Origin of the sequence: Escherichia sp. MOD1-EC6842 (assembly GCF_002965705.1) — a bacterium.
GTDB lineage: Bacteria > Pseudomonadota > Gammaproteobacteria > Enterobacterales > Enterobacteriaceae > Escherichia > Escherichia ruysiae.
Window position 1 is genome coordinate 57672 of the sequence record NZ_PTRF01000013.1, and the last position, 57671, is coordinate 115342.

The following is a 57671-nucleotide window of genomic DNA, read 5'->3' on the forward strand; positions in this document are numbered from 1 at the left end:
TCACGGTAGGGTGCCGGTTCGGCGATAGTCGCGCCGTTCAACTGGCGTTGGGCAATCGGGAACAGGGTATCGTTAATCAGCGTGGATTTACCGGAACCTGAAACCCCTGTAATGCAGGTAAACAGGCCTACTGGCAACGTTAGCGTCACATCTTTCAGGTTGTTGCCGCGTGCGCCTGTCAGTTTCAGCACTTTTTCCGGATTCGCAGGGACGCGTTTCTTCGGCACTTCAATCTTGCGTTTACCGCTCATGTACTGCCCGGTCAACGACTCTGGCACTGCCATAATCGCTTCCAGCGGCCCTTCCGCAACCACTTCGCCACCGTGAACACCCGCGCCTGGACCGATGTCGATAACGTGGTCAGCCGCGCGAATCGCGTCTTCATCGTGTTCCACCACAATCACGGTATTACCAAGATCGCGCAGATGGATAAGCGTACCCAGCAAACGTTCGTTATCGCGCTGGTGCAGGCCGATAGACGGCTCATCCAGCACATACATAACGCCAACCAGCCCTGCGCCAATCTGGCTCGCCAGACGGATACGCTGGGCTTCGCCGCCGGAAAGTGTCTCTGCCGAGCGGGAAAGTGTCAGGTAATTCAGCCCAACGTTAACGAGGAATTTCAGGCGGTCACCAATCTCTTTGAGGATTTTTTCCGCAATCTTCGCGCGTTGTCCAGCGAGTTTGAGATTATTGAAAAACTCCATCGCATGACCGATGCTCATGTCAGAGATTGCAGGCAGCGGCGTATTTTCGACATAAACATGGCGCGCTTCACGGCGCAAACGCGTCCCTTCACAACTGGCGCACGGACGATTGCTGATAAACTTAGCTAACTCTTCACGTACCGCGCTGGATTCCGTCTCTTTATAACGGCGCTCCATATTGTGCAGCACGCCTTCGAACGGATGGCGGCGGATGGAGGTATCGCCGCGATCGTTCATGTATTTAAATTCAATATTTTCTTTGCCAGAACCGTACAGCACCACTTTATGCACGTTTGCGCTCAGACTGCCCCACGGCGCTTCGACGTCAAATTTATAGTGATCTGCCAGTGATTTCAGCATCTGGAAATAATAGAAGTTGCGGCGATCCCAGCCACGGATCGCCCCGCCAGCCAGCGACAGTTCCGGGTTCTGGATCACGCGATCGGGATCGAAATATTGCTGTACGCCGAGGCCGTCACAGGTCGGGCAGGCGCCCGCCGGGTTGTTAAACGAGAACAGGCGTGGTTCCAGTTCGCGCATACTGTAGCCGCAAATCGGGCAGGCGAAGTTCGCGGAGAACAGCAGTTCTTCCGCTTTGGGATCGTCCATATCCGCAACAACCGCCGTACCGCCGGAAAGCTCCAGTGCGGTTTCAAACGATTCCGCCAGACGCTGGGTAAGATCGTCACGCACCTTGAAGCGATCGATAACCACTTCAATGGTGTGTTTCTTTTGCAGTTCCAGTTTCGGCGGATCGGAAAGATCGCAGACTTCGCCATCAATACGCGCGCGGATATAACCCTGACTCGCCAGATTCTCCAGCGTTTTAGTGTGTTCGCCTTTGCGCTCTTTGATGATTGGCGCGAGTAGCATCAGACGTTTGCCTTCCGGCTGCGAAAGCACGTTATCCACCATCTGGCTGACAGTTTGCGCCGCCAGCGGAACGTCGTGGTCCGGGCAGCGCGGCTCGCCGACGCGAGCGTACAGCAGACGCAAATAGTCGTGGATTTCAGTGATGGTCCCCACTGTGGAACGCGGGTTATGAGACGTCGATTTCTGTTCAATTGAGATGGCGGGAGAAAGCCCCTCAATATGATCGACATCCGGTTTTTCCATCAGTGACAGAAACTGCCGCGCGTAGGCGGAAAGGGATTCAACGTAACGACGCTGCCCTTCGGCATATAAGGTGTCGAAAGCGAGCGAGGATTTGCCAGAACCCGAAAGCCCGGTGACGACAATCAGTTTGTCGCGGGGGATAACGAGGTTGATATTCTTGAGATTATGGGTGCGGGCGCCCCGAACTTCGATCTTATCCATTCACCTTTCCCGGATTAAACACTTTTTTGCCCGGCGGCATGGCGCTACCGGCGATCACAAACGGTTAATTATGACACAAATCGACCTGAATGAATATACAGTATTGGAATGCAAAACCCGGAGTGCTGTGTAACAATGTCGGGCCATGTTTGTTTACCGGAACCGAGGTCACATCGTGGTAAAACCGCTATTGGTAATGCTACAATCGCGCGTTTACACTTATTAGAACGTTTTTTTCAGGAGACACGACATGGCCAGCAGAGGCGTAAATAAGGTTATTCTCGTTGGTAATCTGGGCCAGGACCCGGAAGTACGCTATATGCCGAATGGTGGCGCAGTTGCCAACATTACGCTGGCTACTTCCGAATCCTGGCGTGATAAAGCGACCGGCGAGATGAAAGAGCAGACTGAATGGCACCGTGTTGTGCTGTTCGGCAAACTGGCGGAAGTTGCCAGCGAATATCTGCGTAAAGGTTCTCAGGTTTATATCGAAGGTCAGCTGCGTACCCGCAAATGGACTGACCAATCCGGCCAGGATCGCTACACCACAGAAGTCGTGGTGAACGTTGGCGGCACCATGCAGATGCTGGGTGGTCGCCAGGGCGGCGGCGCACCGGCAGGCGGTAACGTCGGTGGCAGTCAGCCGCAGGGCGGTTGGGGGCAGCCTCAGCAGCCGCAGGGTGGCAATCAGTTCAGCGGCGGTGCGCAGTCTCGCCCGCAGCAGTCCGCTCCGGCAGCGCCGTCTAACGAGCCGCCGATGGATTTCGATGACGACATTCCGTTCTGATTTGTCATTAAAACAATAGGTTATATTGTTTTAAGGTGGATGATTAAAGCATCCGCCAGTCATAAAAAAGAAGCCTCCGTTATGGAGGCTTCTACATATCAGGTCAAAATCATCGGCCACTGTGGTGGAGTTTGACCCATCCCTTCCACCATCACCGACTCAATGTTGTGCCAGATGGCAGTAATATCGGTCATTGTGATGCCAAGCAACCCCATTGCGAACCAACAGGCGGAAACCACGCCCAGACCGCTACTAATCACTGCCAGCCCGACATAATCAGAGCGCCGGAAACGGATGTTGAGCGTGCTGGCCAGAAACATCAATATGGCGCTAAGAAGCTGCCAGCGAAGGAGAACCACGCCAGTGGTGAGGGTAGCCATCAAACATTTCCTCTGAAAATTACCAAGCCCTGGATAGCACGGCATTACTCACGGGGGCGTGATACACTCTGGCTATCGCGGGACTTTCAGAACATAAAATGAAACACTTAGTTTGTTTCATAAATTTTTGTGAACTATATCACAATTGCTCGTTTGTTAGCCAGATTATGCTGCTACTTTTATTGCTGCACTAATTATGTGGTTTTTCAGTGAAATCGAGACAATGCACAATAAAGAAATATTGTAACTTCCTGCCTGACCTGCATTTTTTCAACAATGCCCTTTTGATATCAGCGAGTTATTTTTATTTAAACAAAGATTATGAAGGTATCAATTTCAAATCAGGCAAAAGTGCTATTTATACCGTAAGATTTATCTAACGTCGTCGGTAGCCAGGGTTTTAACCTTGCAATTACCAGGTATAACCAGGCAGGGAATTGATAGAAATGAGTCATAGTGTGCGACACAAATTGCTGGCGTTGCCGGGTATTATCTTTGTAGTCCTCCTTCCCATCATTCTGTCGCTATGGATCGCCTTTCTTTGGGCTAAAGCGGAAGCGAATAATCAACTTCGTGCTTTTGCCCAGTTAGCACTGGAGAAATCCGAGCTGGTCATTCGCCAGGCAGATTTAGCAAGCGACGATGCGGAACGCTATCAGGGACAAATTTGTACTCCCACTCATCAACAACAAATGTTGAATATTATCCGTGGTTATCTTTATATCAACGAATTGATCTATGCCCACGATAACCTTTTTTTATGCTCAACATTAATGGCTCCCGTTAACGGCTATACGATGCCGCCAGCGAACTATAAGCGTGAACCTAATGTCTCAATCTATTATTATCGCGACACTCCTTTTTTTGCCGGTTATAAAATGACCTATATGCAGCGAGGAAACTATGTCGCGGTAATTAACCCTTTATTCTGGAGCGAGGTGATGTCTGACGATCCAACGCTGCAATGGGGGGTATATGATACGGTGACGAAAACCTTTTTCTCTTTAAGTAAACAAGCCTCAGCAGAAAAATTCTCACCATTGATTCATCAAAGGGAAATAACCGTACAGCAGAACGGTTATTTATATGCGATAGTCCATTCAACAAAACGTCCCATTGCTGCTATCGTTGCAACCTCCAATCAGCGTATTTTGTCACACTTTTATAATCACCTTGTATTTGCCTTACCGGCGGGCATTATGGGCAGCCTGGTGCTGCTTTTACTCTGGCTGCGTATAAACCAGAAGTACCAGTCACCTAAGCGTAAATTGCAACGTGCCCTCGAAAAACGGCAGCTTTGTCTCTATTACCAACCGATTATTGATATTAAAACGAATAAATGTATTGGTGCTGAGGCATTGCTACGCTGGCCGGGGAATCAGGGACAGGTAATGACGCCAGCAGAGTTTATTCCGCTGGCGGAACAAGAGGGTCTAATTGCGCAGGTGACAGATTATGTCATTAACATGGTGTTTGACGATCTCGGTTCCTGGCTGGAAAAACACCCTGAATTATCTACTTCAATTAATTTGTCTGCCTCCGATTTTCATACTTCAAGGGTCATTGCCTTAACCAATCAAAAAATAGAACAATTCACCGTGCGTCCGCAGCAAATTAAATTTGAAGTCACTGAACATGCATTTTTAGATGTCGCCAAAATGACGCCGATTATTCTGGCTTTCCGTCAGGCTGGTTACGAAGTGGCGATCGATGACTTTGGTATTGGCTACTCCAACCTGCATAACCTTAACTCATTGAATATTGATATCCTGAAAATCGATAAATCGTTTGTTGAGACGTTGACCACGCATAAAACCAGCCATTTGATTGCGGAACACATCATCGAACTGGCACATAGTTTGGGTCTAAAAACGATTGCAGAAGGGGTGGAAACGGAGGATCAGGTCAACTGGCTGCGCAAACGCGGCGTGCGCTATTGTCAGGGCTGGTACTTTGCAAAGGCGATGCCGCCGCAGGTTTTTATGGCATGGGCAGAGCAATTACCCGCGCATGACGCCATGCGCGGGCAGTAACCCTAGATCCGGTGGCGGTAATCGCTGGGAGTGCGATCAAATTGCCGACGGAAAACGCGGGAAAAGGTCTGCTGTGAAACGTAACCCAGATCCATCGCGATATCAAAAATAGGGCGCTCGGTGGTGCGCAGTTCAACGGCAGCCAGTAGCAGTCGGCGTTGACGAATGTAATCGCCAAGCGTCTGATGCGTCACAGTGCGGAACATTCGCTGTAAATACCACTTTGAATAACCTGATTTTTTCGCCACCACATCAATGTTCAGCGGCTGGTCGATATGCTCGTCAATCCATGCGATAAGATCCTGAATAATTTTCTGATGGGACATAAATCTGCCTCTTTTCAGTGTTCAGTTCGTTAATTCATCTGTTGGGGAGTATAATTCCTCAAGTTAACTTGAGGTAAAGCGATTTATGGAAAAGAAATTACCCCGCATTAAAGCCTTGCTTACTCCAGGCGAAGTGGCGAAACGTAGCGGCGTGGCGGTATCGGCGCTGCACTTCTATGAAAGCAAAGGATTGATTACCAGTATCCGCAATAGCGGTAATCAGCGGCGATATAAGCGTGATGTGTTGCGATACGTCGCAATTATCAAAATTGCTCAACGCATTGGCATTCCGCTGGCGACCATTGGTGAAGCGTTTGGTGTGTTGCCCGAAGGGCATACGTTAAGTGCGAAAGAGTGGAAACAGCTATCTTCGCAATGGCGAGAAGAACTGGATCGACGCATTCATACCTTAGTCGCGCTGCGTGATGAACTGGACGGTTGTATTGGCTGCGGCTGCCTTTCGCGTAGCGACTGCCCGTTGCGTAACCCGGGCGACCGCTTAGGGGAAGAAGGCACCGGCGCACGCTTGCTGGAAGATGAACAAAACTAAAGCGCCACAAGGGCGCTTTAGTTTGTTTTCCGGTCTTTGTCTTTCACTCTATCCCGCTGGTACACGGGAGGGTTTCCCCCGACGTCAACACACCTCATTCGAGCACGTGGTGGAGGTTCCGGTTAGTGTTGATACTTTAATTGTATGTCACCGCTGTTTCTTCGCCAGTGCAAAGTGATCCTTTTTAACCGCAATATTTTTGCCATCTTGCGTGATTTTTTACCGTAAACCTTCGCCACAAGTTGCCTACAAATGCCGTAATTTTGCGCATCCACGATAACGTTTGCGCATCAATTGCCTGGTTTTTCATCGTCAACACAAGAAAAGGGAAAAAAGCAGCAAACTTCGGTTGAAAAAGCCGCTATGATCGCCGGATAATCGTTTGCTTTTTTTTACCACCCGTTTTGTATGCGCGGAGCTAAACGTTTGCTTTTTTGCGACGCCCCAGATTGTCGCAAACCTGAAGCAGGAAGAATAACGTTTCGCTGGCAGGGGATTGTCCGCCACGCATCTTGACGAAAAATAAACTCTCAGGGGATGTTTTCTTATGTCTACGCCATCAGCGCGTACCGGCGGTTCACTCGACGCCTGGTTTAAAATTTCACAACGTGGAAGCACCGTCCGTCAGGAAGTGGTTGCCGGGTTAACAACGTTTCTGGCGATGGTCTACTCGGTTATCGTCGTTCCAGGTATGTTGGGTAAAGCGGGCTTCCCGCCAGCGGCAGTTTTTGTTGCAACTTGTCTGGTTGCCGGGATTGGTTCTATCGCGATGGGGTTATGGGCCAATCTGCCGTTGGCTATCGGCTGCGCCATCTCTCTGACGGCGTTTACCGCATTCAGCCTGGTGCTGGGGCAACATATTAGCGTACCTGTCGCGCTGGGTGCCGTGTTCCTGATGGGTGTTCTGTTTACGGTAATTTCTGCCACGGGTATCCGTAGCTGGATTTTGCGCAACTTACCGCACGGCGTGGCACACGGCACGGGGATTGGTATCGGCCTGTTCTTGCTGCTGATTGCCGCTAATGGTGTCGGTCTGGTGATTAAAAACCCGCTCGACGGTCTGCCCGTTGCGCTGGGTGATTTCGCGACCTTCCCGGTGATTATGTCACTGGTAGGTCTGGCGGTGATCATCGGCCTGGAAAAACTGAAAGTCCCTGGTGGCATTCTGCTGACCATTATCGGTATCTCAATTGTCGGTTTGATCTTCGATCCTAACGTCCATTTCTCCGGCGTTTTCGCCATGCCTTCATTGAGCGATGAAAACGGCAATTCACTGATTGGCAGCCTGGATATTATGGGGGCGCTGAACCCTGTGGTTCTGCCGAGCGTACTGGCGCTGGTGATGACTGCTGTTTTCGATGCTACCGGAACCATCCGTGCGGTAGCCGGTCAGGCGAACCTGCTGGATAAAGACGGGCAGATTATCGACGGCGGTAAAGCACTGACCACCGACTCCCTGAGCAGCGTTTTCTCTGGCCTGGTCGGTGCGGCTCCGGCTGCGGTATACATTGAGTCTGCGGCGGGTACAGCAGCGGGCGGTAAAACCGGTCTGACGGCAATCACGGTTGGCGTGCTGTTCCTGCTGATTCTGTTCCTCTCTCCGCTCTCTTACCTCGTTCCGGGTTACGCAACAGCTCCGGCGCTGATGTACGTTGGCCTGTTGATGTTGAGCAACGTGGCGAAAATCGACTTTGCTGATTTCGTCGATGCAATGGCGGGTCTGGTAACAGCAGTATTCATCGTGCTGACCTGTAACATCGTAACTGGCATCATGATCGGCTTCGCGACCCTGGTGATTGGTCGTCTGGTTTCTGGCGAATGGCGTAAGCTGAACATCGGTACGGTCGTTATCGCCGTGGCGCTGGTCACCTTCTATGCTGGAGGCTGGGCAATCTAAGCTTTAATAAGATTCTGAAAACGGGTGGCAATGGCTGCCCGTTTTTATTTTCTCCGTACATTGTGTGAGCTTTTGCGATATTCTGAAAAACTGAGAGTCCGGGCATAACGCCTTTCTCAAATCATAAAAAACATTGCAAACAGGGAACGCATGGAAATCTTCTTCACCATACTGATAATGACCCTCGTGGTCTCGCTGTCCGGGGTGGTCACTCGTGTCATGCCCTTTCAGATCCCGCTTCCGCTTATGCAAATCGCCATCGGTGCGCTACTGGCGTGGCCGACGTTTGGTTTGCATGTGGAGTTTGATCCTGAACTCTTTTTAGTCTTGTTTATCCCGCCGTTGCTGTTTGCTGATGGCTGGAAAACACCAACCCGCGAATTTCTCGAACATGGTCGGGAAATATTCGGCCTCGCGCTGGCGCTGGTGGTGGTCACTGTGGTCGGCATTGGCTTCCTTATTTACTGGGTGGTGCCGGGTATCCCGCTGATACCCGCCTTTGCGCTGGCGGCGGTGCTCTCTCCGACCGATGCCGTGGCGCTCTCCGGGATTGTTGGCGAAGGGCGCATCCCGAAAAAAATCATGGGTATTTTGCAGGGCGAAGCGTTGATGAATGACGCCTCCGGCCTGGTGTCGCTGAAGTTTGCCGTGGCAGTTGCGATGGGGACGATGATCTTCACCGTTGGCGGCGCGACGGTTGAATTTATGAAAGTGGCCATTGGCGGTATTCTCGCCGGTTTTGCGGTGAGCTGGCTGTATGGTCGCTCGTTGCGTTTCCTCAGCCGCTGGGGCGGTGATGAACCCGCGACGCAGATCGTATTGCTGTTCCTGCTGCCGTTTGCCTCTTATCTGATTGCCGAACATATTGGTGTTTCCGGCATCCTCGCAGCAGTTGCCGCCGGGATGACCATCACCCGTTCCGGCGTGATGCGCCGTGCGCCGCTGGCGATGCGACTGCGCGCGAACAGCACCTGGGCGATGCTGGAATTTGTCTTTAACGGCATGGTGTTCTTGCTGCTGGGTCTGCAACTACCGGGTATTCTGGAAACGTCGCTGGTTGCGGCGGAAATTGACCCTAACGTCGAAATCTGGATGTTGTTTACTGACATCATCTTGATTTATGCGGCGCTAATGCTGGTGCGTTTTGGCTGGCTGTGGACGATGAAAAAGTTCAGCAACCGGTTCCTGAAGAAGAAGCCGATGGAGTTTGGTTCGTGGACGACACGAGAAATCCTTATCGCTTCTTTCGCCGGGGTGCGCGGGGCAATTACTCTTGCTGGTGTGCTCTCTATTCCTCTGCTGTTGCCGGATGGAAATGTCTTCCCGGCGCGTTATGAGCTGGTGTTCCTGGCGGCTGGTGTCATTCTCTTTTCGCTGTTTGTCGGCGTAGTGATGCTGCCTGTTCTGCTACAACACATTGAAGTTGCAGACCATTCACAACAGTTGAAAGAGGAGCGAATCGCGCGCGCGGCAACCGCTGAAGTGGCAATTGTGGCGATCCAGAAAATGGAGGAGCGTCTGGCGGCGGATACCGAAGAGAATATCGACAACCAGTTGCTCACTGAAGTCAGCTCTCGCGTCATTGGTAATCTGCGCCGTCGCGCCGATGGACGTAATGACGTTGAAAGTTCGGTTCAGGAAGAGAACCTGGAGCGTCGCTTCCGTCTGGCGGCGCTGCGTTCTGAACGCGCTGAACTCTACCACCTGCGCGCCACGCGGGAGATCAGCAACGAAACGCTGCAAAAATTACTGCACGATCTCGATTTGCTGGAAGCGTTGTTGATTGAGGAAAATCAATAATCTGCAGGGTTGGCGGGCTTGCCCGCCAACCCGTCTTACTCTGGCGTTAACCAGTATCCTTCACAACAGGTCAGCCACGCCTGGGCACAGTGGGAAAGGTAAACGCCCTCACGCCAAATCATTCCTAATTTCCAGCGTAGTTCGCTTTCCAGCGGCAGCCATTTTAAGGTGTTTTTATCTAATCGCTGGCAAATGGGTTCCGGCAAAATGGCTATTCCGACACCGGACTGAACCATCGCGGCGAGAAAATCCCATTGTCCGCTGCGAACCGCAATCCTCGGCTTAACGCCATGTTCATCGAATAACGCCATCAATTGCTTACTTAAGGCAAAATCTTCGTTATAGATAAGAAGAGGATGTTCCGCCAGTGTCTCTGGTGAGACGGCATCACGCTCAAGCCATTTACCTGAACGCGGCACCAGAACACAAAGCGGATGACTAAACAGCGATAACGTTGTCAGGCCACTTTCTTCTACTGGCAGGGCGGTCAGTGCCATATCCAGTTCGCCGTTCATTACCGCTTGTTGTACCGTCAGACCACCAAACTCCGAAATCTTCAGTTCCACTCCGGGGTAACGCTGGCGGAACAAGCCAATCGGCCCGGCCATTAACATCCCAACCATCGGCGGGATCCCCAACCGCAAAACGCCGGTTTTAAGCTGATTGATATCGCTAAGCTCAGCTTCCAGTTGCCGAAACTCAGCCAATATAGCCAGCCCGCGCTCAAATACGACGCGACCAGTATCAGTGAGAAGCAGCCGACGACCATCGCGGATCAACAATATACAGTTCAGCTCATCTTCGAGATTCTTCAGCATCTTGCTGATGGTGGGCTGGGTCACAAACAACTTCTCCGCTGCGCGGGTGAAGCTTTGCTGGCGCACGACTTCGACAAAATAACGCAGCGTTCTGATATCCATAACTATTCCCTTTGACTATACCTGCAATGATTTTAATTCATTTCAGTAGCGGCATGAGGCTCTCTATACTTAACGTTCTGTTTTATTTTCAGGATATCCCCTCATGTCCGTGGCGCTTCGCCGCATTACCCCTGCCGTTGTGCAATCTCTTCAGGTATTTGTGCAGGTTGTGCTGTATGCAGGTTTATTTATTTTTGCGCAATATCTCGTCTCCTGGCTGCATTTGCCGCTGCCTGCCAACCTGGTGGGGATGATCCTGATGCTGGCGCTGATTGTTTGCCGCATTATTCCTCTGCAATGGGTACGTGCCGGGGCGCGCTGGTTACTGGCTGAAATGCTGCTGTTTTTTGTTCCTGCCGTGGTGGCGGTGGTGAACTATGCACAACTATTGCTGGTGGATGGTTGGCGTATTTTTGCGGTGATTGCGTTGAGTACGGTGATGGTTCTGGGCACGACCGCGTGGGTAGTGGAAAAAGTCTATCGCTATGAAATGCGCAGGTTAAACCGTGACTAATTTTCAGTTAAGTGTGCTTTGTCTGGCGATAACCCTGGTTATCTACTTTCTCAATAAACGTCTTTATCGCCGCTTTCGTAAACTGCCGTTGATGCCTCTGGTGCTGACGCCTGCACTACTGGTTATGCTGCTGGTTTTCGGCAATATTTCCTGGCAAAACTATATTGGCGAAGCGCACTGGCTACTATGGCTATTAGGCCCGGCAACCATCGCCTTTGCGGTGCCGGTGTATGACAATCGGGCGATCATTAAACGTCACTGGATGTCGCTGACGGCGGGCGTACTGACGGCAACGGTGGTGGCAGTGACCAGCTCGGTGTGGCTGGCACGATTATTTACCCTGTCGGATGAGATCCAGCGTAGCCTGGCGGTGCGTTCGGTCACTACACCATTTGCTCTGGCAGCGAGCCAGTCGCTCGGCGGACAGCCTGATCTGGTGGCGTTGTTTGTGGTGGTCACCGGCGTGTTTGGCATGGCGATTGGCGACGTGCTGTTTTTACGTCTCTCGATTCGCGAAGGGATGGCGAAAGGTGCCGGATTTGGCGCGGCGTCTCATGGTGCCGGAACCGCGCGATCGTATGAATTGGGTCAACAAGAGGGCGTGGTTGCCAGTCTGGTCATGATGCTTTCTGGCGTATTAATGGTACTGGTTTCGCCGCTGGTGGCCTGGATGATGTTCTGAAGAAATTCCCCGGTCGCCTGACCGGGGAAGGGTAGAGATTAATGTGCGCGGCCTTGCTCAACGCCAAAGCCTGTCTGGGAACGGATAAACTGCGCACGGAACAGTTCACGCTCACGCGCCCCTTCCGCTGAATTATCGGTTGCCGAGAAGAACCAGATGCCGAGGAATGCCACGGTGATCGAGAACAGCGCCGGGTATTCATACGGGAAGATGGCTTTTTCGTGACCAAGGATCTGTACCCAAATAGTCGGGCCGAGGATCATCAGCACTACAGCGGTAATCAGCCCCAGCCAACCCCCCAGCATCGCACCACGCGTGGTCAGTTTCGACCAGTACATAGAAAGCAGAATGATTGGGAAGTTACAGCTCGCCGCGATGGCAAACGCCAGACCCACCATGAAGGCGATGTTCTGATTTTCAAACAGGACACCGAGGATAATGGCAATCACGCCCAAAATCAGGACGGTGATTTTCGATACCCGCAGCTCTTCACGTTCGGTCGCGCCTTTTTTGAAGACGTTGGCGTAAAGGTCATGCGAAACCGCCGATGCACCTGCCAGCGTCAGACCGGCAACCACCGCGAGGATGGTGGCGAAAGCAACCGCTGAAATAAAGCCGAGGAACAGGTTACCGCCTACCGCATTGGCCAGGTGAACCGCCGCCATGTTGTTACCGCCAATCAGCGCCCCTGCCGCGTCTTTATAGGCCGGATTCGCACCGACCAGCATGATCGCGCCAAAACCGATAATAAAGGTCAGGATATAGAAGTAGCCCATAAATCCGGTGGCGTAGAACACGCTCTTACGCGCTTCACGGGCATCGCTGACCGTAAAGAAGCGCATCAGAATATGCGGTAAGCCAGCCGTACCAAACATCAGCCCCAGCCCCAGCGACAGCGCAGATATTGGATCTTTCACCAGCCCGCCCGGCTTCATGATGTCGACACCTTTCGGGTGCACCGCCATCGCTTCGCTGAACAGATTGTTGAAGCTAAAGCCAACATGTTTCATCACCATAAAGGCCATAAAGCTGGCACCGAACAGCAACAGTACGGCTTTGATAATCTGTACCCAGGTGGTCGCCAGCATTCCGCCGAACAGGACGTACATCATCATCAGTACGCCGACCAGAACCACCGCAATGTGATAGTTAAGGCCAAACAACAGTTCGATCAGTTTACCTGCGCCTACCATCTGGGCGATAAGGTAAAGCGCCACGACCACCAGAGAACCACAGGCCGAAAGAATACGAATCGGCCCTTGTTTCAGACGGTACGAGGCCACATCCGCAAAGGTATAGCGACCGAGGTTACGCAGACGTTCGGCAATCAGGAACAGAATAATTGGCCAGCCCACCAGGAAGCCCAGCGAGTAAATTAAGCCGTCATAGCCGGAGGTAAACACCAGCGCGGAGATGCCCAAAAATGAGGCGGCAGACATATAGTCACCCGCAATCGCCAGCCCGTTCTGGAAACCGGTGATATTGCCGCCTGCGGTGTAGTAGTCATTACGAGAACGTACACGTTTTGACGCCCAGTAGGTAATACCGAGCGTAAACACGACGAAAATCAGGAACATAATAATCGCCTGCCAGTTCGTCGGCTGGCGCTCTACGGCCCCGCTAATAGCATCCGCCGCGTTAGCTGCGAAAGGGAGTGTGGCGGCAAGCGCCGTCAGAACTCTTTTCATGATGCTTGTACCTCATGCAGGACTTCATTATTAAGACGGTCAAATTCGCCGTTCGCCCGCCAGATGTAGATACCAGTGAGAACAAAGGAGATCACAATCACTCCAACACCGACTGGAATCCCGCGTGTGACGCTGGTGTTCGGGTTCAGCGGAGTGCCCAGCCAGCCGGGCGCGAAGGCGATCAGTAAAATAAAGCCGATATAAACTGCCAGCATAATAATCGACAGGATGGTGGCAAACCGTTGCCGTTTTTCGACTAACTCCCTGAAATGCGCATTGTCTTCTATCCGCTGATAAATAGTGCCATTCATCACAGATTCTCCAGAGGTAATGTAGGGATTGTTTTAATTCCCGCTCCCTTATGGGAGAAGGTTATCGCTCAGGTAACCCATTGCCTGATGCGCCGCTGTCGCGTCTTATCCGACCTACAACCGTTGCCGAATGTAGGCCGGATAAGGCGTTTACGCCGCATCCGGCGCTTGTTGTCGGATGCGATGCTGGCGCATCTTATCCGACCTACAGCCGTTGCCGAATGTAGGCCGGATAAGGCGTTTACGCCGCATCCGGCAATTGAGGGTTACGATGGCATTGCGATAGCCTGCTTCTCTTCAAGCAGCTTCTCGACTACGCCAGGATCGGCAAGCGTCGAGGTATCGCCCAGGTTGCTGGTATCGCCCGCCGCAATTTTGCGCAGAATACGGCGCATAATTTTGCCGGAGCGGGTTTTAGGCAGGGAGTCGGTCCAGTGCAGCACGTCTGGCGTTGCCAGTGGGCCAATCTCTTTACGCACCCAGTTGCGGACTTCTGCGTACAGTTCTGGTGACGGTTCCTCCCCGTGATTAAGCGTGACGTAGGCGTAAATCGCCTGACCTTTAATATTGTGCGGAATACCGACGACAGCGGCTTCGGCAATCTTCGGATGCGCCACCAGCGCCGACTCAATCTCTGCCGTTCCCAGACGGTGACCGGAGACGTTCAACACGTCGTCCACGCGCCCGGTGATCCAGTAATAGCCATCTTCGTCACGACGCGCGCCATCGCCACTGAAATACATATTTTTGAAGGTGGAAAAGTAGGTCTGTTCAAAACGCTCGTGATCGCCAAACAGCGTGCGCGCCTGACCCGGCCAGGAGTCGGTGATCACCAGGCTGCCTTCGGTAGCGCCTTCCAGCGGGTTACCTTCGTTATCGACCAGCGCCGGTTGCACGCCGAAGAACGGACGTGTTGCCGAACCGGCTTTCAGCTCGGTAGCGCCAGGCAGTGGGGTAATCATGAAACCGCCGGTTTCGGTCTGCCACCAGGTATCGACCACCGGACATTTCTCGTTGCCGATCTTCTTCCAGTACCACTCCCACGCTTCCGGGTTAATTGGCTCGCCCACAGAACCAAGAATGCGTAGCGACGAACGATCGGTGCCTTCAATCGCTTTATCGCCTTCCGCCATCAGTGCGCGAATCGCCGTGGGTGCGGTATAGAGAATATTGACCTGATGCTTATCCACCACCTGTGCCATACGGGCAGGCGTCGGCCAGTTCGGTACGCCTTCAAACATCAGCGTGGTTGCCCCGCAGGCCAGCGGACCATACAGCAAGTAACTGTGTCCGGTAACCCAGCCCACATCGGCGGTGCACCAGTAGATATCGCCCGGATGATAATCAAAGACATATTTAAAGGTCAGCGCCGCGTACACCAGATAACCGCCGGTAGTGTGCAGCACGCCTTTCGGCTTACCGGTAGAACCGGAGGTGTAGAGAATAAACAACGGATCTTCGGCGTTTACTTCTTCCGGCTGGTGCTGATCGCTCGCTTGCTCAACCAGGTCGTGCCACCACAGGTCGCGCCCTTCCTGCCAGTCGATTTTCCCGCCAGTACGCTTCAGTACAACCACATGTTCAATGCTGGTGACGTTCGGATTTTTCAGCGCGTCATCGACGTTTTTCTTCAGCGGAATGCTACGTCCAGCGCGTACACCTTCGTCGGAAGTGATCACCAATCGTGAGTTGGAATCGATAATACGTCCGGCAACGGCTTCCGGCGAGAAGCCGCCGAAAATCACCGAATGCACCGCACCAATGCGGGCGCAGGCCAACATCGCGACTGCGGCTTCCGGCACCATCGGCATATAAATCGCCACCACATCACCTTTTTTAATGCCCAGCTCAAGCAGGGTATTGGCGAAGCGGCAGACGTCGCGGTGCAGCTCTTTATAGCTGATATGTTTGCTCTGGCTGGCGTCATCGCCTTCCCAGATGATAGCGGTGCGATCGCCGTTTTCTTGCAGATGGCGGTCGAGGCAGTTGGCCGCCAGATTTAGCGTGCCGTCCTCGTACCATTTAATGGACACATTACCCGGGGCAAAGGAGGTGTTTTTCACCTTCTGGTAGGGTTTGATCCAGTCGAGAATTTTTCCCTGTTCGCTCCAGAAGGTATCTGGTGCGTTAATAGATTGTTGATACATCGCCTCGTACTGCTGAGGGTTTATCAGGCAACGGTCTGCGATGTTGGCAGGAATGGTGTGTTTGTGAATTTGACTCATGCTTTTGTTCTCCTTGTAGGATGTTAATAATATGTGGCATAAGCGTTAAATGTAGGGGTATTGGCAGTTTTGTTTAGTATTTGGGCGACAGATCACGCAAAAGTAGAATTGTGCAAATAAACGGCAGGGTAATTTTTGAAGGACACCAACAAAAGTTGATTAATTCTTTGAGGAACATGCAGTTATGCATGCTGTTGAAAAAGAGGAAGATACCGACTAACTCTAAAGTGGTATTTTACATGCACTTACAATTGATTAAAGACAACATTCTGAGTGTGGTTATTTGTTACACATAGGGGCGAGCAATGTCATAACAGTGTATGTGCGGTTACTGTTATGAAAAAACAATAAAAACTGCCATTTCCTCAATGGCAAAATTTGGATGAAGCCCCTATGACAAGGATAAAAATAAACGCACGCCGTATCTTCAGCTTATTGATTCCTTTTTTCTTTTTCACTTCTGTTCACGCTGAACAAACGGCCGCTCCCGCGAAACCTGTAACTGTGGAAGCGAAGAATGAAACCTTTGCCCCGCAGCACCCCGATCAATATCTCTCCTGGAAAGCCACCTCGGAACAATCAGAGCGTGTTGACGCACTGGCGGAAGATCCACGTCTGGTGATCCTGTGGGCGGGGTATCCCTTCTCACGCGATTACAACAAGCCGCGTGGACATGCCTTTGCTGTGACCGATGTACGTGAAACTTTGCGTACCGGTGCGCCGAAAAACGCTGAAGATGGTCCGCTACCGATGGCATGCTGGAGTTGTAAAAGCCCGGATGTGGCGCGTCTGATCCAGAAAGACGGTGAAGATGGCTACTTCCACGGTAAATGGGCACGCGGCGGCCCTGAAATCGTCAACAATTTAGGTTGTGCCGATTGCCATAACACTGCCTCACCAGAGTTCGCCAAAGGCAAGCCGGAGTTAACCCTTTCCCGTCCGTATGCGGCTCGCGCGATGGACGCCATTGGTAAACCTTTTGAGAAAGCCGGACGCTTCGACCAGCAATCAATGGTTTGCGGTCAGTGCCATGTGGAGTATTACTTCGATGGCAAAAACAAAGCCGTTAAATTCCCGTGGGATAACGGCATGAAAGTCGAAAACATGGAGCAGTATTACGACAAAATTGCCTTCTCTGACTGGACTAACTCCCTGTCGAAAACGCCAATGCTGAAAGCGCAGCACCCGGAATATGAAACCTGGAGTGCGGGCATTCACGGCAAAAATAACGTGACCTGTATCGACTGCCATATGCCAAAAGTGCAGAACGCCGAAGGCAAACTCTACACCGACCATAAAATTGGTAATCCGTTTGATAACTTCGCCCAGACTTGTGCGAACTGCCATACCCAGGACAAAGCTGCCTTGCAAAAAGTGGTCGCGGAGCGTAAACAGTCGATTAACGACCTGAAAATCAAGGTCGAAGATCAACTGGTTCACGCCCACTTCGAAGCGAAAGCGGCGCTGGATGCTGGCGCGACGGAAGCCGAAATGAAGCCGATTCAGGACGATATCCGTCATGCTCAGTGGCGTTGGGATCTGGCGATCGCTTCCCACGGCATTCATATGCACGCGCCGGAAGAAGGTCTGCGGATGCTTGGCACGGCGATGGATAAAGCGGCGGATGCGCGTACCAAACTGGCGCGTTTGCTGGCGACCAAAGGCATCACCCATGAAATCCAGCTCCCGGATATCTCGACCAAAGAGAAAGCCCAGCAGGCCATTGGCCTGAACATGGAACAAATCAAGGCCGAGAAGCAGGACTTCATCAAAACGGTGATCCCACAGTGGGAAGAGCAGGCACGTAAAAATGGTCTGTTAAGCCAATAACCCCCGTTCCGCCTCGCAAGGGGCGGAAAACACAATGGAGTGAATATGAGCGTATTACGTTCGTTATTAACTGCCGGGGTGCTGGCGTCGGGCCTGTTGTGGAGCCTGAACGGAATTACCGCTACCCCTGCGGCGCAGGCATCTGGTGATCGCTACGAAGTTACCCAGCAGCGTAACCCGGATGCCGCCTGTCTGGACTGTCATAAGCCAGACACCGAAGGTATGCATGGCAAACATGCTTCCGTTATCAACCCGAATAATAAATTGCCGGTTACCTGCACCAACTGTCACGGCCAGCCGTCACCGCAACACCGCGAAGGGGTGAAAGATGTGATGCGCTTTAACGAGCCGATGTACAACGTTGGTGAGCAGAACAGTGTTTGTATGTCCTGCCATCTGCCGGAACAGTTGCAAAAAGCGTTCTGGCCGCACGATGTCCACGTGACTAAAGTGGCGTGCGCCAGCTGCCATTCCCTGCATCCACAGCAAGATACGATGCAGACGTTAAGTGACAAAGGACGGATTAAGATTTGCGTCGATTGCCACAGCGATCAGCGCACCAATCCGAACTTTAACCCGGCGTCTGTTCCGTTGCTTAAGGAGCAGCCATGACCTGGTCACGTCGCCAGTTTCTCACCGGCGTCGGCGTGCTGGCAGCCGTCAGCGGCACCGCAGGACGCGTGGTGGCGAAAACGTTGAATATCAATGGCGTGCGTTACGGCATGGTGCATGACGAGTCGTTATGCATCGGCTGTACCGCCTGTATGGATGCTTGTCGGGAAGTAAACAAGGTGCCGGAAGGTGTCTCGCGCCTGACGATTATTCGTAGCGAGCCACTGGGCGAATTTCCTGATGTGAAATATCGCTTCTTCCGTAAGTCTTGCCAGCACTGCGACCATGCGCCTTGCGTTGACGTCTGCCCGACCGGCGCGTCTTTTCGCGATGCCGCCAGCGGGATTGTCGATGTTAATCCGGATCTCTGCGTCGGTTGTCAGTACTGCATCGCCGCCTGTCCGTACCGCGTGCGCTTTATCCATCCGGTCACAAAGACGGCGGACAAATGTGATTTCTGCCGTAAGACCAATTTACAGGCCGGTAAGCTGCCCGCGTGCGTCGAGGCCTGTCCGACGAAGGCGCTGACGTTTGGCAATCTGGACGATCCCAACAGTGAGATTTCGCAACTGCTGCGCCAGAAGCCCACTTACCGCTACAAGCTGGCGCTGGGAACCAAACCGAAGCTGTACCGCGTACCGTTTAAATACGGGGAGGTGAGTCAATGACGCAGGCTTCCGCATTTCATTTTGAATCACTGGTGTGGGACTGGCCGATTGCCATCTATCTGTTTTTGGTGGGGATTTCTGCCGGGCTGGTGACGTTGGCGGTGTTGCTGCGTCGCTTCTACCCGCAGGCGGGCGGCGCAGACAGTACGTTGCTGCGTACCACGCTGATTGTCGGGCCTGGCGCGGTGATCCTCGGTCTGTTGATCCTCGTCTTCCACCTGACGAGACCGTGGACCTTCTGGAAGCTGATGTTCCACTACAGTTTTACCTCGGTGATGTCGATGGGGGTAATGCTGTTTCAGCTCTACATGGTGGTGCTGGTGCTGTGGCTGGCGAAAATCTTTGAACATGATTTGCTTGCCCTGCAACAACGCTGGTTGCCGAAGCTGGGGATCGTGCAAAAGGTTCTGAGCCTGCTGACGCCCGTTCATCGCGGACTGGAAACGCTGATGCTGGTGTTGGCGGTGCTGCTGGGGGCTTATACCGGCTTTCTGCTGTCGGCGCTGAAATCGTATCCGTTCCTCAATAACCCGATCCTGCCGGTGCTGTTCCTCTTCTCCGGCATCTCGTCCGGTGCGGCGGTGGCGCTGATCGCCATGGCGATACGCCAACGCAGTAACCCGCATTCCACGGAAGCGCAGTTTGTTCACCGTATGGAAATCCCTGTGGTATGGGGTGAAATCTTCCTGCTGGTGGCGTTTTTCGTCGGCCTGGCGCTGGGCGATGACGGTAAAGTGCGTGCACTGGTGGCGGCGTTGGGCGGTGGTTTCTGGACGTGGTGGTTCTGGCTTGGTGTCGCCGGGCTGGGGCTGATTGTGCCAATGTTGCTCAAACCGTGGGTGAATCGCAGTTCCGGCATTTCTGCCGTGCTGGCGGCGTGTGGAGCCAGCCTGGTCGGTGTGTTGATGCTGCGTTTTTTCATTCTCTACGCCGGACAGTTGACGGTGGCGTAAACCAGAAAAGAGGTGGTTTCTGGACGTATTCCTTCCTGAAGTCGGTTTTCTGGCGTTGTTGTTAAGTCTTGGGGTCAATGTGTTGACCCCGTTGACGACCTTCGCGGGAGTGCGGTTGCGCTGGCCTGCCATGATGCGACTCACTTGCATCGGCATTCTGGCGCAGTTCGCGCTCCTGCTGCTCGCCTTTGGCGTACTGACGTATTGTTTTCTCATCAGCGATTTCTCGGTCATTTATGTCGCCCAACATAGCTATAGCCTGCTGTCGTGGGAACTCAAACTGGCGGCGGTGTGGGGCGGTCATGAAGGTTCGCTGCTGCTTTGGGTGCTGCTACTTTCCGCCTGGAGCGCGCTGTTTGCCTGGCATTATCGGCAGCAAACCGATCCGTTATTTCCGCTGACGCTAGCCGTTTTATCTCTCATGCTCGCCGCACTGCTACTGTTTGTGGTGCTGTGGTCCGATCCCTTCGTGCGGATATTTCCACCAGCAATCGAAGGCCGCGATCTCAATCCGATGCTGCAACATCCCGGTCTTATCTTCCATCCGCCGCTGCTTTATCTCGGCTATGGCGGTTTGATGGTGGCGGCGAGCGTGGCGCTGGCGAGTTTACTGCGCGGCGAGTTTGATGCGGTCAGCGCCCGAATTTGCTGGCGCTGGGCGTTACCTGGCTGGAGTGCATTAACTGCGGGGATCATCCTCGGTTCCTGGTGGGCCTACTGCGAACTCGGCTGGGGCGGCTGGTGGTTCTGGGATCCGGTGGAAAACGCCTCTTTATTACCCTGGCTTTCTGCCACTGCGCTGCTGCACAGTTTGTCCCTGACACGCCAGCGGGGGATTTTCTGCCACTGGTCGCTGTTACTGGCGATAGTTACTCTGATGCTGTCGCTGCTGGGCACCTTAATTGTCCGTTCTGGCATTCTGGTTTCGGTTCATGCGTTCGCGCTGGATAACGTCCGCGCCGTGCCGTTGTTCAGCCTGTTTGCACTGATTAGCCTTGCGTCTTTGGCTCTGTATGGCTGGCGAGCGCGGGACGGTGGCCCGGCGGTGCGTTTTTCGGGGTTATCGTGGGAAATGTTAATCCTCGCTACGCTGTTGCTGTTTTGCGCAGTGCTACTGATCGTGCTGGTGGGAACGCTTTATCCGATGATTTACGGCCTGCTGGGCTGGGGACGCCTCTCCGTTGGCGCGCCGTATTTTAACCGCGCGACGTTACCGTTTGGTCTGTTGATGCTGGTGGTGATTGTGCTGGCGACGTTTGTCTCTGGCAAACGCGCGCAGCTTCCGGCGCTGGTAGCTCATGCGGGCGTGCTGTTATTTGCCGCCGGGATCGTGGTCTCCAGCGTCAGCCGTCAGGAGATCAGCCTGAATTTACAGCCGGGTCAGCAGGTGACGCTGGCAGGATACACCTTCCGTTTTGAGCGCCTCGATCTACAAGCCAAAGGTAATTACACCAGCGAAAAAGCGATAGTGGCGTTATTTGACCATCAGCAACGTATTGGTGAACTGACACCGGAGCGGCGTTTTTACGAAGCACGTCGTCAGCAAATGATGGAGCCGTCAATTCGCTGGAACGGCATCCATGACTGGTATGCGGTCATGGGAGAAAAAACCGGGCCGGATCGTTACGCTTTTCGTTTGTATGTACAAAGCGGTGTGCGCTGGATCTGGGGGGGAGGATTGTTGATGATTGCGGGCGCATTGTTAAGCGGATGGCGGGGGAGGAAGCGCGATGAATAAAGGACTTCTCACTTTGCTGCTGCTGTTCGCCTGTTTTGCGCGCGCTCAGGTCGTAGACACCTGGCAATTCGCCAGTCCGCAACAACAGGAACAGGCGTTAAGTATTGCCAGTCAGTTACGCTGTCCGCAGTGTCAGAATCAGAACTTACTGGAATCCAACGCGCCGGTGGCAGTCAGTATGCGCCATCAGGTTTACAGCATGGTGGCGGAGGGGAAAAGCGAAGCTGAAATCATTGGCTGGATGACCGAACGCTACGGAGATTTTGTTCGCTATAACCCACCGTTAACGGGTCAGACGCTGGTGTTGTGGGCGCTGCCTGTGGTGTTGTTACTGCTGATGGCACTGATCCTCTGGCGAGTGAGGGCGAAGCGATGAAACACCCCAAAATACCGGTGAAAATGCTGACAACACTCACGATATTGATGGTATTTCTCTGTGTCGGCAGTTATCTGTTAAGCCCAAAATGGCAGGCGGTACGTGCGGAGTATCAGCGTCAGCGCGATCCGCTACATCAGTTTGCCAGCCAGCAAACCCCGGAAGCGCAGCTTCAGGTATTGCAGGATAAAATCCGCGCTAATCCACAAAACAGCGAACAATGGGCGTTACTGGGCGAGTATTACCTGTGGCAAAACGATTACAGTAATTCGCTGCTGGCATACCGTCAGGCGTTGCAACTACGTGGTGAGAACGCTGAACTGTATGCGGCGCTGGCGACGGTGCTTTATTACCAGGCCAGCCAGCATATGACCGCCCAGACTCGCGCAATGATCGACAAAGCCCTCGCGCTGGACGAAAACGAAATTACCGCCCTGATGCTGCTGGCTTCCGATGCTTTTATGCAGGCGAATTACGCGCAGGCCATCGAACTATGGCAAAAAGTGATGGATCTCAATTCACCCAGGGTCAACCGGACACAGTTGGTCGAGTCGATTAATATGGCGAAACTGTTGCAGCGGAGATCGGATTAATCATCTGGTGATGAAGATTATGTCATTGAGCTGCATAAAAAATAATCGAATGAATACATGTAAAAAATAATCACCATTAACGATTATTGCAGATTAAACAAATAAAAATCTTTCCATAACAAATGGTTATTCATATAACCTGTCATAAACTCGCGTTATTATGCATTAATGCAGCGAAAAGCTCTGTTGTTAAAGGGTTGCGCAACATACCGCGCAAATGATACTGATCATAAGCGTTAAAAAAATCTACAAACCAACGCAACACAATTCATGCCCTGGCAGTATGTCACGTTCTCGCGTTTCTGAACGGGGAACGGTGCTCCATTGAGGAAGTCATTCATATGAAAAATATAAAATTCAGCCTGGCCTGGCAGATTCTGTTTGCTATGGTGCTGGGCATTCTCCTGGGAAGCTACCTGCACTACCATAGCGACAGTCGCGAATGGCTGGTCGTCAATTTGCTCTCTCCGGCGGGTGATATCTTCATCCATCTGATCAAAATGATTGTTGTGCCGATTGTGATCTCCACGCTGGTGGTAGGTATCGCGGGTGTTGGTGATGCCAAACAGCTTGGGCGTATTGGCGCGAAAACCATTATCTACTTTGAAGTGATCACCACCGTCGCCATCATTCTGGGGATCACTCTGGCAAACGTCTTCCAGCCCGGTGCCGGGGTGGATATGTCGCAGCTGGCGACCGTCGATATCTCGAAATATCAGAGCACTACGGAAGCGGTACAAAGCAGTTCCCACGGCATTATGGGCACGATTTTGTCGCTGGTGCCGACGAACATTGTGGCGTCGATGGCGAAAGGCGAAATGCTGCCGATCATCTTCTTCTCGGTGCTGTTTGGTCTGGGGCTTTCCTCCCTGCCCGCGACGCATCGTGAACCGCTGGTGACCGTGTTCCGCTCCATCTCTGAAACCATGTTTAAAGTGACTCACATGGTGATGCGTTATGCACCGGTGGGTGTGTTTGCGCTGATTGCGGTGACGGTGGCTAACTTTGGTTTCTCTTCTCTGTGGCCACTGGCGAAACTGGTGCTGCTGGTGCATTTCGCCATTCTGTTCTTCGCGCTGGTAGTGCTGGGAATTGTGGCACGCCTGTGCGGGTTAAGCGTCTGGATCCTGATTCGTATTCTGAAAGATGAGCTGATTCTGGCGTACTCCACTGCCAGCTCTGAAAGCGTACTGCCGCGAATTATTGAGAAGATGGAAGCCTACGGTGCACCAGCGTCAATCACCAGCTTCGTGGTGCCGACCGGTTACTCCTTTAACCTCGATGGTTCGACGCTGTATCAAAGTATTGCCGCTATCTTTATCGCGCAGTTGTATGGAATTGACCTGTCTATCTGGCAGGAAATCATTCTGGTGCTGACGCTGATGGTGACCTCGAAAGGGATTGCTGGCGTGCCGGGTGTGTCGTTTGTGGTGCTGCTGGCAACGCTGGGTAGCGTCGGTATTCCGCTGGAAGGTCTGGCGTTTATTGCCGGTGTTGACCGTATCCTCGACATGGCGCGTACCGCGCTGAACGTGGTGGGTAATGCGCTGGCTGTGCTGGTCATTGCCAAGTGGGAACACAAATTTGACCGCAAAAAGGCGATGGCCTACGAACGTGAAATGCTGGGCAAATTTGATAAGACTGCGGATCAGTAATTGAAGATTGCCGGGGGGGTATATCCACCCGGCAATGTGTGGATGCCTGATGCGACGCTTAACGCGTCTTATCAGGCCTATCTTAACCGTTGGTTAATTTTTCAAACTCTTCACATCCGGTATCAAATCCTTCCATACAGCTCAGGTTCAACCAATGCAGCGCCTTTTGTTTGTTCTTCTCGATAAAACCCTCTTCACCGTTTAAGAACATCATCCCCGCCCAGTACTCGGAATAACCGGTACGGGAAATCGCGGAGCTGCGTTTGAAATACCAGGTTGCTTTGTCATCGTCAGCCGTAATGCCCACGCCGTTGGCGTAAATCAAGCCAAGCAGCATCTGGGCATCAACGGCGGTATCATTCTCTAAATCTTCCGAGGCGTTTTCTAACAGCGAAATCGCCTTCGGATAATCTGGTTTACCCGCCTGGCTATTAACCAGAATATGCGCCAGCGTCACTTCACCTTCTTTACTGCCCGCCTGTGCTGCTTTCTCGGCGAGCACTTTTGCTTGTGGATAGTCCAGACTGACCGGATTGGTGATTTTGATCTGCGCTAACAGCGCGCAGGCATCAGCATCACCGCTGTCGGCGGCTTTCTGTGCCCAATATTCGGCTTTGCTCAAATCGCCGGAGCTAAACCAGCTGTCGGCAAGAAAATATTGTGCGCGTCGATCCCCGGCCTCTGCTGCCTTTAAATACTGGCTGCCAGGCTCGGAGTCGTTCGCGTGGGCAAAGAATGTCAAAAACAACATCAATGCGATAATTTTTTTCATTTTGATAATACGATTGGGTAGGGAGTAACCAGTATAAAGAGTTCGAATGGATAAAAAAACAGCCTCCGAAAGGAGGCTGTAAGAGGGGCTGATTTACGCCAGTGCCGCTTCGCGCAGGCGAGTTTTCAACTTGTTGTACTCGTCAATCACGTACTGCTCGGCGGCGCGCTGATCGGCGATCGGCTCGACGCGCACGGCGCAGTATTTGTACTCCGGCGTTTTCGTAATCGGGCTTAAGTTCTCGGTAACCAGCTCGTTACAGGCACCAATCCACCACTGGTAGGTCATGTAAATCGCCCCTTTGTTCGGACGATCGCTGACCTGCGCACGGGTGATAATTTTGCCTTTACGCGAATGCACCCAAACCAATGCCTCGTCTTCAATACCCAGACGTTTGGCGTCTTCGGTATTAATTTGCGCGTAGCCAGGTTCATCAGCCAGCGCCGCCAGCGCCGCACAGTTACCAGTCATCGAACGACAAGAGTAGTGACCGACTTCACGCACCGTTGACAGCACCATCGGGTACTCATCGGTGAGCTTGTCGATTGGCGCTACCCAGTCGCAGGTGAAGAACTGCGCCAGACCGTTCGGGGTATCAAACTTCTCTTTAAACAGATAAGAAGTCCCCTGATCGGCATCTGAAGTATCGCGGCAAGGCCACTGAATGAAGCCCAGTTCGCCCATTTTCTCGTAAGTCGCACCGTAGAAATCCGGGCACAGATGACGCAACTCATCCCAGATCTCCTGGGTGTTGTTGTAGTGCATCGGATAACCCATACGGGTGGCGATTTCACTGATGATTTGCCAGTCCGTTTTCAGATCCCATTTCGGTTCAACTGCTTTGAAGAAACGCTGGAAGCCACGGTCAGCCGCAGTAAACACGCCTTCATGCTCGCCCCATGAGGTTGACGGTAAAATAACATCCGCCGCCGACGCGGTTTTGGTCATAAAGATGTCCTGAACGATGACCAGTTCCAGATCTTCAAAGGCTTTACGTACTGCCGACAGTTCCGCATCAGTTTGCAGCGGATCTTCGCCCATAATGTACGCCGCACGGACTTCGCCATGCGCCGCACGGTGCGGCAGTTCGCTGATGCGATAACCGGTATGGGCCGGCAGGCTTTCCACGCCCCAGGCTTTGGCGAATTTCTCGCGGTTAGCCGGATCTTTCACGTACTGATAGCCCGGATACGTATCCGGCAGCGCGCCCATATCGCAGGCACCCTGCACGTTGTTCTGACCACGAACCGGGTTAACGCCCGCATGTGGCTTACCGAGGTTACCGGTCAGCATCGCGAGGCTGGTCAGAGAACGCACGGTTTCCACGCCCTGATAGAACTGGGTAACACCCATACCCCACAGAATGGATGCGCTTTCGGCCTGGGCATACATCCGCGCCGCCTGACGAATCTCACTGGCGCTGACGCCGGTGATATCTTCAACCGACTCCGGCGTGTAGCCTTCAACGATTTTACGATACTCTTCAAAGCCTTCTGTGCGAGAAGCGACGAACGCTTTGTCGTACAGATTTTCTTCAATAATGACATGGCCCATCGCATTCAACAGCGCGATGTTCGAGCCGTTTTTCAGTGCGATGTGCATGTCCGCAATGCGCGCGGTTTCAATTTTGCGCGGATCGCAGACGATAATTTTCGCCCCGTTACGTTTAGCGTTAATTACGTGATTCGCCACGATTGGGTGGGAATCTGCCGGGTTGTACCCGAAAACGAACACTAAATCGGTATTATCAATTTCGTTAATGGCATTGCTCATTGCGCCGTTACCGACCGATTGGTGCAGACCTGCAACCGATGGGCCGTGTCAGACGCGAGCGCAGCAGTCAACGTTATTAGTACCAATAACGGCGCGCGCAAATTTTTGCATTACATAGTTGGTTTCGTTACCCGTACCACGCGAGGAGCCGGTCGTCTGGATGGCATCCGGACCGTACTTCTCTTTGATGGCGCTCAGGCGCTCGGCAACGTAATTCAGTGCCTCATCCCAGGAAACAGGTTCGAGTTTGCCGCCACGCTGGCGACGGATCATGGGGGTTTTCAGGCGCGGGGTCAGGATCTGGGTATCGTTAATGAAATCCCAGCCATAATAACCCTTCAGACACAGAGTACCCTGGTTGGTTTTCCCCTGCGCTGCCTCCGCCCGGACGATTTTGCCGTTATCGACGACCAGGTTGATTTTGCAACCTGATGCGCAATATGGGCAAACCGTGACGACTTTTTTCATCGGTCTCGCTCCAGTTAATCAAATCACGCATACGCGCTCTCGACTACAGTATGCATCTTTTATGCCACATTTTATTTGGGGACATTCCTTGATATTACGGGCACTATTTATTCAAAACTCTGACGAAAAACAGGCTGTCGTCAGTTTTGACGTGACGAAACGAAATACCGCGTGACAGCCATCACGCGGCAGACATTTTATTTTTTCTCGGTGCCGGGAGCCGCCTGATACCCGCCGCCCAGCGATTTCATCAACTGAATGCTTTGGATCACGCGGCGGCTATCCAGCATCAGTAATGACATCTCTTCGGCAAGCACCGGCAATTCGGCTTCGGTTGCCTGTAAGCGGCTGGTTAAACCGCGCTTGTAGGCGGCGTCGGCGGCGCGCTGGGTGAAGCGGGTTGCTTCTACGCGTTCTGCCTGCATCTCCCGCTCGTCATTCAGCGTTTGCAGGCGTGTACCGTTGACCGCGACATCGCGCACTGCGTTCAGCACGGACTGGTTGTAGCGTTCAATCATCATGTTGCTGGCGGCGCGAGTGCCTTCGAGATTGGCATTCAACCGTCCACCGTCAAACAGCGGCAATTTCAGGCCTGGAATGAAGTTGAACTGGCGACTGCTTTTTTTGAATAAGGTATCCAGGTGGATGGCATCCAGGCCGAAAAACGCTTTGATATCAAAGCTTGGGTAGAACAGCGCCCGCGCGGAATCCACCTGATTTAATGACGCCTGAACATACCAGCGCATGGCTTGCAGATCCGGACGTCTGGCGAGCAACTCATAAGAGAGTGTCGCCGGAATGCCGGTCTGTACCTGTGGTAACGCCACTGGTTTGATCTCCGGCATATCGCTGGCGCCCGCGCCAGTCAATGCGCGCAGAGATTCTCGTGTTTCAGTGATTTGCCCTTTGACGGCAGCAATTTGTTTATCGACCGCCAGAATCTGCGCCCGCGCGCCGTGGAACGGTACTTGCGCTTCCAGGCCGTGCGCCACTTTGCTCTGATGCGCTTTCACCGCGTAATCAATCACGCTGCGGGTTTGCTCTAACAGATCGAGCATCTGGTAGCTGGCCTGCATACTGTAATAAAGCTGCGCTACGCCTGTAGTGAGCGACAGTTCCACTGCCGCAGTTTCTGCCAGCGCGGCGTTATGCGCGCCAATGGCGGCGGCAACCGCTGAGCGATGTACGCCCCATAAATCGAGATCCAGTCCAGCAAATAAACCTACGGTGGCTTCGGTGTAGTACGGACCATCCATTCCCAGTGCGGGCGCATCCATCGCATAAGGGCTTAAAAAGCCGTTGGCAGAGACGCGCTGGCGGTTGAGCATCCCTAACGCCGCCACCTGCAATTGTGAACCAGCATCTAACAAATCTGCCTGCGACTGCGCTTTTTCTTCCCGCAATTTCGCTTCGGCGAGGGTGTGAGAACCGCTTAACGTCCGTTGGATCAGCGCATCCAGTTGTGGATCATTAAACTGTCTCCACCACTGCGCTTGCGGCCAGCCGGAACTGGCAAGATGAATATCATCGGCAAGTTTGATCTGCTCTGGTTTAAGCTGTTCATGAGGGGCTGAATCCTTACGCACTAACGCACAGCCGGAAATCAGCGTCATGCTGCCGAGAATGCTGCACAACAACAAGCGTGAAAGTTGACGATTGATCATTGAGTGGCTCCTTGTGCCTGTTCCGTGGCGGGCGTTAATGCCGGGGCTGTCCAGTCTGGCAAGCGTGCGATGAGCTGACAGACGTGTTGCTCCTGTTTTAATAAGGTGGGCAGGATGGCCTGCGAGGCGGGTATCTCTTCAAGCGTTATTTGAGGAGAACGGCTGAGCGCGGTTGCCAGACCGGCAGCGTATTTCTCCAGTGCGTCGGCAAAGTGGCTGGCTCTGTCCGGCTGGAGCGCGTGATCCAGCGCCTGAGCCGAGTTCCAGGTGGCATCCCAGGCGTGAAGAATGTCGCGTCCCTGACGAATAACTGTTTGCGAGCGTTCAATCAGTAAGGCGCGTTCATCGCCGTCCAGTTGACGTTCAAGCGCCACGCGTTGGCACATTTCTTCACAGGCATTAAACGCCGCATGTAGACCTATACGAATTTGCAGATAAGTGCGCAGAGCCGTGACTTCCTGCTGGCGCGGGATACGCATCAGTTTGCTTAACATACCCAGCGCGCCAGCCAGTTTTTGCGGCAGTGCACGCGCTTCGCTTTCAGGCCAGACAAAGGTGTAAATCACCGCTGATACCGCCGTACCGATAAGAATGCCGATGGCACGATCGCGTATTTCCACCAGGTCGTAAACCGGACCAAAGACGTTTTCGAGCGTGGCGAGAGCAAAGGTCACCACCATCTGCGTGCCGATATAAGAAGAACGCTCAGAGCTGGTGGCGAACCACGCGCCCACCAGGAAAATCGGTGCCAGTACGAGCAGCAATTCGACAATGTTGTCCAGCCATGGCATGACCAGTAGCGTAAACAGCAACGCCAGAATTGCACCGCAAAAAGCTCCGCCAAAACGTAGCGCCATCTTCTGGTACGAAGAACCGATATTGGGGTTAGCGACGATCACGCAGGTCAGCATACAGGTGTGAATGCCTTCCCAGTCCACGCCGCTGTAGAAGGTGTAACAGATCAAACAGGCCAGCAGCGTTTTTACCGCGTAACGCATATAGTCCGGATTAGTAAAGGCATCGGCGACCATTGACGGCGGTTTGGCGGCGGGCGTTGGCGGCGTGTGCGGGTCCATCTGACCAAGCTGTAACAGTGTCTGGCAAATATTCTCCAGGTTACATTCCCGTGCTGCTATCGCTTCATCTTCACTAAGCCGCCAGTCGCTTTGCCAGCACTGCCCTTTGGCAATGGCATGTTGCAGCTTGTTGATTTCATAGGCTAATTTTTGCCGAAATTCAATGATCGCCTGCGAATCAGCAAAAGAGGTGGGATCGTAGCGATTCAGCGTCGAGTAAATGTAGGTTACCGTTGCCACGCAGCTTTGCCACCATGCGTTATGGGTTCGCCAGTCGGCGTCGTCCGCGAGGCAAAAGACATTCAGTTTTTGCAGCGCCAGCGCCTCTCTTTCAATCCGCGTTTCGGGTAGCGGCGCAAGGCTTTCTGTCAGGTGACGTACCGCGTCATCAAGCCGATCATTAAGCACCTGATGCATCTGCGTAATAGCGCGGCTGGGAAACCACAGCACGCCGATTAACGTCATCAGCAAGGTTGGATAGAGGCCGACAACGATACACCACAGCGTTAAGCGCACGACCACTTCCGGGTAGTCGAGCATGGCGGGGAAGGTTTGCCCGTAAATGGCGACAATGGCGACGGCGAAAAAGACCAGTCCCAGCCGATGGGTGCGCATCAAAAACATGCAGCCCATCAGGACAGGACCTGCGATGATCAATCTGATCAACGGTTCGCCGTATGACCATTTGTAGATCAAAAACAGGCTGCCGATCTCCAGCACCGTGGCAACCACAAACAAGATCGCGACAAATTTGGTGTAAAACGCGTTCGACTGAATACCGTAAAACAGCACCGCTAGTGATAACGCCACGAAGGGGATCTCGAAGGTCATTGAGATCAGAATCACCAGCAGGCAGCCTACCCAGAGCTGCACGGTCTGCGGCACACGACCAGGTCGCCGCTCGCTTAACTCTTCATGAAAGAACGCCAGCAGCCTGACCACCGGTAATGGCAGGGAGTTGAGCGCGCTCATTATTGCGGCTCAAGATTAGCGACTGCCGACGCGCCAATACGGAACATTTCCGGGTCAGGTTTATCGACCATGATTTTGACCGGAAAACGCTGGGCAACGCGAACCCAGTTAATAGAGCGAGACACTTTCGGCAGGCCGCCCAGCACCAGACCGCCGTCATCCGGCAGCACGCCGTAGCCAATGGAATCCACTTTACCCTCGAAGGTTTTGCCGCTGTCGCTCATCAGGCGAATCGTCGCAGGCGTACCGGCATGAATATTTTTCAGATCGGTTTCGCGGAAGTTGGCGATAACGTACCAGTGACGAGTGTCGATTAGCGTGAAAATAGGGCGCATGGCAGAAGCAAATTGCCCAACCGAGGTTTTGAGGGAAATGACCCGACCATCAAACGGCGCGCGGACGGTTGCCATTTCCAGATGCAGTTTGGTTAGCGCGATATCCGCTTCCACCGCCGCACGTTGGGCGACCAGCGCATCGACGCCGCTGACGCCGCTGGCGGCTGACTGCGCCTGCAACAATACGGCATTAAGATCGGCCTCGGCAGCGCGCTGTGCGGTTCTCGCACGGTCAACTTCTTCAGCAGAAACAAAGCCTTCTTTCAGTAATGGCTCGGTACGATGCAATGTATCGCTGGCCTGTTTAGCGGCGGCACGGGCTTTTTCTACCGTAGCGTTAACTGAGTCGGCGCCAAACTGTTGGGCGTTAACACTACGCTGGGTGAGCATAATTTGCTTATCCAGTGCGGCGAGGGAGGCTTCGGCTTTCGCCAGATTCGCTTCGTATGGGCGAGGGTCGATGCGGAACAGCAAATCGCCCTGTTTGACTGCCTGGTTGTCTGTGACTGCCAGTTCCACAATACGACCGCTGACTTCCGGCACTACATCGATGGTATCGGCAGACGCGTAAGCGTCGTTGGTTGATGGCGCACTGTCTACGCGCCAGATAACGAAAACGAGGGCAACCAGCGCCAGCGCAACGACCAGCAGGGCAGGGATCTTACTGCGAGGAGCTTTTTTCGGCGTACTTTCCATGAGCGCATCTCAAATAGATTAGAAAAATGCCAGCCAGAACAGCATGGCGTAGAGAGCAAAAAGGGCGGTATAAATAATTCCGACAAATGCCAGATTGATATTTGCCCTCTGAATAATTCGCCTCGTGATGAGTGTCACAATAAGGCTGGCGATAGCGCAGAAAAACCAGCTGGGATAATAAGCGCCAATCACCGGGATCGCCGGAGATAATGAGCATCCCGAAACCATGATGACGGGAATTATCCAGGCTGCTTTTTTGAATTGCATCACCATGCGAGAGAGAACTGTTGGCATAATAAATACATCCTGTCTGCTGCGAACAATATCTGTAGTGAATATCAATATCCATTGAAGGCGTCAGTATGGCTATTTTCTTGATGAATAAAAATAGCTTTATTCAGCCACCGCATTCATAACTTATATATATTGTGTATTAATTTTCTGTATGTATTTTTAATATAAATACTTTCGGGGGCTTGAATGCCCCCGAAAATGAGTGGAATTAATTCGGGGTTACAATATTCACCCACAAATCGAAATTATCCAGACAAGCAATAATTTCTTCCAGTTTCGCACCATTGCCAATAATTTTGGCTTTCTTCGCTTTTACCAGATCCGCCATTTTCGCCTGTCCGGTCAGCACGGCGTGCAGATCTTCACGGCTAATGTAGAAGGACGCATTGGCTTGCGGTTGCAGCGTTTTACGGTAGTTAAGCACGCTATCGTTCAGGGTCAGGTTGAGGTTATCGCCGTTACTCATATTGAAGTTCAGGCTGATGTTCTTCCCGGCGGCTTTTTCGCTATCGAGGCGAACAGCCATAAAGTCGAACAGCATTTCGACCGACATCCCGCGAATGGTATCCGGGGAACCGGTGGTGCCGTGGCTGAACTTATGTACCCCTTCGCGCAGCTCTTTCGCGCCAGTCAGGTAGAAACCGCGCCAGGTGGCTGACTCCGCCTGATAACCAAGCTGTTCAAAGTTATTGGCTTGCAGATTCTTCGCCACCTGGTCGCCCGGATTGGCGGCAATCACCTGTTTCAGTAACTCTGCCGACCAGCGATAATCTCCCTGCTTGTTTGCTTCTTGCGCCAGGCTGATGACGCGTGCGGAACCGCCCAACGCCTGTACATAACGTTTACCCATCTCCACCTGACCATACGGATGCAGGTTTGCCGGGTTACCGTCGTAATAGCCGAGGTAGAAGTTATATACCGCACGGGCGTTGTGGCTGACAGAACCGTAATAGCCACGGCTGGCCCAGTTATTGGCAAGCGCAGGCGGCAGCTTAATCATGTCGCCGATTTCATTCATGGTGTAGCCCTGGTTTGCCAGGTGCAGGGTCTGGTCGTGAATGTACTTGATAGTATCGCGATATTTACCAATATAATCATTGATATGCTTATTGCCCCATACCGGCCAGGTGTGCGGCATAAACAGGACTTCCGCTTCGTTACCCCACATATCCAGCGTTTCGTTCAGGTACTCGGTCCATTTGCTGGTATCGCGGGTTTTCGCGCCGCGCAGAGTGTAGAAGTTGTGCAGGGTATGAGTGGCGTTCTCGGCGGTACACAGGGCTTTCAGTGCCGGAATATAGAAGTGCATTTCCGCTGGCGCTTCGCTGCCAGGGGTCATCAGGAAGTCAAACTCCAGACCGTCGATAATCATCTTCTCGCCAGTTCTGACGATTGTTTTGGTTGGCGCAATAATGCTTGGATCACCGGTTGCCAGCGTCACGCCGAGACCGTTACCCACGTTACCCTGCGCGTTGTGCGGCAGTAACAGGCCGTAAGAGTAGAGCGCACGGCGGCTCATAATGTTACCCGCCAGTACGTTTTCACTGATGGCTTCGTCCATAAATCCAGCAGGGGCAATCACCTGCACTTTGCCCGATTTAACATCAGCTTCGGAGATAATGCCTTTTACGCCGCCATAGTGGTCGGTGTGGCTGTGGGTGTAGATAACCGCAACAATCGGTTTTTGCGGACGATGCTGGAAGTAAAGGTCAAGGGCGGCTTTTGCGGCAGGCGGTGTTACCAGCGGGTCGATAACAATAATGCCTTTCTCGCCTTCCACGAACGTAATGTTGGAGATGTCCTGGCCGCGCACCTGATACATTTTATCGGTGACTTTGAACAGGCCAGAAATACCGTTGATCTGTGACTGACGCCACAGGCTGGGGTTTACCGTTTCCGGCGCAGCGGCATTAATATCAAATTTGTAATCGTCCGCGCGGTAGTAAACTTTGCCGTTCGCATCACGCAGAATACCTTCATCGAGCAGCGGGGCGATAAATCCGCGCTGGGCATCGTCAAAATCTTGACGATCGCTAAACGGTAATGATTTGGCGTAATTCTGATTAACCTGTTGCGTATATTGGGAGGCGGCTTTCGCTTCCTCTTTCGCGTAAGCGGTATTTACTATCATGCCGCTGGCGGCAGTTAACGCAATAACAATCCTGCTCAAACGGAATAACCGAGAGTTATTCATATAAATCTCCATTTATCATTTGTGTCGTAAATATGTAATCCATGCAAAATACGTCATTTAAAGCCGGCGATATCATAATTGGGAAACGACGATTTTAATAAACGGAAGTGTGAGCGGAACGAGTCATTTTATTAGGGATTTGTGCTGAAGGTGAAAAAGTACGGCATATCTATTAACAATATCAATAATGTGACATGAATTATATTTTCATTATATATATTGCTTTCCTCTTTCACTTCGCCAGGAAGTACGCACAATGATTAATCAGGTGAATAATGCGGAGTGTAACCATGAAACCCGTGGTGCTGGTGGTGGATGATGACGCGGCTATCTGTGCACTGTTGCAGGATGTGTTAAGCGAACATGTCTTTACGGTTTCAGTCTGCCATACCGGACAGGCGGCAATATCGTGTATTGAAGGCGATCCTGATATTGCGCTGGTGGTGCTGGATATGATGTTGCCTGATACCAACGGCCTGATGGTATTACAACAACTACAGAAAATGCGTCCTGCATTGCCGGTGGTGATGCTGACCGGTCTGGGCAGTGAGTCTGATGTGGTGGTCGGGCTGGAAATGGGCGCGGATGATTACATCTGCAAGCCATTTACCCCACGGGTAGTGGTCGCGCGACTAAAAGCGGTGTTACGGCGCGTTGGCGTGCTGGCGGTCAATGAGGAGAAAAATGCCGGGCTGTCATTTAATGGCTGGTATCTCGATACCACACGCTGCCAGCTACATAATCCGCGACAGCAACTTGTTGAGCTGACTCAGGGCGAATATTGCTTGTTGCTGGCTCTGGCACAAAACGCCCGTCGGGTATTGAGCCGTGAGCAGTTGCTGGAGTTTACCCATAGTGACAGCATAGAGGTGTTTGATCGCACCATCGACGTATTAATCATGCGACTACGACGCAAAATCGAACTGAACCCGCATCAGCCAATGTTGATTAAAACTCTGCGCGGTCTGGGTTATGTCTTCGCTGCCGACGTGCATTAATCCGACATTTCTGTTTGCAGCTCTTCCAGTGTTTTTGCCCCGTCGATGGCGTTGGCGCATAACAGGCTCGCGCGTGCGCAGGCATGTGCCAGTTTGATGCTCTCGGTAAGCGTCCAGCGTTCGTGGCAGCCATACAAAAATCCGGCACAAAACGCATCACCCGCGCCGACGCTACCGATAATCTCGCGCGGTTCTAATTTCCGTGAGGGTATCCACATGCCGCCCTGTTCCGGCGTCTCTCCCCATGCGCCTTCCGCGCAGTGAATCACCACGCGCTGGCGCACGCCCGCATCTAACAGTTCGCGCGCGGCGGCGGCAATATGCGCGATATGTGGCTCGCCGTTAGGCAAACGAATCTCCAGCCCGCTAAATTCCCCAGCCTCCAGTTCGTTAATCACCAGATAATCCAGATGACGCAACGCGGGCAATACCAGCGGCTGATAGCGCGGATCGCCCTTGCGGGAAACCAGATCGAGACAGGTTTCATAGCCAGCGTCATGCATCTGCGCCAGCAGGCGGGCGCTGCGAGTGCCATAAACATCGTCTGGCATATCCAGGCTTTCGAGCAACAGCAGATAACCGAGATGGAAGATTTTCATGCTGCTATCAAGCTGGTCGAACGCCGGAAGATCCAGCAGCCGGTTAGCGCCTGGAGAATGGAAAAAGGTGCGCTGCCCGCTGGGATCGGTCATCACCTGCGACATCGACGTCGGCGCAAAAGTGGTGCGCTGCACATGCTGGCGGTTGACGTGATATTGCTCCAGCATCGCCATAATGTAATCGCCATCGCTGTCCTGACCGATTAGCCCGACCGCCTGCAAAGGCAGCCCGGCGCGCATTTTCGCCAGCGTCAGGAGGACGTTAAGCGGCGCGCCGCCGGTGGAGCGTTCGCTGTGGGTGATCTCAGCCAGCCAGCCGCGCTCCGGCCACTGGATAATCTGGTGGACGTGGTCAACCAGCATATTTCCTGCTGCGATAATACCTTTACGTTCCATCATGCCCGCTCCTGGATTAGCTAATGCGCTGTCGCCGGGCAGCGTCGCCGCCCGGCTTCGGACTTATTTCACCGTCCAGCCTTTGTAATTGCCGACGTTGTCTTTGTCGATCATCGTCACCGGGATCAGCACCGGCTCTTTCGGCGCGGGTTTGCCCTGCAAAATGTCATAACCGATCTCGACGGCTTTCGCCGCCATCACCTGTGGGTCTTGTGCGGGAGTCGCGACAAACAATGAGTTCTCACGCTTCAGCGCCTCTTCGGCGTCCGGGCTACCATCCACGCCAACAATAAAGAACTCGTTACGTTGTGCCTGTTTTGCTGCCAGATCGGCGCCGATCGCGGTGGGATCGTTAATCGCAAACACGCCGTCGATCTTCGGATTCGCCGCCAGCAGCCCGGTCATCACCTCCAGCCCGCCTTCACGACTGCCTTTGGCGTTCTGGTTGTCAGAGAGCACCTTGATGTCAGGATGGCGTTTAAATTCGGTCTGGCAGCCTTCGACGCGGTTCTGCACGGCGGACACCGGCGGGCCGTTGATGATCACCACGTTGCCTTTGCCTTTTAGGCGATCGGTGATGTATTTACAGGCCATTTCGCCCGCCTGGGTGTTATCGGAAGTAATGGTGGCGTCGGCACCTTCTGCCGCTACGTCAACCGCCACCACCACGATCCCGGCGTCTTTCGCCCGTTTCACCGCCGGGCCGATCCCTTTTGAATCGGCAGCGTTAAGGATGATCATATCGACGTTAGCGGCGATAAAGTTGTCAATTTGCGACACCTGCTGGCCCAGATCGTAGCCGCTGGAAACCAGCGTCACTTTGACGTTATCGCCTGCCAGTTTACGCGCTTCCAGCTCCGCGCCTTTGGTTATCTGTACGAAGAACGGGTTCGCCAGGTCGCCTACCGTTACGCCTATCGATTTCAGTTCTTTCGCCTGGGCGAACGGTGCCGCAGCCAGCAGCGCGCCTGCACAGAGCGCGGTCACTAAGGGCTTCAATCTCATACTGTATTCCTCATGTGTAGGGTATTGTTGTTATGCGCTTTGATGATGTCGGGTACGGTATTTGTCGATCAGCACCGCAATGATGATCACCGCCCCTTTGATCACCAACTGCCAGAAGTAAGAGACGCCCATTAAGGTCATGCCGTTGTTGAGCGTGGCGATAATCAGCGCGCCGACCAGCGTGCCGGTGATGGTGCCGATCCCGCCAACAAAACTGGTGCCGCCGAGGATCACCGCCGCAATGGCGTCCAGTTCGTAACCCATGCCTAAGTTGCCGTTGGCGCTGTATAGCCGCGAGGCGCTCATAATCCCGCCCAGCCCTGAAAGCAGGCCGCTCATGCCATAAACAAACAGCAGCACCAACCAGACTTTAATGCCGGTAAGACGCGCCGCCTGCATATTGCCGCCGACGGCGTAGATATGAACGCCAAGCGTGGTACGGCGCAGAATAAACCAGCACACCACGATCACCGCTAGCGCAATGACCACCAGCCAGGGGATTGGCCCAAGATAGTTGTTGCCTATCCACTCGAAATTAATGTTGGAGTTGATGACCGTGGTGCCGTCTGCCAGCAGATACGCCGCCCCGCGTAGCGCCGTATAGGTGCCGAGCGTGACGATAAATGGCGGCAATCCGGCAAAGGCCACCAGTGCGCCGTTGAACAACCCCAGCAGCAGGCCGAGCATCAGCGCCGCTGGAATCGACAGCATGGCGAACTCCGGGCTAAGGGAGACGACCATCGCCGCCACCGCCGTGGTGCCGAGAATTGAACCTACAGAAAGATCGATCCCGCCGGTCAAAATGATGAAGGTCATTCCTGCCGCCAACACAATGTTGATTGACGCCTGGCGGGTAATATTCAGCAGGTTGCTTTCGGTAAAAAAGTTTGGCGCGATAAAGCCAAAAACCGCCACGATCAGGATCAGAATCGGCAAAATGCCGACCGTTTGCATCAGATCGCTCATTAACATTTTTTTGGCAGAGGTCTTTGCAGATGTCGTCATGAGCGCACCGCCTGGGAATGGGCGTCGTTGACGCCGGTCGCTAAGGTCATAATGTTTTCCTGGGTGATGTTGTTGCCGTTTAACTCACCGGCAATGCTGCCTTCGCGCATTACATAAACGCGATCGCTCATCCCGACTATCTCCGGCAGTTCGCTGGAGATCATCAGGATCGCCACGCCCTTGCGCGCCATCTCGTTCATGATCCGGTAGATCTCGCTTTTTGCGCCGACATCCACGCCGCGCGTGGGTTCATCGAGCAGTAAAATGCGTGGGCCAATCGCCACCCAGCGGGAGATCAACAGTTTTTGCTGATTACCGCCCGAAAGCCCACCTGCTCGCACCTGGGCATGAGGCACGCGGATGTTGAGCAACTTAATGGCGTCATCGGAAATGGTTTGTGCTTTTTTGCGATTGAGCATCCCCCAGCTGGCATCGCGCTCCAGGGTTGCCATGGTGATGTTTTCGGCTGCCGCCATTTCAAGGAACAATCCCTGTTCTTTGCGGTTTTCGGTGAGAAAACCAATGCCAAGATCGATGGCTTCGCGCGGGGAGTGGATCACCACCGGTTCGCCATCGACTTCAATCATTCCTCCTGTCGCTTTCCGCACGCCGAAAATTAACTGCGCCAGTTCGGAACGTCCGGCGCCCACCAGCCCGGCGAGGCCGACAATTTCGCCGGAACGCACCAGCAGGCTACTCGGCTGGACTTTGCCGCCGTCGGTCAGGTGGTGAACGTTCAGGCGGGCTTTGCCGAGCGGGATATCGCGCTCTTTATTGAACAGATCGCTCAGCGGCCTGCCGACCATCATCCGCACCAGTTCCCCGGCGTTGAGATTGTCGCGGGTCAGGCTGCCAACGTATTGCCCGTCACGCAGCACGCTGACGCGATCGGAAAGCTCATACACTTCTGCCATGCGGTGGCTGATGTAGATAATCGCCATCCCTTCATCGCGCAGTCGCATAATCAGTTCAAACAGGCGGTGAGTTTCGCGGGAGGAGAGGGCGGCGGTAGGTTCGTCCATCACCAGAATGCGGCTGTTGCGATGCAACGCGCGGGCGATTTCGACCTGCTGTTGCTCGGCGATGGTCAGCGTCATGACTTTATCGCTGGCGTTAAACTGCGCGCCGAGGCGGTCGATCACTTTTTGCGCCTGCACCAGCATCTCTTTGCGCTGCACCAGCCCGCCGTGGGAAAGCTCGCTGCCGAGGAAAATGTTCTCTGCCACCGTCAAATTGGGTGCCAGCTGCATCTCCTGATAAATCAGCGTTTAAGGCATCTTTCGGTGTGCGAATGTGAAAGGGCTTGCCGTCTATCAGGATCTCGCCGCTGGTGGCGGTATACGCCCCCGCCAGCACCTTCATCAGCGTGCTTTTTCCGGCGCCGTTTTCCCCCATCAGGGCATGGATCTCGCCAGGGTAAACCGTCAAATCCACCCCTTTGAGCGCGTAAAATTTGCCGAAGGCTTTGGCAATATTGCGCATCTCCAGAACTGGCGTGCTGTTCATGGCGGACTCCTGCGAGGTTGTCGATATCAGCACTCCATCACAGGAAAGTAAATGCAAAATGTCAGAAGCCGTTCATATTTGTCATATTGCGATTTTTCTTTACGGAGCGTGATATGGCGCACCCCGGACGTCACTTTTTTGCCAGCGCGCGCGGGCGGTTGCTGCTTTTAAATTTGCTTGTGGTGGCGGTGACGCTGATGGTCAGCGGCGTGGCGGTAATGGGCTTTCGTCATGCCAGCCAGATGCAGGAGCAGGTGCAGCAGCAAACGGTGGATGATATGACCGGCAGCCTGAATCTGGCGCGCGACACCGCAAACGTGGCGACAGCGGCGGTGCGATTATCACAGGTGGTGGGCGCGCTGGAATATAAAGGTGAAGCCGAGCGATTGCAGGAGACACAGCGGGCATTAAAAAGCTCGCTTGCACAACTGGCGAACGCGCCTTTAGCACAGCAGGACGCCGGGCTGGTGGCGCGAATCATCCAGCGCAGTAATGAACTGCAAACCAGCGTCGGCGGAATGCTGGAGCGGGGGCAAAGGCGGCACCTGGAACGTAACGCGCTGTTAAGTTCGCTATATCAAAACTTAAGTTATCTGCGGCATCTGCAAAAAGTCACTTACGCGGAAGATGATCTTTTGCTTAACGAGATGAACCGGCTGATCGTTGCCGCCATTGCCACTCCAGCACCGCAGGCGATTATTCATCAACTGGTTGAAGTGATGTCTGCGCTGCCGACTCATAGTGATACGCCGTTAGTAAATACGCTACTTACTGATTTCAATGATGAACTACGTAAACTCGCGCCGCTTTCGGCGTCACTGGAGCAAAGCGATCTGGCGATTAGCTGGTATATGTTTCACATCAAAGCTCTGGTGGCGATCCTTAACAGCGATATAAACCATTATGCCGAACAGGTGGCGATGCTTTCCGGTCAGCGGGTAGCACAAAGTTACCAGGATCTGCGCTCCGGCGAGAGGGTGATCATGATTTTTGCCCTGTTAGCGGTGGTGATCACCGCATTTGCAGGTTGGTACATCTATCGCAATCTCGGCTCAAACCTGACGGCGATTTCCCGCGCCATGAGCCGTCTGGCGCACGGTGAAGCAGACGTCAGCTTTCCGGCGTTACAGCGGCGCGATGAGTTAGGTGAACTGGCACGCGCCTTTAACGTCTTCGCCCGTAATACCGCATCGCTTGAGCGGACGTCACGGCTGCTGAAAGAGAAAACCACGCAGATGGAGATTGCTCAAACCGAGCGGCAGGGGCTGGAAGAGGCGCTGTTGCATAGCCAGAAACTAAAAGCGGTCGGGCAACTGACGGGGGGACTGGCGCATGATTTTAATAATCTGTTGGCGGTGATTATTGGCAGCCTGGAGCTGGTGAACACAGACTCGCCCGACGCGCCGCGAATACAGCGAGCGCAGCAAGCCGCCGAACGTGGCGCGCTACTAACCCAGCGACTGTTGGCGTTTTCCCGCAAGCAGTCCTTACATCCACAAGCCATTGAACTGAAAACATTACTGGAAGAGTTAAGCGAATTGATGCGCCACTCCTTACCGGCAACGCTGACGCTGGAGATTGAAGCGCAGTCTCCGGCGTGGCCTGCGTGGATTGACGTCAGCCAACTGGAAAACGCCATCATCAACCTGGTGATGAACGCTCGTGATGCGATGGAAGGGCTGACGGGAACCCTCAAAATCCGCACCTGGAACCAGCGTGTCACCCGTAGCGGTGGGCAGCGTCAGGACATGGTGGCTCTGGAGGTTATCGATCATGGCTGTGGAATGTCGCAGGAGGTGAAAAGCCAGGTATTCGAGCCGTTCTTTACCACCAAACAGACGGGCAGTGGCAGCGGACTAGGCTTGTCGATGGTCTATGGTTTCGTGCGTCAGTCCGGCGGGAGGGTGGAAATCGAAAGTGCACAGGGGCAGGGAACGACAGTCAGACTACAGCTTCCCCGTGCGTTGTTGGCGGCGAAAAATGTATCGTCAGCGGTGGTAGAACAGACAGCCGTCAGCGGCGATAAGCTGGTGTTGGTGCTGGAAGATGAAGCTGCAGTACGCCAGACAATCTGCGAACAGTTGCACCTGCTGGGCTATTTGACGCTGGAAGCCAGCAGCGGCGAACAGGCGCTGGATCTGCTGGCGGCATCAGTGGAAATCGATATTTTTATCAGCGACTTAATGCTCCCAGGCGGTATGAGCGGCGCAGAAGTGGTCAATGCAGCACGCAAACGCTACCCACACCTGACGCTGCTGCTCATCAGCGGTCAGGATTTACGCCCCAGCTATAACCCCGCGTTGCCAGAAGTGGCGCTGCTGCGCAAACCTTTTACCCGCGTGCAACTGGCGCAGGCATTGGGGCAAATTGAGGGATGATTTTCAGAATTTATCAAGAGGCCTGGAGCAAACGTGCTGCTATTGTGAGCAATTCTGCTCTGAATGGGATATAAAAGGAATTATGTCAGTACTGACAAGAGGCGATTCACATATGATCGTGATGCCAACCACCTATAGCCCAATGACGGTTGCTCGTTCTTTTCGCGTGGTGGAAGAGATCGAGCTTTCCGGGCGTCTGTTACAGGTGATTTATGACAGCCAGACGCCAAGAGCGGCCATCATTGAAGCGGACATTGAAGTTTTTGCAGGCGTGCCACGTCATCGGGTACTCGCCGCTCTCGACCTGCAGCGTAAAAAAGAGTTCGGCAGCGATATTATTGCCGTTGAACGCTGGTGGGAAGACTCGGATCTGGTACAAGTGGAAGGTATCTGCGTCTCCCCAGGTGAACGCGATAAAGGTCTGGCAACGCGACTGTATGAAGCGTTAATCCTGCAATGCGGAATCACACTCATCAGCGATTTTGATCAGTATGATGGCGGGAAGATGCTCTGGCAGAAGATCGCGCGCGAGTCCGATCAGATTTCGGTGTTTATATTAGACACTGAACAAGAGACATTTTGGCCTTACGATGGCACTAAAGTGATCTACGATGGTGGCTGCATTCCGGAAGAACGTATCTGGAGTATTTCTCCGGATCAAAAATGTCATAGCATTGTGCTGGTGGCGGAAAATAAACGGCGAGCTATCCAGCTAATGGAAGAGTCTGCGCCTTACCGTATTTGAGATTACTCCGCTACTCCGGTTATTTACACTCAACTAACGTTAAGCCAGTCCATCACAGAGACTGTCTTATGAAACCTTACTCCACGCTCTTTCTTTTCACCCTGCTCACGCTGACCACCGTTCCGGCTCAGGCCGATGTTATCGACGACACGATTGGTAATATTCAGCAGGCGATTAACGACGCTTATAACCCTGACCGTGGGCGTGACTATGAAGATTCGCGCGACGACGGCTGGCAGCGTCAAGTGAGCGACGATCGTCGCAGACAATATGACGACCGCCGCCGCCAGTTTGAAGATCGCCGCAGGCAGCTGGACGACCGCCAGCGCCAGCTTGATCAGGAGCGTCGGCAACTGGAAGATGAAGAGCGGAGAATGGAAGATGAGTATGGGCGGTGATGTTGGGTATAGGGCAGGCATCGCTCCTCCCCCTAATTCTCCCCATCAGCTATTAAAGCCCGGCTATTGTGTTGACTGCTGCTTAACGACATTAATCATCCACGGCACTCCAAATTTATCGGTAACTTTGCCGAAGCCATGTGCCCAGAAGGTTTCCTGCCAGTCCATTTCGATTTTTCCGTTGGCGGCAAGGTTGTCAAACCAACGTTTCCCTTCCTCGACCTGTTGCGAATCGAGCACCAACGTAAATCCGGAGTAGTTGGCTTTTCCTGACGGTATGGCATCGCTCATCATGATGTCGCTTCCGGCAATGCGCACGTTAGCATGGGCGATGGCAGTATCAGGAAATTGCATCCCTGAAGGACAACCTTCGGAGCTTTCCTGCGCGGGTTTCGGCATTTCTCCAAAGCTGATTTTATAGAGCAGTTCCGCATCTAACGTGCGTTGGTAATAGGCTATGGCGTCGGCACAGTTACCGGCAAAAGAGATATAGGGGCTTAACGGCATGATGGTGACCTCAGTTAAGAGAAGTCAGTTAAGTGTAGTTTGAATTTTGTACAGATGAAGAGTAGGCCTCATAAGACGCGCAAGCGTCGCATCAGGCATTGGCACCGTTGCCGGATGCGGCGTAAACGCCTTATTCCGGCCTACGGATGGCGCGGGAATTTGTAGGCCTGATAAGACGCGCAAGCGTCGCATCAGGCATTTGGCACCGTTGCCGGATGTATCGCACCCGGCATTCGAAATCAATTCTTTTTCACAAACTCAGATTTCAGTTTCATCGGACCAAAACCGTCGATTTTGCAATCGATGTTATGGTCGCCTTCAACCAGGCGGATGTTTTTCACTTTGGTGCCGATTTTCAGCATCGAAGAGCTACCTTTCACCTTCAGATCTTTAATGATGGTAACGCTGTCGCCGTCAGCCAGCAGGTTGCCGTTAGCATCTTTAACGATCAGCTCGTCGCTTTCCTGCGCAGGTTCAGCGTCGTTCCATTCGTAGGCGCATTCCGGGCAGATGTACATGCCGTTATCTTCGTAGGTGTATTCGGAGTTGCATTTCGGGCAGTGTGGTAATGACATGTGGATTTCCTCAAAAGTCAGCAGGGCAAAAGCGCCAAAAAACGGCAGATTGCCGAAAAAGGCCGCAATTATACACAAAATCCCTGCGTTTGTCGGGGGTACTGCTGATTTTAGTCGACGATCGTTTTCATTTGAAAGACAACGCAAAAAGAAAATAATCTTTTTGCCTCTGTTTATTATTTAAGTTAAGGTTAACTCTCTTCTTGTTCTTTTTTTAATTAAATTGTTATTTTATCTTTCTGACTTTTAACTTGTCGGAAGAGATTTATTCATCCGAATAAAAACAACATATTAAATATAAAAATTATTTCCTGCAGTAATTATAAAAGCCGACAACAGAACGAAAAAACGATCTGGCTAAATAAAAATAATGAAATTTGCTTTAAGGAAGAATTTTCCATGTACACACAGACAATATATGAGTTAAGTCAGGAGGCTGAACGTCTGTTACAGCTTTCCAGACAACAGTTGCAGTTACTGGAAAAAATGCCGCTCTCTGTGCCCGGAGAAGATGCACCACCACTGGCTTTACCCTGGAGTCAGTCTAATATCGCCGAGCGTCACGCAATGCTGAATAATGAGCTGCGAAAAATTTCCCGTCTGGAAATGGTGCTGGCGATTATTGGCACCATGAAAGCAGGGAAATCAACCACCATTAACGCTATTGTTGGCACTGAAGTTCTGCCTAATCGCAATCGCCCTATGACTGCGCTGCCGACGCTTATTCGCCATACGCCGGGGCAAAAAGAACCGGTGCTGCATTTTTCACATGTCGCACCAATCGACTGTTTAATCCAACAATTACAACAACGCCTGCGCGATTGCGATATTGAGCATCTGACCGAACTGCTGGAAATAGATAAAGATATGCGTGCGCTTATGCAGCGGATCGAAAATGGCGTTGCTTTTGAAAAATATTATCTTGGTGCCCAGCCAATTTTTCATTGCCTGAAAAGTTTGAATGATTTGGTGCGTCTGGCGAAGGCGCTGGACGTCGATTTTCCTTTTTCTGCTTACGCCGCCATTGAGCATATTCCAGTAATTGAAGTGGAGTTTGTCCATCTGGCAGGGCTAGAGAGTTATCCCGGGCAGTTGACGCTGCTGGATACCCCCGGACCGAATGAAGCCGGACAACCGCATCTGCAAAAAATGCTTAACGAGCAACTGGCGCGCGCCTCCGCAGTGCTGGCGGTGCTGGACTATACGCAACTGAAGTCAATCTCCGATGAAGAAGTGCGTGAGGCGGTTTTAGCGGTGGGGAAATCAGTACCGCTGTATGTGCTCGTCAATAAGTTCGATCAGCAGGATCGTAACAGTGACGATGCTGAACAGGTGCGGGCGCTGATTTCCGGGACGTTGATGAAAGGTTGTGTTACGCCAGGGCAGATATTTCCGGTATCGTCGATGTGGGGCTATCTGGCAAATCGGGCACGTCATGAGTTAGCTAACAATGGTAAGTTGCCAGCACCGGAGCAACAACGCTGGGTGGAGGATTTTGCCCATGCCGCGCTTGGCAGGCGCTGGTGCAATGCCGATCTGGCAGATATCGACCATATTCGCCATGCTGCCGATCAACTGTGGGAAGATTCGCTGTTCGCCCAACCGGTTCAGGCATTACTCCATGCCGCCTACGCCAACGCGTCGTTATATGCACTGCGATCTGCCTCGCATAAGTTGTTGAATTATGCCCAACAAGCGCGGGAATACCTTGATTTTCGCGCTCACGGGCTGAACGTCGTTTGCGAGCAATTGCGGCAAAATATCCTCCAGATTGAAGAAAATATGCAGCTATTGCAGCTTAATCAGGTGCAGGTGAGTGGCGAGATTAAACATGAAATCGAGGTTGCTCTGGCATCAGCCAACGACTTTCTGCGTCAGCAGCAAGACGAGGTGAATACCCAGTTAGCAGTGCTGTTTCAACATGATTCGTGGCCGTTAAGCGAGATTCGTACCCGCTGCGAGACGCTGTTACAGGCGGCACAGACCAAAATCAGCCGTGACTTTACGCTGCGTTTTGCTGAACTGGAATCAACCCTTTGCCGGGTGTTAACCGATGTTATTCACCCCATCGAGCAACGGGTAAAAACAGAATTGAATGAGTCCGGGTTTCGCCCCGGCTTTCATTTTCCTGCTTTTCACGGCGCAGTCCCACACTTCAATACTCGCCAGCTGTTCAGCGATGCAATATCCCACCAGGAAGCAATGGATGAGCAGAGCAGCCGTTTTGGCATTGTGCGTGAGACGTTCTCGCGCTGGCTGAATCAGCCTGACTGGGGACGGGGTGGTGAGAAATCACCGCCAGAGGCCGTTGATTACAGTGCGCTACAACGAACGTTAACCGAAGAAGTAGACCTTTATTGCCAACAAATGGCTAAAGCTTTGGCGGTTCAGGTCGATGATTCTGTCACGGCAGGCATGAACACTTTTTTCGCTGATTTCGCGTTATGTTTGACGGAATTACAGGCGCGTTTACGCGATAGTCTGGCTCTGCGTCAACAAAATGAATCCGTGGTCAGGATGATGCAGCAGCAATTGCAACAGACCGTGATGATTCATGGCTGGATTTATACGGACTCTCAGTTGTTACGCGATGATATTCAAACTCTTTTCATGGCAGAACAGTATTGACAAAGACGTTACTGGACGGCTCTGGTCGCGTACTGGAGTCGGTTTATCCCCGCTTTTTGGTGGATCTGGCGCAGGGCGATGATGCCCGCTATCCACAAACCCATCAGCAGCAGCTTCGTGAACGACTGATGCAGGAACTTCTTGCGCGCGCACAACTTCAGACGTGGGCGAATGCCGGAATGTTAAATGCGCCACTTAGCCTGCGCCTGACATTGGTGGAAAAACTGGCGGCGATGCTTGATCCCGGTCATCTGGCGCTGACGCAGATCGCGCAACATCTGGCACTATTGCAAAAAATGGATCACCGTTCGTACTCTGCTTTCCCGGAACTTCCCCAGCAAATCGCCGCGTTGTATGAGTGGTTTTCTGCCCGCTGTCGCTGGAAGGAAAAAGCGTTAATGCAACGAGGGTTACTGGTTCAGGCAGGTGAGCAGAGTGAGCAAATTTTTACCCGCTGGCGTGCTGGTGCGTATAACGCCTGGTCGCTACCGGGACGTTGTTTTATTGCTCTGGAGGAGCTGCGCTGGGGAGCGTTTGGCGATGCCTGCCATCTGGGAAGCCCGCAAGCGGTGGCGTTGTTGCTGGGTGATTTGCGCGTGAAAGCGACGCAATATCTGGCAGATAGTATCAATGCGGCACCGACCACTCGCCATTATTACCATCAGTGGTTTTCCCCTCCTGGAGCCTCGACAGGCGGGGATCATGCAGACTTTTTAAGTTGGCTGGGCAAGTGGTCGGATGCCGATAAGCAGCCTGTTTGCTGGTCAGTAACCCAACGCTGGCAAACCGTCGCGTTGGGGATGCCACGGCTCTGTTCAGCACAACGTCTGGCGGGGGCAATGGTCGAAGAAATCTTCTCTGTAAATTGACTGTAAATAATCAGTTACATCAATGAGTGCTCAACGAAATCCATGTGTGAAGTTGATCACAAATTTAAACGCTGGTAGGGTAAAAAGGTCATTAACTGCCCAATTCAGGCGTCAACAGGTTTGATTGTACAATCCTTAATCGGATCGTGTAAGCAAACCAGCTACGCTTGTTACAGAGATTGCACCCTGCAATTCCCGCTCCCCTTTTGCGGGCGCCGCGTCTATTTGCCTGACGCGTGCGGAAATGGGCTTACTCTGCGAGGAAAGCTATGCTGAAAAGGAAAAAAGTAAAACCGATAACCCTTCGTGATGTCACCATTATTGATGACGGTAAACTGCGAAAAGCCATTACTGCAGCATCGCTGGGTAATGCAATGGAATGGTTCGATTTTGGTGTTTATGGCTTTGTTGCTTACGCATTAGGTAAAGTATTTTTCCCGGGGGCTGACCCCAGCGTGCAGATGGTTGCTGCACTTGCCACCTTCTCCGTTCCCTTTCTGATTCGACCGCTTGGCGGACTCTTCTTCGGTATGTTGGGCGATAAATATGGTCGCCAGAAGATCCTCGCTATCACTATTGTGATTATGTCGATCAGTACGTTCTGTATCGGTTTAATACCGTCCTACGCCTCTATTGGTATTTGGGCGCCGATTTTGCTGTTGATCTGTAAGATGGCACAAGGTTTCTCGGTCGGCGGTGAATATACCGGAGCGTCGATATTTGTTGCGGAATACTCACCTGACCGTAAACGTGGCTTTATGGGCAGCTGGCTGGACTTCGGTTCTATTGCCGGCTTTGTGCTGGGTGCGGGCGTGGTGGTGTTGATTTCGACCATTGTCGGCGAAGAGAACTTCCTTGACTGGGGCTGGCGTATTCCGTTCTTTATCGCGCTGCCGCTGGGAATTATTGGGCTTTATCTTCGTCATGCTTTAGAAGAGACGCCAGCGTTCCAGCAACATGTTGAGAAACTGGAACAGGGTGACCGCGAAGGTTTGCAGGATGGCCCGAAAGTTTCGTTTAAAGAGATTGCCACCAAACACTGGCGTAGTCTGTTGACATGTATTGGTCTGGTGATCGCCACCAACGTGACTTACTACATGTTGCTGACTTATATGCCGAGTTATTTGTCGCATAACCTGCATTACTCCGAAGACCACGGGGTGCTGATTATTATCGCGATTATGATCGGTATGCTGTTTGTTCAGCCGGTGATGGGCTTGCTGAGTGACCGTTTTGGCCGTCGTCCGTTTGTGATCCTCGGCAGTGTTGCGTTGTTTGCGCTGGCGATCCCTGCGTTTATCCTGATTAACAGCAATATTATCGGCCTGATTTTCGCTGGGTTGCTGATGCTGGCGGTGATCCTTAACTGCTTTACGGGGGTTATGGCCTCTACCTTGCCAGCGATGTTCCCGACACATATCCGTTACAGTGCGCTGGCGGCGGCATTTAATATTTCGGTGCTGGTTGCCGGTCTGACGCCAACGCTGGCGGCCTGGCTGGTGGAAAGCTCGCATAATCTGATGATGCCTGCCTATTACCTGATGGTAGTGGCGGTGGTTGGTTTAATCACTGGCGTGACCATGAAAGAGACGGCGAATCGTCCACTGAAAGGTGCGACGCCTGCGGCGTCAGATTTGCAGGAAGCGAAGGAAATTCTCGTCGAGCATTACGATAATATTGAGCAGAAAATCGAGGATATTGACCAGGAAATTGCCGATTTGCAGGCGAAACGTACCCGCCTGGTGCAGCAACATCCGCGAATTGATGAGTAAGCTGAAACGGATTGCCTGATGCGACACTCTCTTATCAGGCCAACAATCGAACTCTTAAGGTTCACTTAATCTCTGACGCGCATACTCTCCTCCAGGACAACGGAGGAGAGTGCAATGAAAAACCGTGTTTATGAAAGTTTAACGACTGTGTTTAGCGTGCTGGTAGTCAGCAGCTTTCTCTATATCTGGTTTGCCACGTATTGATCTTTCTTCAGCCGTACCCAGGCGCGCGTACCGGAAGCCTCTTCCCGGTTTTGCAGGAAAAACTGCCCGTGATGCAACTGTGTGATGCGGCTGACAATACTTAATCCCAGACCAATCCCGCCATAACGGCTGTCCATTCGTACAAACGCTTTGCTCAACTCTCCGCATTTACTCTCATCAATGCCAGGCCCTTCATCTTCAACCGCCATTACCGCACCGCCATCTTCTTGCAGCTGAATCATAATGTTGCTGCCTGCTGGACTATAGCGATGGGCGTTTTCTACCAGGTTACGCAATAACATCCGCAGCAGGGTCGCGTCGCCCTGAACAGTGATGTCAGCGGCGCTCTCTGGTAACAGCAAAGTTTGTTGACGCTGGTCGAGCATGGTGCTGAGTTCGTCATAGGAGGGCAGGATCACATCTTCCAGCAGTTTTACATGCTGATAATTACCGGAAGAAAATGACTGTCCGGCGCGCGCCAGTTGCAACAACTGGGAGACGCTCTCCATCATCTGATCAAGCCGTGCGACTAACGGCGCTACATCAATGTGATGCGTTTTCGCCAGCAGTTCCAGATGCAAACGCACCCCCGCCAGCGGCGTTCGCAGTTCGTGAGCGACGTCAGCGGTAAACAACCTTTCGTTATCCAGCGTGCTGGTCAGGCGACTGACCAGATCGTTCAACGCCGAAACCACCGCTTCGATTTCGAGAGTGGCGCTATGAATGGCAATGGGCGTTAAGTTGTCAGCGGTGCGCGCTTCCAGTTCTTTTTGCAGTTCCGCCAGCGGGCGAGTGATGCGGTGCACTGCCTGATAGCAGATAAATAGTGTCAGGCTGACCATAAATACGCCGGGAACAATCAGGCTGGCAACCGCTTCGCGGATCTCACGCATGATGTGGCGATCGTTGTTGCGATTGTCACGTAGCGCCTGCTCAAAGAGCTGAATTTGCTCGGTACTTTCATGCCATAGCCAAAAGACGCTAATCAGCTCAAAAACCAGCAGAATAGCGCCGATGGTCAATATCAGCCGTTGACGCAGCGACATTGGTCGGCGCAGAAAACGCATCAGATTCAATTAGTTTTCCTCATTCGCGACCAGCATATAGCCAAAGCCGCGCACGGTGCGGATACGTGTTTTGCCCACTTTGTCGCGCAGGTTGTGGATATGCACTTCCAGGGTGTTGGTTGAGGGTTCGTTGTCCCAGTTATAGATATCGTTGTAGAGAATTTCCCGATGCACCGGGCTGCCTGCTTTGAGCATCAGCCGCGATAGCAGAGCATATTCTTTGGGCGTCAGAATCAATTCTTCGCCGCCCATCCATACCTGACGGCGCCCCATATTCAGCGTCAGATTGCCAACAATCAACTCGCTTTCGCCCTGATTATTATGGCGTCGCAGCAGGGCGCGGATGCGGGCGTGTAACTCTTCCAGCGCAAAAGGTTTTACCAGATAGTCATCGGCACCGACATCCAGCCCGGCGATTTTGTCGGTCAGGGTGTCGCGAGCGGTGAGGATCAGTACCGGCAGGGTGTATTTTTTCTGCCGGATACGGGCGAGAAAATGCAGTCCATCTTCGTCGGGTAACCCTAAATCCAGCACCACCAGGCTGTAGTGCCCGGCTTCCAGGCTTTGTTCCGCCATCCGCGCGGTCGTGACGCCATCGCACGCGTAGCCTTCGGTTTGTGCCGCCAGAATCAGCCCCTGCAATAACAGCGTATCGTCTTCAACAATCAGTATTTTCATTCAGTCACTCTCCTGCAAGTTTGCAGAATATCATCCGCAGCCTGGTAATACTTCGTCTCGACGCCGGTTAATCCCAACAGGGTTGAGAATAAATTGCCCTGTGAATAGTGCTGTGTTTGTGCCTGTTTTTGCAGGCAGCTCTGGTCAATCTGATACCGCTTTTGATAATCCTCCGACAACCACAGCAGCATCGGTACTTGTTTTTGGCTATCAGGCGCGATGGCATAAGGCAGGCCGTGTAGATAGATGCCATTTTCACCTAACGATTCACCGTGGTCAGAAAGATAAACCAGGCTGGTGGTAAATTTATCCTGATGTTCTTTCAGCAGATTAATTGCTTTATCAACAATATAGTCGACGTAGAGCAACGTATTATCGTAAGTGTTCACCAGTTGTTCTTTGGAACAGGTCTGGATCTCGTTGGTGTCGCAGGTGGGGGTAAATTTCCTGAACTGCGGCGGATAGCGGTTGTAATAGGTCGGGCCGTGGCTACCGATGGTGTGTAAGACAATCACGCCATCACCTTGCAGGTTATTGATGTACTCTTCCAGCCCGTGGAACAGCACCTCGTCATAGCATTCGCCGTTGATGCACTGGCCGGGCAGGTTCAGCGCGGTGACATTCTGGTGTGGTACGCGGTCGCAGACACCTTTGCAGCCACCGTCGTTGTCATTCCACAACACATTAATGCCCGCTCGCTGAATGATATCCAGCACGCCTTCCTGGTGCTGTGCCAGCTCTTCTTTGTAATGCTCACGCGGCATATCCGAGAACATGCATGGCACAGAGACAGCCGTTGCCGTGCCGCAAGACGCGGTATTGGGGAAATAGACCACATTATCTTTCGCCAGACGCGGATTGGTTTCACGTGGGTAGCCGTTGAGTGAGAAATTCTCTGCCCGCGAGGTTTCGCCGACGATCAAGATGGTCAGATTTTTACGTTTCTCGTTTTGCATTAACGGGTTGCGGTGTGCATCCTCGCCAATGCGAACCAGCGGCAGATTTGCCAGTCGCTGGTGGGAATACCATGACCAACTGGCAACAATGCTGTTGGAGGGGCTTAAGGATTTCACCAGCTCTTTGTTGTTACGAAACAGCGAGGCGTAGTCTTTATAAAACAACGCGGCGACCAGCAGAATCAGCAGTACAGAAATCAGAATATTGACCCCACGGAAAAGAACGCTACGCAAGCGTGAGGTTGCGGGCTTGATTTTTACCCAGCAGGCAATCAGTGCAGCAAGAACCCCGCTTAACCCTAGCGTTAATAACATCTGCGGTGTCATTAACGCGTAGCTTTCCGCAGGTGTGGTATCCATGATATTGGCAATCATCGAACGGTCGATGACGATGCCATAAGTCATTATGAAATATTGCGCAGACGCGCCGACAAGAATAAACAGGCAGGCCAGCGGACGATTAAGCCATAAGAAAGAGCCTAGCGTCAGGACAATATTAATCACGCTGAACGCGACGACCGGCATCGACAAGAAAACCAGCACGTTATGCATTGAATCCAGCGGTAACGCCTGTAAAACCTGTTTAAAAAAGGCAATGTTCAGGCAGATAGCAATATAAAAAGAGGCCAGCAATAGCCAGGCGAGTAAATTCAAAGAGGGTCTTTTTAGAAGGCGCTTCAACATCACGGTGTTTCCATCGAACAAAGTGCGCATATGCTCGCAAAGCAAAGTTAAGCCAACCTTAAGTTCTTAAGGTTGGCTTTTATGTTTGCTGGATTAAGGGGGCTTAATCTTTGCTTATTGGTGCATCTAATGGATAGGGGTTTTTATGCAGTCGGTTGTAGTTCAGTGTGTACATTGCGGTGATCACCATCAGCGTGACGAATGACCACATGACCTCTTGTGCGCCAGAACCGACTACCGCCCAGATGCAGTAAAGGAAGGCGATAGTGGTGATGGCCAGATACGCCGGACGCGCTTTACCAAAGTGACCGTGGCCTAAAAGCAGTAAAGCGGCACAGGTATAAAGATAAGGCACCAGGGTAAAGATTACCGATACGGAAGAGACCAGACCGAACTCTTTGGTTGCGTTTGGCGAAATGCTGCTGAACTGGAAGATAGTCATCAGGATACCGACGATAATCAACCCGGCTACCGGTGTGCCTGCTTTGTTGACGCGGGCAAAAATCGGTGGGAACAGACCGTCATCGGCAGCGGCTTTCGCCGTTTGCCCGGCCAGTAGTGTCCAGCCACCCAGCGAACCTAAGCAACCAGCCGCCGCACAGAAGGAGACAATGGCTCCTGCGGTATCACCCAGCGCCATCCGTGCAGCATCACCGAAAGGTGAGGCGGAAACGCGCAGTGCGGCGTTGGGGATCATCCCCATAATCGCGGTGGTCGAGAGCACATAGCAAACGGCGGCAATCAATACCCCGCCAATGGTGGCGATAGGGACGTTGCGTTTCGGGTTTTTCACCACACCCGCTGCAACAGACGCACTTTCCACCCCGATAAATGACCACAGCGTAACGTTTAAGGTGCTTTGAATCGCGCCGAAGGTGCCCAGGCCGCTGACGTTCCATGCCGCCATATAGGTTTCTCCGTGGAACCAGAACCAGCCGAATACGGCAATCCCGACGATGGGAATCAGCGCCAGCACGGTAGCGACGGCCTGCACGCGGGTGATCATTTTCGGACCGACGATATTAAGCAGAACGAAGATCCACAGCACCACCACGCAGGTGATGGTTAATACCCACGGATCTTTGAGGAGCGGGAAGAAATAGCTCAAATAGCCGACGCCAATGACCACCATGGCGATATTGCCGATCCAGCAGGCCAGCCAGTAGAGAACGTTGGTTTGATATCCGAGAAAAGGACCAAAACAGCGGCGCGCGTAGGCATATGAACCGCCAGGGCTGGGATCGAGGAACGACATTTTGGCGTAGACCATCGATAAAGCCAAAGCACCGATAATCGTCACCAACCAACCATATATAGCAATACCGCCAGTCGAGGCCAGGTTTGCAGGTAACAGAAATACACCTGACCCCATAATATTCCCCGACACCATCAGAGTAACGGGGATTAAGCCCACTTTGTGAGCATCAGCATCCGAAGACATAATTAAACTCCTGCGAAGGCGAGCTTCGTGACAATAAATTACGTCATATCATACGCCTGCATTCGCGCATTGAATTATCGTCAGTCGGGTTATCGCTGATGCCGTTATTAATATATCTCTTTGTAAAGGTTATAAATCAGGCGACAGAACGTTCTCTGTGTTGGCTAACATAATGGAGTGGCGTCATACCATAGAAGTCTTTAAATACAGAAATAAAGTAAGACGTGCTGTTGTAGCCACAGGACTGTGACACCTGTGAGATATTTTTTCCATCCATCATTAATTCATTTACAGCATAACGCATCCGGCAGGTGGTTATTATTTGGCTATAACTGGTGTTTTCGCTTTTCAGCTTTTTCTTTAACAAACTTGGGCTAAGACATAAACAACTGGCTACCATACTAAGATTCCAGTCTTTATGGATATCGCTTTCAATGATTTGATAAACGCTGTCGCTAACACAATTACGTAACATATACATAAGTAGAGAAAGGAATTTTTTACTGTCGAGAAAGCGAGAGAGCACAGTGAATAATAATGCACGTGTTCGTTCTTTTTCCGACTCTGTTTCAGCAGGCTCTGTGCTATGTTGCGCTGCAACGCGAAACACCTCTGGTGTAAGGCATGGCAGGGAAATAATCGGTGTGGCGCTACGTTGCCAGACCGGTATTTTCGAGAGATCTTTATTCAGAAAACGGAGATAATCTTTGATGATGTCGAGGCTAATATAAGCAATCAAAGTGTTATTCAGAGAGGAGGCGTCGATAATATTATTTTCACAACTTAATAACGCCATATGGTTAGCTTTTAAACTTATAGGCTCTTTCCCATTCACTCTTAGCCAGACATCTTTTTCAGTTAATAAAACTATACAAGGTTGGTTGCTGCAAATCCTCATACATGTACTCCTGAAATGCAAAGAAAAATAGTGGATCTCGCCAACATAGAGAGATACCGGGAACGGGTTATATAATTGTATGACGAATCAAAACATGCATAAAAATAACGTGTTTTACTAATATTACAAATTTTTATAGTAATTTCTCATGTACAAAAAATTTTACAGAGTAAATAAGGGTAAATAATAAACAAAAAAAGCGCGGGGTGGGACCGCGCAAAAAGCATGACATTTTTGTTTGCAGCAATTTTTATGAAAACGTTGCCATACTCAAAAGGCCTCAGGCCAGGCGGCGTAATGTTATTAAAACAATTACGCCTTCAGCGGAATAGTGGTTACGCTTTCACACACATTACGTGGTAAATACCGTCAATAATTTCAGTACCTTCAGTTTCGTGTTCAAATCCAGGGAAATGATGATCCCAGGATTGCAGCGAGCGTAAATAACTTACCTGCGGACTGTTTTTATCGCCGAAGTTTTCACCAGACAGCAGCATCGGGATTCCTGGCGGATACGGGATAACTGAGTTCGCCGCAATGCGTCCTGGCAGATTTTCAATGGATACCAGCTCAACGTTGTTGTCGACAATCGCGTTGTACGCTTCACGCGGAGTGATTTCCGCCACCGGCAGGCCGGAATAGGCTTCGTTCAACCGTGCTCCTGGGTTGTTTTCTTTCAGCCAGGCAAACATTTTGTCACCCAGATCGTGAATCCCCATGTTCGCGTAAGTGTCAGGATATTGTTCAACAAGTTCCGGCATCACCTGCGCCAGTGGTGTGTTGGCGTCGTAGTGGCGTTTGAAGGAACAGAGGGTGTTAACCAGAGTTCCCCATTTCCCTCGGGTCACGCCCATTGAGAACAGGAACATAATCTGGAAATCGGTGGTGCGAGTTGGCACGATGCCGTGGTGGCCAAGCCATGCGGTAACCAGTGCGGCAGGTACGCCTGTCTCTTCCAGTTCACCGTCTTCACCCATCCCCGGTGCGAGGATGCTGACTTTAATCGGGTCGAGCATACTCCAGTTGTCCGGGATATCTTTAAAGCCGTGCCAGCTTTCGCCCGGATGCATTACCCAGCAGTCCTGAACGGTGGTCAGCAGTTTGCGCGGCGCGTCAGCAAAGTCATAGGTTTTGCCGGTTTCCGGATCGGTAACCATTTCTTTATTCCACGGTTTAAAGAACCAGCTACCTTCGTCAGTAAACTCTTTATACAACCGTGCCATTGCCTGGCGGAAATCGACCGCTTCGTCGATCACTTCCTGAGTCAGTGACAGACCGCTGTTGCCGTCCATCATTGATACAGCCACATCGTTTGATGCGCAGATGGCATACAGTGGGGAAGTGGTGGCATGCATCATGTATGCCTGATTAAAGCGGGAGAAGTTAATCGCGCCCCGACCTTCACGTACATGAATATAAGACGCCTGCGACAGCGCATTCAGCAGTTTATGTGTGGAGTGGGTAGCGAAAACGGTTGGGCCATTGTGATCGCCCGGTTCACCGCGCATTGCATAGTGATCGGCATAGATTGGGTTAAACCGTGCGTAGCCATACCA

Annotated in this window: 48 protein-coding genes and 1 pseudogene (2 of these 49 cut by a window edge); 23 read left to right on the forward strand and 26 right to left on the reverse strand. The window is 52.4% G+C overall.

Going from position 1 to position 57671, the window contains the following annotated elements; genetic code table 11:
• Positions 1-2024 carry the 5' portion of an excinuclease ABC subunit UvrA gene (gene uvrA, locus A7Z29_RS16000; RefSeq protein ID WP_000357756.1) on the reverse strand. It extends 799 nt beyond the left edge of the window, so 2024 of the gene's 2823 nt are visible here — the first part of the coding sequence; its start codon is at positions 2022-2024; its stop codon lies off the left edge, out of view.
• Positions 2025-2274: 250 nt separating this feature from the next.
• Between uvrA and ssb1 the strand changes: the two genes are divergently transcribed.
• Positions 2275-2811, forward strand: a complete 537-nt coding sequence (gene ssb1, locus A7Z29_RS16005) for a single-stranded DNA-binding protein SSB1 (RefSeq protein WP_105290458.1) — start codon at positions 2275-2277, stop codon at positions 2809-2811.
• Positions 2812-2909: 98 nt separating this feature from the next.
• Here ssb1 and A7Z29_RS16010 read toward each other — a convergent pair whose 3' ends face one another.
• On the reverse strand, positions 2910-3191 hold the full coding sequence (locus A7Z29_RS16010; RefSeq protein WP_000224317.1) for a YjcB family protein: 282 nt from the start codon (positions 3189-3191) through the stop codon (positions 2910-2912).
• A 446-nt stretch (positions 3192-3637) separates the two neighbouring features.
• Here A7Z29_RS16010 and A7Z29_RS16020 point away from each other — a divergent pair, with 446 nt between their 5' ends.
• The gene (locus tag A7Z29_RS16020; protein ID WP_105290459.1) at positions 3638-5224 is read left to right on the forward strand and encodes an EAL domain-containing protein; all 1587 of its coding nucleotides are present in this window, start codon (positions 3638-3640) and stop codon (positions 5222-5224) included.
• Positions 5225-5226: 2 nt separating this feature from the next.
• Here A7Z29_RS16020 and soxS read toward each other — a convergent pair whose 3' ends face one another.
• Positions 5227-5550, reverse strand: coding sequence for a superoxide response transcriptional regulator SoxS (gene soxS, locus A7Z29_RS16025; protein WP_000019357.1), 324 nt, complete (start codon positions 5548-5550; stop codon positions 5227-5229).
• A gap of 85 nt (positions 5551-5635) precedes the next feature.
• Here soxS and soxR point away from each other — a divergent pair, with 85 nt between their 5' ends.
• The 3 genes from soxR to A7Z29_RS16050 all read left to right on the forward strand — a co-directional run bounded on the left by soxR (position 5636) and on the right by A7Z29_RS16050 (position 9797).
• Positions 5636-6100, forward strand: coding sequence for a redox-sensitive transcriptional activator SoxR (soxR, locus tag A7Z29_RS16030; protein WP_000412428.1), 465 nt, complete (start codon positions 5636-5638; stop codon positions 6098-6100).
• Between the two features lie 547 nt (positions 6101-6647).
• Positions 6648-7997 (forward strand): guanine/hypoxanthine transporter GhxP, encoded by a 1350-nt coding sequence (ghxP, locus tag A7Z29_RS16045; RefSeq protein WP_000106864.1) that lies wholly within the window; start codon positions 6648-6650, stop codon positions 7995-7997.
• Between the two features lie 150 nt (positions 7998-8147).
• On the forward strand, positions 8148-9797 hold the full coding sequence (locus tag A7Z29_RS16050) for a Na+/H+ antiporter (RefSeq protein WP_000402198.1): 1650 nt from the start codon (positions 8148-8150) through the stop codon (positions 9795-9797).
• A 35-nt stretch (positions 9798-9832) separates the two neighbouring features.
• Here A7Z29_RS16050 and A7Z29_RS16055 read toward each other — a convergent pair whose 3' ends face one another.
• The gene (locus tag A7Z29_RS16055) at positions 9833-10717 is read right to left on the reverse strand and encodes a LysR family transcriptional regulator (protein WP_000354952.1); all 885 of its coding nucleotides are present in this window, start codon (positions 10715-10717) and stop codon (positions 9833-9835) included.
• Between the two features lie 103 nt (positions 10718-10820).
• Here A7Z29_RS16055 and A7Z29_RS16060 point away from each other — a divergent pair, with 103 nt between their 5' ends.
• Positions 10821-11231 (forward strand): CidA/LrgA family protein, encoded by a 411-nt coding sequence (locus tag A7Z29_RS16060; RefSeq protein WP_000109436.1) that lies wholly within the window; start codon positions 10821-10823, stop codon positions 11229-11231.
• The gene (locus tag A7Z29_RS16065) at positions 11224-11913 is read left to right on the forward strand and encodes an LrgB family protein (RefSeq protein WP_000181102.1); all 690 of its coding nucleotides are present in this window, start codon (positions 11224-11226) and stop codon (positions 11911-11913) included. Before A7Z29_RS16060 ends, A7Z29_RS16065 begins: the two co-directional genes overlap by 8 nt.
• Before the next feature lie 38 nt (positions 11914-11951).
• On the opposite strand, the gene actP is transcribed toward A7Z29_RS16065, so the two are convergent.
• From actP to acs, 3 genes are all read right to left on the reverse strand, one after another.
• The gene (gene actP / locus A7Z29_RS16070; protein WP_000832546.1) at positions 11952-13601 is read right to left on the reverse strand and encodes a cation/acetate symporter ActP; all 1650 of its coding nucleotides are present in this window, start codon (positions 13599-13601) and stop codon (positions 11952-11954) included.
• Positions 13598-13912 carry a DUF485 domain-containing protein gene (locus A7Z29_RS16075; RefSeq protein WP_001296646.1) on the reverse strand — a complete coding sequence of 105 codons (315 nt, stop codon included), beginning with the start codon at positions 13910-13912 and terminating at the stop codon, positions 13598-13600. The genes actP and A7Z29_RS16075 overlap by 4 nt, the downstream gene beginning before the upstream one ends.
• A 266-nt stretch (positions 13913-14178) precedes the next feature.
• A complete protein-coding gene (gene acs / locus A7Z29_RS16080; protein ID WP_105290460.1) occupies positions 14179-16137 on the reverse strand; it encodes an acetate--CoA ligase in 1959 nt (652 codons plus the stop codon).
• Positions 16138-16530: 393 nt separating this feature from the next.
• On the opposite strand from acs, the gene nrfA reads away from it, so the two are divergent.
• From nrfA to gltP, 8 genes are all read left to right on the forward strand, one after another.
• A complete protein-coding gene (nrfA, locus tag A7Z29_RS16095) occupies positions 16531-17967 on the forward strand; it encodes an ammonia-forming nitrite reductase cytochrome c552 subunit (RefSeq protein ID WP_105290461.1) in 1437 nt (478 codons plus the stop codon).
• A gap of 45 nt (positions 17968-18012) precedes the next feature.
• A complete protein-coding gene (gene nrfB, locus A7Z29_RS16100; protein ID WP_010344836.1) occupies positions 18013-18579 on the forward strand; it encodes a cytochrome c nitrite reductase pentaheme subunit in 567 nt (188 codons plus the stop codon).
• Positions 18576-19247: a cytochrome c nitrite reductase Fe-S protein gene (nrfC, locus tag A7Z29_RS16105; RefSeq protein ID WP_105280904.1), complete on the forward strand. Its 672-nt coding sequence runs from the start codon at positions 18576-18578 to the stop codon at positions 19245-19247. The genes nrfB and nrfC overlap by 4 nt, the downstream gene beginning before the upstream one ends.
• Complete coding sequence (nrfD, locus tag A7Z29_RS16110; protein WP_105290462.1) at positions 19244-20200, forward strand: cytochrome c nitrite reductase subunit NrfD; 957 nt, start codon at positions 19244-19246, stop codon at positions 20198-20200. The genes nrfC and nrfD overlap by 4 nt, the downstream gene beginning before the upstream one ends.
• A gap of 19 nt (positions 20201-20219) precedes the next feature.
• Positions 20220-21938: a heme lyase CcmF/NrfE family subunit gene (locus tag A7Z29_RS16115; protein ID WP_198599425.1), complete on the forward strand. Its 1719-nt coding sequence runs from the start codon at positions 20220-20222 to the stop codon at positions 21936-21938.
• Positions 21931-22314: a heme lyase NrfEFG subunit NrfF gene (gene nrfF, locus A7Z29_RS16120; RefSeq protein ID WP_105290464.1), complete on the forward strand. Its 384-nt coding sequence runs from the start codon at positions 21931-21933 to the stop codon at positions 22312-22314. Before A7Z29_RS16115 ends, nrfF begins: the two co-directional genes overlap by 8 nt.
• Positions 22311-22907 carry a heme lyase NrfEFG subunit NrfG gene (gene nrfG / locus A7Z29_RS16125; protein ID WP_105290465.1) on the forward strand — a complete coding sequence of 199 codons (597 nt, stop codon included), beginning with the start codon at positions 22311-22313 and terminating at the stop codon, positions 22905-22907. The genes nrfF and nrfG overlap by 4 nt, the downstream gene beginning before the upstream one ends.
• A 341-nt stretch (positions 22908-23248) precedes the next feature.
• Positions 23249-24562 carry a glutamate/aspartate:proton symporter GltP gene (gene gltP, locus A7Z29_RS16135; protein ID WP_000789605.1) on the forward strand — a complete coding sequence of 438 codons (1314 nt, stop codon included), beginning with the start codon at positions 23249-23251 and terminating at the stop codon, positions 24560-24562.
• An 82-nt stretch (positions 24563-24644) separates the two neighbouring features.
• Here the strand turns inward: gltP and yjcO are convergent, their stop codons facing one another.
• From yjcO to yjcS, 7 genes are all read right to left on the reverse strand, one after another.
• A complete protein-coding gene (gene yjcO / locus A7Z29_RS16140) occupies positions 24645-25334 on the reverse strand; it encodes a Sel1 family TPR-like repeat protein YjcO (RefSeq protein WP_000719884.1) in 690 nt (229 codons plus the stop codon).
• Between the two features lie 93 nt (positions 25335-25427).
• Positions 25428-27575 (reverse strand): formate dehydrogenase subunit alpha, encoded by a 2148-nt coding sequence (gene fdhF, locus A7Z29_RS16145; protein WP_077629703.1) that lies wholly within the window; start codon positions 27573-27575, stop codon positions 25428-25430.
• 197 nt (positions 27576-27772) lie between these two features.
• Positions 27773-29239: a multidrug efflux transporter outer membrane subunit MdtP gene (gene mdtP, locus A7Z29_RS16150; protein ID WP_105290466.1), complete on the reverse strand. Its 1467-nt coding sequence runs from the start codon at positions 29237-29239 to the stop codon at positions 27773-27775.
• On the reverse strand, positions 29236-31287 hold the full coding sequence (gene mdtO, locus A7Z29_RS16155) for a multidrug efflux transporter permease subunit MdtO (protein ID WP_105290467.1): 2052 nt from the start codon (positions 31285-31287) through the stop codon (positions 29236-29238). The genes mdtP and mdtO overlap by 4 nt, the downstream gene beginning before the upstream one ends.
• A complete protein-coding gene (mdtN, locus tag A7Z29_RS16160) occupies positions 31287-32318 on the reverse strand; it encodes a multidrug efflux transporter periplasmic adaptor subunit MdtN (protein WP_000446396.1) in 1032 nt (343 codons plus the stop codon). The genes mdtO and mdtN overlap by 1 nt, the downstream gene beginning before the upstream one ends.
• A gap of 18 nt (positions 32319-32336) precedes the next feature.
• Positions 32337-32612 carry a YtcA family lipoprotein gene (locus A7Z29_RS16165; RefSeq protein WP_010344852.1) on the reverse strand — a complete coding sequence of 92 codons (276 nt, stop codon included), beginning with the start codon at positions 32610-32612 and terminating at the stop codon, positions 32337-32339.
• A 208-nt stretch (positions 32613-32820) separates the two neighbouring features.
• Positions 32821-34806: an alkyl sulfatase YjcS gene (gene yjcS / locus A7Z29_RS16170; protein ID WP_105290468.1), complete on the reverse strand. Its 1986-nt coding sequence runs from the start codon at positions 34804-34806 to the stop codon at positions 32821-32823.
• Positions 34807-35096: 290 nt separating this feature from the next.
• Here yjcS and A7Z29_RS16175 point away from each other — a divergent pair, with 290 nt between their 5' ends.
• Complete coding sequence (locus A7Z29_RS16175; RefSeq protein WP_000805926.1) at positions 35097-35804, forward strand: response regulator transcription factor; 708 nt, start codon at positions 35097-35099, stop codon at positions 35802-35804.
• Here the strand turns inward: A7Z29_RS16175 and A7Z29_RS16180 are convergent.
• The 4 genes and pseudogenes from A7Z29_RS16180 to A7Z29_RS16195 form a co-directional block, all read right to left on the reverse strand.
• Positions 35801-36802, reverse strand: a complete 1002-nt coding sequence (locus tag A7Z29_RS16180) for a carbohydrate kinase family protein (RefSeq protein ID WP_000970595.1) — start codon at positions 36800-36802, stop codon at positions 35801-35803. The genes A7Z29_RS16175 and A7Z29_RS16180 overlap by 4 nt on opposite strands.
• Before the next feature lie 60 nt (positions 36803-36862).
• The gene (locus A7Z29_RS16185; RefSeq protein ID WP_032226457.1) at positions 36863-37804 is read right to left on the reverse strand and encodes an ABC transporter substrate-binding protein; all 942 of its coding nucleotides are present in this window, start codon (positions 37802-37804) and stop codon (positions 36863-36865) included.
• Positions 37805-37834: 30 nt separating this feature from the next.
• Positions 37835-38809, reverse strand: coding sequence for an ABC transporter permease subunit (locus A7Z29_RS16190; protein ID WP_021551530.1), 975 nt, complete (start codon positions 38807-38809; stop codon positions 37835-37837).
• Positions 38806-40315, reverse strand: a pseudogene (locus A7Z29_RS16195) (sugar ABC transporter ATP-binding protein). Before A7Z29_RS16195 ends, A7Z29_RS16190 begins: the two are co-directional and overlap by 4 nt.
• Before the next feature lie 113 nt (positions 40316-40428).
• On the opposite strand from A7Z29_RS16195, the gene A7Z29_RS16205 reads away from it, so the two are divergent.
• The 3 genes from A7Z29_RS16205 to yjdP all read left to right on the forward strand — a co-directional run bounded on the left by A7Z29_RS16205 (position 40429) and on the right by yjdP (position 43836).
• Entirely contained in the window at positions 40429-42693 is a 2265-nt protein-coding gene (locus tag A7Z29_RS16205; protein ID WP_105290469.1) for a hybrid sensor histidine kinase/response regulator, read from the forward strand.
• A 112-nt stretch (positions 42694-42805) separates the two neighbouring features.
• The gene (locus A7Z29_RS16210; RefSeq protein WP_000636711.1) at positions 42806-43438 is read left to right on the forward strand and encodes a GNAT family protein; all 633 of its coding nucleotides are present in this window, start codon (positions 42806-42808) and stop codon (positions 43436-43438) included.
• A gap of 68 nt (positions 43439-43506) precedes the next feature.
• Positions 43507-43836, forward strand: coding sequence for a DDRRRQL repeat protein YjdP (yjdP, locus tag A7Z29_RS16215; RefSeq protein WP_105290470.1), 330 nt, complete (start codon positions 43507-43509; stop codon positions 43834-43836).
• Positions 43837-43899: 63 nt separating this feature from the next.
• Here yjdP and yjdN read toward each other — a convergent pair whose 3' ends face one another.
• Both yjdN and A7Z29_RS16225 read right to left on the reverse strand, forming a co-directional pair.
• A complete protein-coding gene (gene yjdN, locus A7Z29_RS16220; RefSeq protein WP_001131294.1) occupies positions 43900-44343 on the reverse strand; it encodes a VOC family metalloprotein YjdN in 444 nt (147 codons plus the stop codon).
• 239 nt (positions 44344-44582) lie between these two features.
• Positions 44583-44918, reverse strand: coding sequence for a zinc ribbon domain-containing protein YjdM (locus tag A7Z29_RS16225; protein ID WP_001300891.1), 336 nt, complete (start codon positions 44916-44918; stop codon positions 44583-44585).
• A 399-nt stretch (positions 44919-45317) separates the two neighbouring features.
• On the opposite strand from A7Z29_RS16225, the gene crfC reads away from it, so the two are divergent.
• From crfC to pmrR, 4 genes are all read left to right on the forward strand, one after another.
• Entirely contained in the window at positions 45318-47546 is a 2229-nt protein-coding gene (crfC, locus tag A7Z29_RS16235; protein WP_105290471.1) for a clamp-binding protein CrfC, read from the forward strand.
• The gene (locus tag A7Z29_RS16240) at positions 47543-48415 is read left to right on the forward strand and encodes a diguanylate cyclase regulator RdcB family protein (protein ID WP_000169207.1); all 873 of its coding nucleotides are present in this window, start codon (positions 47543-47545) and stop codon (positions 48413-48415) included. The genes crfC and A7Z29_RS16240 overlap by 4 nt, the downstream gene beginning before the upstream one ends.
• A 269-nt stretch (positions 48416-48684) precedes the next feature.
• On the forward strand, positions 48685-50187 hold the full coding sequence (proP, locus tag A7Z29_RS16245; RefSeq protein ID WP_032226450.1) for a glycine betaine/L-proline transporter ProP: 1503 nt from the start codon (positions 48685-48687) through the stop codon (positions 50185-50187).
• 114 nt (positions 50188-50301) lie between these two features.
• On the forward strand, positions 50302-50391 hold the full coding sequence (pmrR, locus tag A7Z29_RS16250; RefSeq protein WP_000797657.1) for an LpxT activity modulator PmrR: 90 nt from the start codon (positions 50302-50304) through the stop codon (positions 50389-50391).
• Here pmrR and pmrB read toward each other — a convergent pair.
• The 6 genes from pmrB to adiA form a co-directional block, all read right to left on the reverse strand.
• Complete coding sequence (pmrB, locus tag A7Z29_RS16255; protein WP_001052143.1) at positions 50367-51467, reverse strand: two-component system sensor histidine kinase PmrB; 1101 nt, start codon at positions 51465-51467, stop codon at positions 50367-50369. The two genes, pmrR and pmrB, sit on opposite strands and share 25 nt — an antisense overlap.
• The gene (gene basR, locus A7Z29_RS16260; RefSeq protein ID WP_000697918.1) at positions 51468-52136 is read right to left on the reverse strand and encodes a two-component system response regulator BasR; all 669 of its coding nucleotides are present in this window, start codon (positions 52134-52136) and stop codon (positions 51468-51470) included.
• Positions 52133-53776: a phosphoethanolamine transferase EptA gene (gene eptA / locus A7Z29_RS16265; RefSeq protein ID WP_105290472.1), complete on the reverse strand. Its 1644-nt coding sequence runs from the start codon at positions 53774-53776 to the stop codon at positions 52133-52135. The genes basR and eptA overlap by 4 nt, the downstream gene beginning before the upstream one ends.
• A 103-nt stretch (positions 53777-53879) precedes the next feature.
• Positions 53880-55217: an arginine/agmatine antiporter gene (gene adiC / locus A7Z29_RS16270; RefSeq protein ID WP_000093133.1), complete on the reverse strand. Its 1338-nt coding sequence runs from the start codon at positions 55215-55217 to the stop codon at positions 53880-53882.
• Positions 55218-55353: 136 nt separating this feature from the next.
• Positions 55354-56115, reverse strand: a complete 762-nt coding sequence (locus A7Z29_RS16275) for an AraC family transcriptional regulator (RefSeq protein WP_001217089.1) — start codon at positions 56113-56115, stop codon at positions 55354-55356.
• Positions 56116-56450: 335 nt separating this feature from the next.
• Positions 56451-57671: the 3' portion of an arginine decarboxylase gene (gene adiA, locus A7Z29_RS16280; RefSeq protein ID WP_077629710.1), read on the reverse strand. It continues 1047 nt past the right edge of the window; the window shows 1221 of its 2268 coding nt (coding positions 1048-2268); its start codon lies beyond the right edge, outside the window — the gene reads right to left on this strand; the stop codon is at positions 56451-56453.

Coding starts and splice junctions, on each gene's coding strand:
- ssb1 (WP_105290458.1), top strand. CDS start 2,275: ATGGCCAGCAGAGGCGTAAATAAGGTTATTCTCGTTGGTAATCTGGGC.
- A7Z29_RS16010 (WP_000224317.1), bottom strand. CDS start 3,191: ATGGCTACCCTCACCACTGGCGTGGTTCTCCTTCGCTGGCAGCTTCTT.
- A7Z29_RS16020 (WP_105290459.1), top strand. CDS start 3,638: ATGAGTCATAGTGTGCGACACAAATTGCTGGCGTTGCCGGGTATTATC.
- soxS (WP_000019357.1), bottom strand. CDS start 5,550: ATGTCCCATCAGAAAATTATTCAGGATCTTATCGCATGGATTGACGAG.
- soxR (WP_000412428.1), top strand. CDS start 5,636: ATGGAAAAGAAATTACCCCGCATTAAAGCCTTGCTTACTCCAGGCGAA.
- ghxP (WP_000106864.1), top strand. CDS start 6,648: ATGTCTACGCCATCAGCGCGTACCGGCGGTTCACTCGACGCCTGGTTT.
- A7Z29_RS16050 (WP_000402198.1), top strand. CDS start 8,148: ATGGAAATCTTCTTCACCATACTGATAATGACCCTCGTGGTCTCGCTG.
- A7Z29_RS16055 (WP_000354952.1), bottom strand. CDS start 10,717: ATGGATATCAGAACGCTGCGTTATTTTGTCGAAGTCGTGCGCCAGCAA.
- A7Z29_RS16060 (WP_000109436.1), top strand. CDS start 10,821: ATGTCCGTGGCGCTTCGCCGCATTACCCCTGCCGTTGTGCAATCTCTT.
- actP (WP_000832546.1), bottom strand. CDS start 13,601: ATGAAAAGAGTTCTGACGGCGCTTGCCGCCACACTCCCTTTCGCAGCT.
- A7Z29_RS16075 (WP_001296646.1), bottom strand. CDS start 13,912: ATGAATGGCACTATTTATCAGCGGATAGAAGACAATGCGCATTTCAGG.
- acs (WP_105290460.1), bottom strand. CDS start 16,137: ATGAGTCAAATTCACAAACACACCATTCCTGCCAACATCGCAGACCGT.
- nrfA (WP_105290461.1), top strand. CDS start 16,531: ATGACAAGGATAAAAATAAACGCACGCCGTATCTTCAGCTTATTGATT.
- nrfB (WP_010344836.1), top strand. CDS start 18,013: ATGAGCGTATTACGTTCGTTATTAACTGCCGGGGTGCTGGCGTCGGGC.
- nrfC (WP_105280904.1), top strand. CDS start 18,576: ATGACCTGGTCACGTCGCCAGTTTCTCACCGGCGTCGGCGTGCTGGCA.
- nrfD (WP_105290462.1), top strand. CDS start 19,244: ATGACGCAGGCTTCCGCATTTCATTTTGAATCACTGGTGTGGGACTGG.
- nrfF (WP_105290464.1), top strand. CDS start 21,931: ATGAATAAAGGACTTCTCACTTTGCTGCTGCTGTTCGCCTGTTTTGCG.
- nrfG (WP_105290465.1), top strand. CDS start 22,311: ATGAAACACCCCAAAATACCGGTGAAAATGCTGACAACACTCACGATA.
- gltP (WP_000789605.1), top strand. CDS start 23,249: ATGAAAAATATAAAATTCAGCCTGGCCTGGCAGATTCTGTTTGCTATG.
- yjcO (WP_000719884.1), bottom strand. CDS start 25,334: ATGAAAAAAATTATCGCATTGATGTTGTTTTTGACATTCTTTGCCCAC.
- mdtP (WP_105290466.1), bottom strand. CDS start 29,239: ATGATCAATCGTCAACTTTCACGCTTGTTGTTGTGCAGCATTCTCGGC.
- mdtO (WP_105290467.1), bottom strand. CDS start 31,287: ATGAGCGCGCTCAACTCCCTGCCATTACCGGTGGTCAGGCTGCTGGCG.
- mdtN (WP_000446396.1), bottom strand. CDS start 32,318: ATGGAAAGTACGCCGAAAAAAGCTCCTCGCAGTAAGATCCCTGCCCTG.
- A7Z29_RS16165 (WP_010344852.1), bottom strand. CDS start 32,612: ATGCCAACAGTTCTCTCTCGCATGGTGATGCAATTCAAAAAAGCAGCC.
- yjcS (WP_105290468.1), bottom strand. CDS start 34,806: ATGAATAACTCTCGGTTATTCCGTTTGAGCAGGATTGTTATTGCGTTA.
- A7Z29_RS16175 (WP_000805926.1), top strand. CDS start 35,097: ATGAAACCCGTGGTGCTGGTGGTGGATGATGACGCGGCTATCTGTGCA.
- A7Z29_RS16180 (WP_000970595.1), bottom strand. CDS start 36,802: ATGATGGAACGTAAAGGTATTATCGCAGCAGGAAATATGCTGGTTGAC.
- A7Z29_RS16185 (WP_032226457.1), bottom strand. CDS start 37,804: ATGAGATTGAAGCCCTTAGTGACCGCGCTCTGTGCAGGCGCGCTGCTG.
- A7Z29_RS16190 (WP_021551530.1), bottom strand. CDS start 38,809: ATGACGACATCTGCAAAGACCTCTGCCAAAAAAATGTTAATGAGCGAT.
- A7Z29_RS16205 (WP_105290469.1), top strand. CDS start 40,429: ATGGCGCACCCCGGACGTCACTTTTTTGCCAGCGCGCGCGGGCGGTTG.
- A7Z29_RS16210 (WP_000636711.1), top strand. CDS start 42,806: ATGATCGTGATGCCAACCACCTATAGCCCAATGACGGTTGCTCGTTCT.
- yjdP (WP_105290470.1), top strand. CDS start 43,507: ATGAAACCTTACTCCACGCTCTTTCTTTTCACCCTGCTCACGCTGACC.
- yjdN (WP_001131294.1), bottom strand. CDS start 44,343: ATGCCGTTAAGCCCCTATATCTCTTTTGCCGGTAACTGTGCCGACGCC.
- A7Z29_RS16225 (WP_001300891.1), bottom strand. CDS start 44,918: ATGTCATTACCACACTGCCCGAAATGCAACTCCGAATACACCTACGAA.
- crfC (WP_105290471.1), top strand. CDS start 45,318: ATGTACACACAGACAATATATGAGTTAAGTCAGGAGGCTGAACGTCTG.
- proP (WP_032226450.1), top strand. CDS start 48,685: ATGCTGAAAAGGAAAAAAGTAAAACCGATAACCCTTCGTGATGTCACC.
- pmrR (WP_000797657.1), top strand. CDS start 50,302: ATGAAAAACCGTGTTTATGAAAGTTTAACGACTGTGTTTAGCGTGCTG.
- basR (WP_000697918.1), bottom strand. CDS start 52,136: ATGAAAATACTGATTGTTGAAGACGATACGCTGTTATTGCAGGGGCTG.
- eptA (WP_105290472.1), bottom strand. CDS start 53,776: ATGTTGAAGCGCCTTCTAAAAAGACCCTCTTTGAATTTACTCGCCTGG.
- adiC (WP_000093133.1), bottom strand. CDS start 55,217: ATGTCTTCGGATGCTGATGCTCACAAAGTGGGCTTAATCCCCGTTACT.
- A7Z29_RS16275 (WP_001217089.1), bottom strand. CDS start 56,115: ATGAGGATTTGCAGCAACCAACCTTGTATAGTTTTATTAACTGAAAAA.